This is a genomic window from Sphingorhabdus sp. (genome assembly GCF_050921905.1).
Taxonomy (GTDB): domain Bacteria; phylum Pseudomonadota; class Alphaproteobacteria; order Sphingomonadales; family Sphingomonadaceae; genus Sphingorhabdus_B.
The window spans coordinates 2,142,157-2,199,259 of sequence record NZ_CP050888.1; the positions used below are offsets into that span (position 1 = coordinate 2,142,157).

At 55.9% G+C, this 57,103-nt stretch carries 55 protein-coding genes and 2 pseudogenes (2 of these 57 running past the window's edge); 28 read left to right on the forward strand and 29 right to left on the reverse strand.

Annotated elements, in window-relative coordinates:
* The 6 genes in view from HEQ18_RS10445 to HEQ18_RS10470 are tightly spaced (at most 40 nt apart) and all read right to left on the reverse strand, a layout consistent with a single transcriptional unit that may run on beyond the window.
* On the reverse strand, positions 1-393 hold the 5' end (the start) of the coding sequence (locus HEQ18_RS10445) for a class I SAM-dependent methyltransferase (protein ID WP_432814662.1). Its footprint begins 816 nt before the window's first position; 393 of the gene's 1,209 nt are visible here — the first part of the coding sequence; it begins with the start codon at positions 391-393; its stop codon lies off the left edge, out of view.
* A 10-nt stretch (positions 394-403) separates the two neighbouring features.
* A complete protein-coding gene (locus HEQ18_RS10450; RefSeq protein ID WP_432814663.1) occupies positions 404-1,534 on the reverse strand; it encodes a nitrilase-related carbon-nitrogen hydrolase in 1,131 nt (376 codons plus the stop codon).
* An 11-nt stretch (positions 1,535-1,545) separates the two neighbouring features.
* A complete protein-coding gene (locus HEQ18_RS10455; RefSeq protein WP_432814664.1) occupies positions 1,546-3,105 on the reverse strand; it encodes an FAD-binding oxidoreductase in 1,560 nt (519 codons plus the stop codon).
* A 1-nt stretch (position 3,106) separates the two neighbouring features.
* A complete protein-coding gene (locus HEQ18_RS10460; protein ID WP_432814665.1) occupies positions 3,107-4,372 on the reverse strand; it encodes an MFS transporter in 1,266 nt (421 codons plus the stop codon).
* Between the two features lie 40 nt (positions 4,373-4,412).
* Positions 4,413-5,315 (reverse strand): DUF1838 family protein, encoded by a 903-nt coding sequence (locus tag HEQ18_RS10465; protein WP_432814666.1) that lies wholly within the window; start codon positions 5,313-5,315, stop codon positions 4,413-4,415.
* Positions 5,316-5,342: 27 nt separating this feature from the next.
* Positions 5,343-7,874, reverse strand: a complete 2,532-nt coding sequence (locus HEQ18_RS10470; RefSeq protein WP_432814667.1) for a TonB-dependent receptor — start codon at positions 7,872-7,874, stop codon at positions 5,343-5,345.
* A gap of 144 nt (positions 7,875-8,018) precedes the next feature.
* Between HEQ18_RS10470 and HEQ18_RS10475 the strand changes: the two genes are divergently transcribed.
* From HEQ18_RS10475 to HEQ18_RS10500, 6 genes are all read left to right on the forward strand, one after another.
* Complete coding sequence (locus HEQ18_RS10475; RefSeq protein WP_432814668.1) at positions 8,019-8,699, forward strand: hypothetical protein; 681 nt, start codon at positions 8,019-8,021, stop codon at positions 8,697-8,699.
* 75 nt (positions 8,700-8,774) lie between these two features.
* Positions 8,775-9,593, forward strand: coding sequence for an HpcH/HpaI aldolase/citrate lyase family protein (locus HEQ18_RS10480; protein ID WP_432814669.1), 819 nt, complete (start codon positions 8,775-8,777; stop codon positions 9,591-9,593).
* Complete coding sequence (locus HEQ18_RS10485; protein WP_432814670.1) at positions 9,586-10,095, forward strand: MaoC family dehydratase; 510 nt, start codon at positions 9,586-9,588, stop codon at positions 10,093-10,095. The genes HEQ18_RS10480 and HEQ18_RS10485 overlap by 8 nt, the downstream gene beginning before the upstream one ends.
* 11 nt (positions 10,096-10,106) lie before the next feature.
* Positions 10,107-11,285 (forward strand): acyl-CoA dehydrogenase family protein, encoded by a 1,179-nt coding sequence (locus HEQ18_RS10490; RefSeq protein WP_432814671.1) that lies wholly within the window; start codon positions 10,107-10,109, stop codon positions 11,283-11,285.
* Between the two features lie 71 nt (positions 11,286-11,356).
* Positions 11,357-12,475, forward strand: a complete 1,119-nt coding sequence (locus tag HEQ18_RS10495) for a CaiB/BaiF CoA transferase family protein (RefSeq protein ID WP_432814672.1) — start codon at positions 11,357-11,359, stop codon at positions 12,473-12,475.
* A gap of 3 nt (positions 12,476-12,478) precedes the next feature.
* Entirely contained in the window at positions 12,479-13,561 is a 1,083-nt protein-coding gene (locus tag HEQ18_RS10500) for a CaiB/BaiF CoA transferase family protein (RefSeq protein WP_432814673.1), read from the forward strand.
* A 4-nt stretch (positions 13,562-13,565) separates the two neighbouring features.
* On the opposite strand, the gene HEQ18_RS10505 is transcribed toward HEQ18_RS10500, so the two are convergent.
* Positions 13,566-14,291, reverse strand: coding sequence for a GntR family transcriptional regulator (locus HEQ18_RS10505; RefSeq protein ID WP_432814674.1), 726 nt, complete (start codon positions 14,289-14,291; stop codon positions 13,566-13,568).
* Between the two features lie 32 nt (positions 14,292-14,323).
* Between HEQ18_RS10505 and HEQ18_RS10510 the strand changes: the two genes are divergently transcribed.
* Genes HEQ18_RS10510 through HEQ18_RS10550 form a run of 9 tightly spaced genes read left to right on the forward strand, consistent with a single transcriptional unit; the run spans position 14,324 to position 22,948 of the window.
* Complete coding sequence (locus HEQ18_RS10510) at positions 14,324-15,568, forward strand: MmgE/PrpD family protein (protein ID WP_432814675.1); 1,245 nt, start codon at positions 14,324-14,326, stop codon at positions 15,566-15,568.
* The gene (locus tag HEQ18_RS10515) at positions 15,565-16,788 is read left to right on the forward strand and encodes an MmgE/PrpD family protein (protein ID WP_432814676.1); all 1,224 of its coding nucleotides are present in this window, start codon (positions 15,565-15,567) and stop codon (positions 16,786-16,788) included. The genes HEQ18_RS10510 and HEQ18_RS10515 overlap by 4 nt, the downstream gene beginning before the upstream one ends.
* On the forward strand, positions 16,785-18,143 hold the full coding sequence (locus HEQ18_RS10520) for a phenylacetate--CoA ligase family protein (protein WP_432814677.1): 1,359 nt from the start codon (positions 16,785-16,787) through the stop codon (positions 18,141-18,143). The genes HEQ18_RS10515 and HEQ18_RS10520 overlap by 4 nt, the downstream gene beginning before the upstream one ends.
* The gene (locus HEQ18_RS10525; RefSeq protein ID WP_432814678.1) at positions 18,140-19,324 is read left to right on the forward strand and encodes an amidase; all 1,185 of its coding nucleotides are present in this window, start codon (positions 18,140-18,142) and stop codon (positions 19,322-19,324) included. Before HEQ18_RS10520 ends, HEQ18_RS10525 begins: the two co-directional genes overlap by 4 nt.
* Positions 19,325-19,334: 10 nt before the next feature.
* Complete coding sequence (locus HEQ18_RS10530; protein ID WP_432814679.1) at positions 19,335-19,640, forward strand: REDY-like protein HapK; 306 nt, start codon at positions 19,335-19,337, stop codon at positions 19,638-19,640.
* Positions 19,640-20,434, forward strand: coding sequence for an SDR family NAD(P)-dependent oxidoreductase (locus tag HEQ18_RS10535; protein WP_397605766.1), 795 nt, complete (start codon positions 19,640-19,642; stop codon positions 20,432-20,434). Before HEQ18_RS10530 ends, HEQ18_RS10535 begins: the two co-directional genes overlap by 1 nt.
* Positions 20,434-21,300: a polysaccharide deacetylase family protein gene (locus HEQ18_RS10540; protein ID WP_432815997.1), complete on the forward strand. Its 867-nt coding sequence runs from the start codon at positions 20,434-20,436 to the stop codon at positions 21,298-21,300. Before HEQ18_RS10535 ends, HEQ18_RS10540 begins: the two co-directional genes overlap by 1 nt.
* On the forward strand, positions 21,297-22,049 hold the full coding sequence (locus HEQ18_RS10545) for an enoyl-CoA hydratase/isomerase family protein (protein ID WP_432814680.1): 753 nt from the start codon (positions 21,297-21,299) through the stop codon (positions 22,047-22,049). Before HEQ18_RS10540 ends, HEQ18_RS10545 begins: the two co-directional genes overlap by 4 nt.
* Entirely contained in the window at positions 22,046-22,948 is a 903-nt protein-coding gene (locus HEQ18_RS10550; RefSeq protein WP_432814681.1) for a hypothetical protein, read from the forward strand. The genes HEQ18_RS10545 and HEQ18_RS10550 overlap by 4 nt, the downstream gene beginning before the upstream one ends.
* Here HEQ18_RS10550 and HEQ18_RS10555 read toward each other — a convergent pair.
* Complete coding sequence (locus HEQ18_RS10555; protein ID WP_432814682.1) at positions 22,945-23,919, reverse strand: quinone oxidoreductase family protein; 975 nt, start codon at positions 23,917-23,919, stop codon at positions 22,945-22,947. The two genes, HEQ18_RS10550 and HEQ18_RS10555, sit on opposite strands and share 4 nt — an antisense overlap.
* Positions 23,920-23,925: 6 nt before the next feature.
* Positions 23,926-24,231, reverse strand: coding sequence for a DUF1330 domain-containing protein (locus tag HEQ18_RS10560; RefSeq protein ID WP_397605761.1), 306 nt, complete (start codon positions 24,229-24,231; stop codon positions 23,926-23,928).
* A gap of 196 nt (positions 24,232-24,427) precedes the next feature.
* On the opposite strand from HEQ18_RS10560, the gene HEQ18_RS10565 reads away from it, so the two are divergent.
* Entirely contained in the window at positions 24,428-26,956 is a 2,529-nt protein-coding gene (locus HEQ18_RS10565) for a TonB-dependent receptor (RefSeq protein WP_432814683.1), read from the forward strand.
* Between the two features lie 54 nt (positions 26,957-27,010).
* Here the strand turns inward: HEQ18_RS10565 and HEQ18_RS10570 are convergent, their stop codons facing one another.
* The 4 genes and pseudogenes from HEQ18_RS10570 to HEQ18_RS10585 form a co-directional block, all read right to left on the reverse strand.
* Entirely contained in the window at positions 27,011-28,411 is a 1,401-nt protein-coding gene (locus HEQ18_RS10570) for a flavin monoamine oxidase family protein (protein WP_432814684.1), read from the reverse strand.
* A gap of 441 nt (positions 28,412-28,852) precedes the next feature.
* Positions 28,853-29,787 (reverse strand): annotated as a pseudogene (locus HEQ18_RS10575) (IS3 family transposase); the annotation flags it as partial.
* Positions 29,788-29,799: 12 nt separating this feature from the next.
* A protein-coding gene (locus HEQ18_RS10580) for an IS630 family transposase (protein WP_432814446.1) occupies positions 29,800-30,746 on the reverse strand; the annotation gives its coding sequence in 2 pieces (ribosomal slippage) (positions 29,800-30,407 and positions 30,407-30,746; 948 coding nt in all).
* 86 nt (positions 30,747-30,832) lie between these two features.
* Positions 30,833-31,006 (reverse strand): annotated as a pseudogene (locus HEQ18_RS10585) (transposase); the annotation flags it as partial.
* Between the two features lie 200 nt (positions 31,007-31,206).
* Between HEQ18_RS10585 and HEQ18_RS10590 the strand changes: the two are divergent.
* Entirely contained in the window at positions 31,207-31,503 is a 297-nt protein-coding gene (locus tag HEQ18_RS10590) for a hypothetical protein (protein ID WP_432814685.1), read from the forward strand.
* On the opposite strand, the gene HEQ18_RS10595 is transcribed toward HEQ18_RS10590, so the two are convergent.
* Positions 31,500-31,766 carry a hypothetical protein gene (locus HEQ18_RS10595; protein WP_432814686.1) on the reverse strand — a complete coding sequence of 89 codons (267 nt, stop codon included), beginning with the start codon at positions 31,764-31,766 and terminating at the stop codon, positions 31,500-31,502. The two genes, HEQ18_RS10590 and HEQ18_RS10595, sit on opposite strands and share 4 nt — an antisense overlap.
* Before the next feature lie 13 nt (positions 31,767-31,779).
* Between HEQ18_RS10595 and HEQ18_RS10600 the strand changes: the two genes are divergently transcribed.
* Positions 31,780-33,216: a Fic family protein gene (locus tag HEQ18_RS10600; RefSeq protein ID WP_432814687.1), complete on the forward strand. Its 1,437-nt coding sequence runs from the start codon at positions 31,780-31,782 to the stop codon at positions 33,214-33,216.
* 577 nt (positions 33,217-33,793) lie between these two features.
* Here HEQ18_RS10600 and HEQ18_RS10605 read toward each other — a convergent pair.
* From HEQ18_RS10605 to HEQ18_RS10625, 5 genes are all read right to left on the reverse strand, one after another.
* Positions 33,794-34,282, reverse strand: coding sequence for a mobile mystery protein B (locus HEQ18_RS10605; protein WP_432814688.1), 489 nt, complete (start codon positions 34,280-34,282; stop codon positions 33,794-33,796).
* Positions 34,283-34,380: 98 nt separating this feature from the next.
* Positions 34,381-34,845 (reverse strand): mobile mystery protein A, encoded by a 465-nt coding sequence (locus HEQ18_RS10610; RefSeq protein WP_432814689.1) that lies wholly within the window; start codon positions 34,843-34,845, stop codon positions 34,381-34,383.
* Positions 34,846-34,971: 126 nt separating this feature from the next.
* On the reverse strand, positions 34,972-35,133 hold the full coding sequence (locus tag HEQ18_RS10615; RefSeq protein WP_432815998.1) for a helix-turn-helix domain-containing protein: 162 nt from the start codon (positions 35,131-35,133) through the stop codon (positions 34,972-34,974).
* 225 nt (positions 35,134-35,358) lie between these two features.
* Complete coding sequence (locus HEQ18_RS10620) at positions 35,359-35,676, reverse strand: 2Fe-2S iron-sulfur cluster-binding protein (protein ID WP_432814690.1); 318 nt, start codon at positions 35,674-35,676, stop codon at positions 35,359-35,361.
* Positions 35,677-35,798: 122 nt separating this feature from the next.
* On the reverse strand, positions 35,799-36,686 hold the full coding sequence (locus HEQ18_RS10625; protein WP_432814691.1) for a fumarylacetoacetate hydrolase family protein: 888 nt from the start codon (positions 36,684-36,686) through the stop codon (positions 35,799-35,801).
* 124 nt (positions 36,687-36,810) lie between these two features.
* Between HEQ18_RS10625 and HEQ18_RS10630 the strand changes: the two genes are divergently transcribed.
* Together HEQ18_RS10630 and HEQ18_RS10635 are read left to right on the forward strand one after the other, a co-directional pair.
* Positions 36,811-37,614: an acetoacetate decarboxylase family protein gene (locus HEQ18_RS10630; RefSeq protein WP_432814692.1), complete on the forward strand. Its 804-nt coding sequence runs from the start codon at positions 36,811-36,813 to the stop codon at positions 37,612-37,614.
* Positions 37,611-37,943: a DOPA 4,5-dioxygenase family protein gene (locus HEQ18_RS10635; protein ID WP_432814693.1), complete on the forward strand. Its 333-nt coding sequence runs from the start codon at positions 37,611-37,613 to the stop codon at positions 37,941-37,943. Before HEQ18_RS10630 ends, HEQ18_RS10635 begins: the two co-directional genes overlap by 4 nt.
* 8 nt (positions 37,944-37,951) lie before the next feature.
* Here HEQ18_RS10635 and HEQ18_RS10640 read toward each other — a convergent pair whose 3' ends face one another.
* The 4 genes from HEQ18_RS10640 to HEQ18_RS10655 are packed head-to-tail and all read right to left on the reverse strand — an operon-like array spanning position 37,952 to position 43,273.
* Positions 37,952-39,184, reverse strand: a complete 1,233-nt coding sequence (locus HEQ18_RS10640) for an NAD(P)/FAD-dependent oxidoreductase (RefSeq protein ID WP_432814694.1) — start codon at positions 39,182-39,184, stop codon at positions 37,952-37,954.
* A gap of 5 nt (positions 39,185-39,189) precedes the next feature.
* A complete protein-coding gene (locus tag HEQ18_RS10645; protein WP_432814695.1) occupies positions 39,190-40,647 on the reverse strand; it encodes an aldehyde dehydrogenase in 1,458 nt (485 codons plus the stop codon).
* 11 nt (positions 40,648-40,658) lie between these two features.
* Positions 40,659-41,996: a glutamine synthetase gene (locus tag HEQ18_RS10650; RefSeq protein ID WP_432814696.1), complete on the reverse strand. Its 1,338-nt coding sequence runs from the start codon at positions 41,994-41,996 to the stop codon at positions 40,659-40,661.
* Between the two features lie 8 nt (positions 41,997-42,004).
* Positions 42,005-43,273 carry a cytochrome P450 gene (locus HEQ18_RS10655; protein WP_432814697.1) on the reverse strand — a complete coding sequence of 423 codons (1,269 nt, stop codon included), beginning with the start codon at positions 43,271-43,273 and terminating at the stop codon, positions 42,005-42,007.
* 107 nt (positions 43,274-43,380) lie between these two features.
* Here HEQ18_RS10655 and HEQ18_RS10660 point away from each other — a divergent pair, with 107 nt between their 5' ends.
* On the forward strand, positions 43,381-44,238 hold the full coding sequence (locus HEQ18_RS10660; RefSeq protein WP_432814698.1) for a catechol 1,2-dioxygenase: 858 nt from the start codon (positions 43,381-43,383) through the stop codon (positions 44,236-44,238).
* A gap of 52 nt (positions 44,239-44,290) precedes the next feature.
* On the opposite strand, the gene HEQ18_RS10665 is transcribed toward HEQ18_RS10660, so the two are convergent.
* Entirely contained in the window at positions 44,291-45,124 is an 834-nt protein-coding gene (locus tag HEQ18_RS10665; RefSeq protein ID WP_432814699.1) for a type 1 glutamine amidotransferase, read from the reverse strand.
* Between the two features lie 8 nt (positions 45,125-45,132).
* Positions 45,133-46,137, reverse strand: a complete 1,005-nt coding sequence (qhpR, locus tag HEQ18_RS10670) for an AraC-like transcriptional regulator QhpR (RefSeq protein WP_432814700.1) — start codon at positions 46,135-46,137, stop codon at positions 45,133-45,135.
* Between the two features lie 209 nt (positions 46,138-46,346).
* Between qhpR and HEQ18_RS10675 the strand changes: the two genes are divergently transcribed.
* From HEQ18_RS10675 to HEQ18_RS10690, 4 genes are all read left to right on the forward strand, one after another.
* Entirely contained in the window at positions 46,347-47,495 is a 1,149-nt protein-coding gene (locus tag HEQ18_RS10675; protein ID WP_432814701.1) for an MFS transporter, read from the forward strand.
* A 2-nt stretch (positions 47,496-47,497) separates the two neighbouring features.
* The gene (locus HEQ18_RS10680) at positions 47,498-48,931 is read left to right on the forward strand and encodes an NAD-dependent succinate-semialdehyde dehydrogenase (RefSeq protein ID WP_432814702.1); all 1,434 of its coding nucleotides are present in this window, start codon (positions 47,498-47,500) and stop codon (positions 48,929-48,931) included.
* Complete coding sequence (gabT, locus tag HEQ18_RS10685; RefSeq protein ID WP_432814703.1) at positions 48,928-50,226, forward strand: 4-aminobutyrate--2-oxoglutarate transaminase; 1,299 nt, start codon at positions 48,928-48,930, stop codon at positions 50,224-50,226. Before HEQ18_RS10680 ends, gabT begins: the two co-directional genes overlap by 4 nt.
* A 109-nt stretch (positions 50,227-50,335) precedes the next feature.
* The gene (locus HEQ18_RS10690; RefSeq protein ID WP_432814704.1) at positions 50,336-52,702 is read left to right on the forward strand and encodes a TonB-dependent receptor; all 2,367 of its coding nucleotides are present in this window, start codon (positions 50,336-50,338) and stop codon (positions 52,700-52,702) included.
* A gap of 63 nt (positions 52,703-52,765) precedes the next feature.
* Here HEQ18_RS10690 and HEQ18_RS10695 read toward each other — a convergent pair whose 3' ends face one another.
* Positions 52,766-53,824 carry an AraC family transcriptional regulator gene (locus HEQ18_RS10695; protein WP_432814705.1) on the reverse strand — a complete coding sequence of 353 codons (1,059 nt, stop codon included), beginning with the start codon at positions 53,822-53,824 and terminating at the stop codon, positions 52,766-52,768.
* Positions 53,825-54,095: 271 nt separating this feature from the next.
* Here HEQ18_RS10695 and HEQ18_RS10700 point away from each other — a divergent pair, with 271 nt between their 5' ends.
* Together HEQ18_RS10700 and HEQ18_RS10705 are read left to right on the forward strand one after the other, a co-directional pair.
* Entirely contained in the window at positions 54,096-54,278 is a 183-nt protein-coding gene (locus HEQ18_RS10700; protein WP_432814706.1) for a hypothetical protein, read from the forward strand.
* A 72-nt stretch (positions 54,279-54,350) separates the two neighbouring features.
* A protein-coding gene (locus tag HEQ18_RS10705; RefSeq protein ID WP_432814707.1) for an IS630 family transposase occupies positions 54,351-55,308 on the forward strand; the annotation gives its coding sequence in 2 pieces (ribosomal slippage) (positions 54,351-54,676 and positions 54,675-55,308; 960 coding nt in all).
* On the opposite strand, the gene HEQ18_RS10710 is transcribed toward HEQ18_RS10705, so the two are convergent.
* Positions 55,305-55,532 (reverse strand): beta-galactosidase, encoded by a 228-nt coding sequence (locus HEQ18_RS10710; protein WP_432814708.1) that lies wholly within the window; start codon positions 55,530-55,532, stop codon positions 55,305-55,307. The two genes, HEQ18_RS10705 and HEQ18_RS10710, sit on opposite strands and share 4 nt — an antisense overlap.
* 96 nt (positions 55,533-55,628) lie before the next feature.
* Here HEQ18_RS10710 and HEQ18_RS10715 point away from each other — a divergent pair, with 96 nt between their 5' ends.
* Positions 55,629-56,315 (forward strand): TetR/AcrR family transcriptional regulator, encoded by a 687-nt coding sequence (locus HEQ18_RS10715; RefSeq protein ID WP_397605754.1) that lies wholly within the window; start codon positions 55,629-55,631, stop codon positions 56,313-56,315.
* On the opposite strand, the gene HEQ18_RS10720 is transcribed toward HEQ18_RS10715, so the two are convergent.
* Both HEQ18_RS10720 and HEQ18_RS10725 read right to left on the reverse strand, forming a co-directional pair.
* Complete coding sequence (locus tag HEQ18_RS10720; protein WP_397605753.1) at positions 56,307-57,065, reverse strand: Coq4 family protein; 759 nt, start codon at positions 57,063-57,065, stop codon at positions 56,307-56,309. The two genes, HEQ18_RS10715 and HEQ18_RS10720, sit on opposite strands and share 9 nt — an antisense overlap.
* Positions 57,066-57,083: 18 nt before the next feature.
* A protein-coding gene (locus HEQ18_RS10725) for an SDR family NAD(P)-dependent oxidoreductase (protein WP_397605752.1) crosses the window boundary here: on the reverse strand, positions 57,084-57,103 show its 3' portion. 745 nt of this gene lie beyond the right edge of the window; only the last 20 of its 765 coding nucleotides appear in the window; its start codon lies beyond the right edge, outside the window; its stop codon occupies positions 57,084-57,086.

The following is a 57,103-nucleotide window of genomic DNA, read 5'->3' on the forward strand; positions in this document are numbered from 1 at the left end:
GGCGTCGAGTTTTAGGGTTTCGCGGCCTTCATTATACTGCCGCGCCATCGCGTCGAGTTCGTCGAGTTGGCGCAGCACCATCGCACGCCCGTTTTGTTGGCGCATCTCCATAGAATTGCGTTTCAGTGCCGACCAGAATCGGTGCCACGAATCCTTGTTCATAGCATGACGCACCTCATGCCGGTCGTCGGGTTCACGTCCATGCTCGCTCTTGAACGCTGGCAGCACGCGTCGTTCATAAGCGAGCCTGTTTCCTGCGCCGACTTCGCCGGACAGATACCGGTTGAACCCTGCAAGGAAATTGAACCGCGCCGCCTCGTCATGGCTGGGTTTGGGGAACATCGCATGCTGTGTGACCGCAGTATAAGGCGGGGGTACGTCCATCTTGCTCATGACATTTCTCTCATATCAGACCATCTTTGACGAGGCGTTCGATCGTCTGTTCACTCACGCGTTTGAAATGGTCGCGATCCGGTGTTTTGACGACACCGCCTTTAATCAGGCTGTTGGCATGCTGATGCGTATCGGCGGCGTACGCGGCCGCAAATAGCGCGTTGCGCTGGCGCGACAGCATGTTGGTCATGCCCGGTTTGCGCCGCGCCGCCCGCAGCGCTGCCAGATCGATGTCTGCGAAAGCAGTAAAGGTCTCCCCACTGTTCGATTCCGCAATCACATTACCCTTCCAGTCGACAATCATCGAATTGCCGTCGGCCGACGCGACCGGCAGGGTTGTGTTTAATATGCCTGCCGTGTTCGCCGATATAACATAGGTCAAATTCTCGAGAGCTCTGGCGCGTTTTGCGATCATTTTTGGTGTGGCATTTGGCGAGCCGATTTCGGACGATGAATGCACAAATATCTCCGCACCGCGCAACGCATGTGCGCGGGCGATTTCAGGGTAGAGAATTTCCTCCGAAGCTATGGCCGCAAGATTGCCGATCTCAGTTCTTGCGACCGGGAAAACACCTTCGAGACCGTAGATATCAAGATATTTCGACCAGACATCATGGGGCGTCGGTGCAAACATCGAATTCAGGCGGCGATAGCGCAGGACCACATTGCCATTTGGCGCAACGATAAAGCTGGCCTGAAAATAGAGGTCGGGAAAGTTCGTGTCCGTTTCATAGGCATTGCCAGCGATGAACATCCCCAGCTTCTGCGCCAATTCCCCCATTGCCTGATACTCGGCACCATCTGGTGCGAAGGCAGCAAGCTTGGCGAAATCGGGAATCGAAATCCGGCCTGGGTAGCTGGTAAACAGATATTCAGGCAGCACGGCCAACTTGACTGGCGCGCCGCCATATTGGGTAATGAAGACGCTTGCCGCCCGTATCTGCGCTTCCAGTTCGCCGATATGCGCGATTATTTGCATACGCGCTTCTTCGGGCGATTTGGCGCGTTCGACCGAACGCGCAGCCAGTTGCATGGCGACGGCAGCATAGTTTGTCACGTCAGCCACGCTTTTTACCTCCAGCCCGAATGGCAATGCGGTCGCTATGGCCGCAGCAAGTGCTTGTCTTCGATCGAGCAGCATCCTTCATGCTCCTATAGTCCCAACGCGCCGGGATTCATCAAGTCTTTTGGATCGACTTCTGCTTTCACTGCTTCCATTATCCGCCATGCAAGCGGATTGATGCGTGATGCGAGCGGGTAGGTGCGGCCAATCTGGAAATGGATGCCATTCATCCGGTCAAAAACATCGATGACTTCGTTGCGGAGTTTTTCAACCAGCGCCCGCGCCTCCGGATTGGCGGGAAATCCTCTCAGCTTGGCGAAATGTGCCGGTTCAATGAAGTGTTCGTGAATTTCCCATTGCTCATCGGGCCAATAGAAGCAGGGCTCGATGAGAAAGCCGGTCGCACCAACCAGCAGAAACATATAGCCGCAGCCGACGCCAAGCCGGTCCATGTCCGCGTTATTCGCCTCGAACAATGTGGTTAGGGCGTCAATCGTTTCAAGCGCTTTGGAGTGCCGCACGATCCCATGGATCGGCGCCCATCGCTCGCCATCCGGACCGGCCATAGAGTTTGGCGGCGGGAAGGGGTTGGCGCGCAGGATTTTGGGGATGGTATTCTCGACGATGCGCCCACCATTTGCGGTAACGATTGCTTCAACATCTGCCATGTCGGCATCGACCGCAGACTGATGACGCCCCTCGCAAATCAGATGGATGGAAAAATTGACATCATTAAGGAAAGATCGGCCAGCGGCGACGACCTTGGCACCTTCCTTCAGTCCTTTCCAGAATCCGCCCTGTAACTTCGCCATATTGATTAGGGATTTGGCGTCGCTGGACAGGCTGTCCCGCTTCATCCGCTGGGCCTGCAAAAATGGATCGAAGCCAAAGGCTTCGCTGGCGAGCCGACGGCGTCCGATTTCGCTCATCGCCGCGCAATATTGCGCAGGTTCGTCAAAGGCGAAGGAGCCAAAAGCGAAAGCCGGGCCATCGTGGATGAGCGGCAGGGTGATGGTTGCCTTGATTCCGAACGCCCCTGCGTCCGCGCCAAACAGGCCGGTAAGATCAGGACCAAAGGGCCGGATGAAGTCGCTACCGGTCCTAATCATGCTGCCATCGGCGAGGACGATTTCTGCACAGATAATATTTGAGGCTATGGTGCCGTCGCGAGCGCCCCAGAACAGCCCGTTCTGACTCATTCCGCCGCCGACGCTGGCGTAAAGGCCGGAAAGCGTTCCCCAAAGCGGCGTGCGCAATCCCATAAGATGCAGCGCTTCGTACAACGCATGCCATGTGCAGCCGGCCTCGACGGTCACGGTCATATCGACCTGGTTGATCTCGATTATGCGCTGCATTCGCCCCATATCGACGATCAGCGCCCCAGCCTCCGGCGCGATATAGCCGCTGGTGTAGCTCATTCCGCCACCTCTGGGGATGATAGCGATACCCTGCGCTGTTGCTGCGGCAACGCCAACGGCCAGTTCAGCAGAGCTTCCGGGGCGGAATACCGCAATCGGCGCGGGCCCCTTGGTAAACACGTCTTGCGCGTAAAGAGCGCATTCCCTTGGGTCGATAATAATCGCTTCGGCAGATACCGCCGCAGCAATTGCCAACATGGGGTCGATGGGAAGATGCGGCTGGCTTGCCAATTTACTCGGCCTTTTGCTGATCGGGATAACGCCCGAGTAGCAACAATAAAGCACCGCCAATCACGAACATCGCAGCTGCCGCCATCAACATTCCATCATAGCTTCCGGTCTTCACACGAACGGTGCCATAGATAACAGGGGAGATCGCGGACATCAGGCCAAACGGCATATACAACATGCCGTAAATCCGACCGAAATGCGCCATCCCGAAATAGCGCGCAGCGAGAAAGGCGATGAGGTCGCTCTCCGCACCTGCAGCAAAGCCCAGGAAAAAGGCCGCGAACGAAATCATCATCATTTCGCTGCTTGTGCCAAGCAGAAAATAGCAGGCGATGGCGGGCAGACACAGCACGGGGAACGCAACAGCCGGACCCCACATCCGGTCGAGGAGGAAGCCGACACCGATACGACCGCAAAGTAGGCCGATGCCTACGATCCCCATGATACCCGCTGCGGCAGACCGGTCGATACCGTGATCGCCAACGATCGCCGGCATGTGAATGTGGGCGCCACCATATGCGCTGGCGATGAGAAAAATGGAAAACCATAATATCCAAAACTGGCGGGTTCGAACGGCCTGTTTGAAGGTCATTCCGGCCAGCTCGCCTGTTGCGGTCGAAAGGGTGGCGGGTCGTTCTTCCGCAAGCGGTTCGCGAAAAAATGCCAAAGTTGCGGGGAGTGCGATCAGCAAGGGTAAGAGCGCGACAATTGGAAATATCGCCCGCCACCCGAAATTGTCGCTGCTCCACACCGCAAGCTGTGGCACGATGAAGGCGGCCGCGCTCGTACCCACGAGCATGATGCCCAAGGCCAGCCCGCGCTGTTTGACAAACCAAAGGCTTAATCCCCGGCTCCAGGTCACGGGTGTCGATCCGATGCCAATCATTCCCACCAGCAACCACAGAAAATAGAAACCCGCGAGGGTCGGCGGCGTGAAATACAGCGACGAAAAAGTGATTACGAAGCCGACCAACGACCAGATCGCGACCCTGCGCACACCATGACGATCCGCCAGCCAACCGAATACGGGCGCAAGCAGCGAAGCGGTAATGCCGAATATCGTGATCCCGATACTGACCTGCTGCACATTCCAGCCAAATTCGGCCTCGAGCGGTTTGAACAAGAACCCGAGCACATTGAACGGTAAAGGCGATGCACCACACATCGTGCCAAGAAACCCGGCCAGAAGCACCTTCCAGCCGAGGGTGAATTCGCCAGACCGGGCAGGCGTGGCGGAGGCAGGCTGCGTGCTTGCAATTTCAGTCATAACAATAGTCTGCCTTCGCCAGCCGGATCACGCAAGCGCACTATTTCTTCCGCTCTGCGGCGCGCTGGCTGTCGACATGCTTTTTGAATTCAGTCCAGGTGGTTGCGTTAGGACGCATATCATCGCCCGGCGGTGCCGCAGTGTAAGCGGGATAGTTCAGCGCGATTTCGTCTTTCAGCACCTTTGGCAGTTCGTCATAGCCTTTCAGCTTATTACCCATGGCGTTAAAAACCATCTGCCCCTGGCGTCCACGCATCTTCATCCACGGCATCCAATCAGAAATGCGGACCCATGACACAATGGGGTAAGCCGTCGCGTTCTTGGTGTTGAGCATTTCATCGGCTTCATAAGCGAAGTCAAAAATCTCCATCGCGTGATATTTGCCGCCGACATAATCCTGATAGTCGCCTTGCAACACGTTCTGGTAAAACAACGGCGCTTCGAACGGCTGGAAAATCCAGCGCCCTTCGCGGCGGAAGCTTGCTTTATAAGGTTTGCCGTCGGTGCCGATCGGGAACTGAGGACGCTGATTTACGGGATCGTTGGCAATGTGGAACACCTCGACAACTTCCTTCGTCCATGGATTTTCCCACTGGCGAACGATTTCGTTCGTCTTGGGATCGAGGTAAAGCATGATTTCACGGCTAACCAAGCGCCAGCCTTTGCCGCGCTTCGGGTCGTCGACACTGACACACTGGCGAATATTCATGCCCTCGCCATTGAACAAATGCCGGTCAGGTTCGCCCTGAACGCGCGAATAGACTTTTCCCGCCCAATGATAGACCGCAGGCTTCCCGTCAGCTTCCCCGCATTGGACGCGCTTGGCGATTTCAAGCGCGTCTTCAGGTTTATCGGGATTCAGCATTCTTCCGCCCTTTGATTGGGCGGACGCAGCACTTGCTGCCATTGCCAATATGGCGGTAAAAAGCATGGTCTTCTTCATGGCAGTAATTGCCCTCCTTAAACGCGCTTAGAAACGATATTTCGCACGAACCGTCCATTCCATAGGGCGGTTCAGATAGGAATAATTGGACAGGGCCGTTTGCACATAGCTCTCGTTGAGACAATTTGTGCAATCAACCGACAATGTCCATGCCTTGTCTGGCGCATTCAGCGCTAGCCCGGCATTGAACAACCAAACCGGTTCACTTTGTGATCCAGCAACAAAAGCGCCATTGCGGAAAGGGTTGGCAGGGAACGGGCCAGTGACAGGCTGGTTTACTCCGGAAACCGGCGCATTGTAGATGCTGAGATTCGCAATCGCGACCTCCTGCCGCGAATGAAACGAACCATTGACCGAGGGAACAAGCGTAAATCCGGCACCCATTTGGGCTTCATAACTCGCGCCCATTGAGATTGACCATTTGGGGGTCCGCACCGGCGTCGCGATTGTTCCCTCTGCTGTAACGATGCCTGCGGCGCAGGCGGTGATCGAGGGTTGCGTCGCAGGCGTGTTCGGACCGCCGGGAATCTTGCCCGCGGCTAACGCACCGCGGCACGAAGCAAGCTGGGCAGCGACTGACTGAATGCCGTAAACATCCGTCGCCGGCGCATTGCCTGGCAACAGATATTTGTCGTTTTGATAGCCGAAATTGGTGTAAAAATTCAGGCCGTCGACTGGCACGAACTGAATCTCCGCCTCGACCCCGCGATTGCGGTAATCGGCAAAATTACGGGTGATGAATGTTAGCGCGCCAGTTGTGGGGTTGAGCAATCCGGCAAGGATCTGCAGGTCCGATACATCAAGCTGGAACACAGTGAGGTTGGCGCGCACACGGCGGTCAAACAGGTCCGACTTGATGCCGGCTTCATAACTCCACACTTTTTCGGGACCGAACGGTACTGCTTGCGAAGGGGTTGTTGCGCGGGCGTTCCAGCCACCTGATTTGAAGCCACGCGTTGCGCTGGCGAAGAAAAGTAGGTCGTCATTGGGCTTGAAGTTCGCGGCAAAGCGCGGTGTCCAGACTTTCACCCGCTGCTGCGTCGGAATCGGCTTTGCGGTCAAAACTGTTGTGCCATTGGCGGGGACAAACAGGTTGGCATTGTCGATACATGTCAGCTCAAGCGTGCTATCATTACATGACGCACGATTGTCGTTAAAGCGCAGTACCTTCTTTTCATCGGTATAGCGGAACCCGGCGGTCAGCTTGAACTGCTCCGACAGATTGAGGTCGGCCTGCAGATATCCTGCATAAGCGCTAGTGGTGTTGCGCAAAATGCGATCACCGAGCAGCAACGTTGTGGTGGGTGACAACGTAAAGAGATCAGCCAAATCGGTCTTGTTGCGCTCGTCGATATAATAGAGTCCACCGACATAATCGATGAGGCCATTGCCAAGCGTGCCGTTCAACTTGATTTCCTGAGTGAATTGGCTGTGTTTTCCATCGTTGACGATGGTGAAACCGCCGCGTGCATAGCCGCGTACCGCAGGAAATGGCGCGGATATGCTTGGACCGCCCCGGCCGTCAAAAAAGTCGTAAGCGAATTGCTGAGTCAGGCTGACATAACCGGTAATCAGGCTAAGCGTCGTATTCTCGCCGATATCGAACTGCAAATTGGAGGTGATTATGTCGCTGACTGCCTCCTGCCCCAGTCCATAATTCGCTTTCCTACCGGTGACGACGACAGGCGCATACGGCGAGGGGGGGCCGCCATTTTCACTAAGACCGGTGCTGATGAATCGGCCTTTGCAGTCCGCAGGATTGGCCGGGTTGCATTCGAAATTAAGGATATTGTCGCCTTTGGAGACAATGTGCATATATCCTGCATTCCAGCGTGCCCAAGGCGCAAGCTCGCCTCGCACACCTAAGCGGACACCCCAACCGTCGTCGTCATTTAGTCGCTCGCCGGTGGTGACGTTTTTCGCATAGCCGCGATCATTCTGCCAATAACCACTTAGCTTGATTGCAAAGCTGTCGGAGAGCGGCAGGTCGGTCGAGCCGCGCGCGATGGTTTTGCCGAAGCGGCCATAGCCGATCTCGCCAAAGCCGCTGATTGTATTGCCGGGCTTGGCCATGATCACGCTGATTGCACCACCAGTGGTGTTGCGCCCAAATAGCGTGCCCTGCGGTCCTCTAAGAACCTCTACTCTTTCCACATCGAAAAGCGAGAGGTTATTCGCATTTTGCCGCGAAAGGTAAATGTCGTCGACATAGGTGCCGACCGGCGGGTCAAAGGTCGCAATGGTTTCAGTCGAGCCCAACCCGCGCAGAAAATACGCATTTGCAGAACCGATACCGGTATTATTTTGCGCGATCAAGTTCGGAACGTACTGCCCGATTTGCAAAGTGTTCGTTATGCCCTGCGCTGCCATTTGTTCGGCGGAGAAGGCCGATATCGCAATGGGAACATCCTGCACATTTTCATCCCGCCGCTGAGCGGTGACGACAATTTCAGCAATGCCGCCTTGCTCGGCAGTCGCCTCACCGTCCTGCGCCGCGGCCGCAGGCATGATGACAAAACTCGACATAACGCTGGTCGCCAAAAGCAATTTCCGAATCATCACAATTCTCCCAAATTGTCATCGCTGCGGCTCGTTTTGCCCTTCAGCGATTATTCTTGCTCTCATTCCACTTTTATGATTTGTCCGGACAACTTTCATTTTTATTGCAGCGCTGTCAAGCGGCTTTGATGGAGACATATTACAATGCAGCTTGCAGACCTGATTTATCCCACTCTCGTCTATGTGCATCTGCTGCTGTTCGTGCTGTGGCTTGGCGCGGATGTCGGTGTATTCCTTTTGGGCCAGCACTTCCGTAAGCGTAGCCTCTACACCCTCGACCAACGGATAGCGCTGCTGAAGCTGCTGGTGATCGTCGACCTGACACCACGGGCGGCTTGGGCGCTCATGGTGCCTTTGTCGCTGACGGTATCCTATATGGGCGCTTGGTGGGATTTGTCGTTGGCAATTGTCATCGCTGGTTGGGCGATTGCGGCATTCTGGCTTTGGCTGGTGTTCGATGCCCATGTCCACGATATGACGCCGCGCGCAGCGCAGCGGCGCAGATGGGAGGGATATTTGCGGTATGCGCTGGCGGCAGCTTATTTGTGGCTCGGGCTGGAGTCGGTGCTAACTGGCCATCCAATTGCGGTGGGCTGGCTGGCTTGGAAATCGCTGTTGTTCGGTCTGATCTTCGTTGCAGCGATTATGATCGACGTCAGTTTCAAGCCGGTAGGCGGCTTGCTCGGGAGGCTCATTGCCGAGGGTTCAACCGACGAAACTGAACTGCCATTACTACGGGTTATGAACCGTACGCGTATTTGGGTGTGGTGCGTGTATCTGTTGCTTCTGGTGACAGCCTGGCTGGGTGTAGTGAAGCCCAACTAACATTTTTTGCTTGACTAAAAAGTTGTCCGGACAAATTGTGTAGCCAAACATTCTGCGGGAGCATATCAGGCGGCCATGCACGCTTTTACCAATTTCCTTTTCGTGCCAGGTAACCGGCCGGAGCGCTACGCCAAGGCACTGGCAAGCCGCGCCGATCTGGTGTGCATCGACCTTGAAGATTCAGTGCCGGACGATGAAAAGGAACAGGCCCGCGATACCGCCTTGCAGGCCATCGCCGCGCATGAAGAGGGTCGCATAGCATTGCGGATCAACGGTATGCGGACCGCAGCGGGGCTTTCGGACGTGCTTGCAGTCGCACGTTCCGCAAAGCCCGCCTTTCTGTTTGTTCCGATGGTTGAGTGTGCGACCGAAATCGACATCATACGCGAGGTCATTGGGGATGAAACGGGAATCATACCGCTGGTCGAATCTGTTCGCGGACTTCGCGCCGCAGACAGTATTGCGCAATCGCCTGGCGTTGCCGCGTTGATGTTCGGGGGAGGCGACTTTGCCGGCGAGCTTGGCGTCGAATTGGCCTGGGAACCGCTGCTCCATGCACGCAGCGAAATTGTCATGGCGTCAGCGTCTGCAAAAATCCGCGCAATTGATGTACCTTATATCGATATCGAAAATGACGCAGGGCTTGCGGAAGAATGTGCGAGAGCCAAAATGTTGGGCTTTCATGCCAAGGCGGCAATTCATCCGCGCCAGATAGAAACTATATATTCCTCGATGCGTCCAAGCGCTGCCGAGTTGGCCGAGGCACGCGACGCCATCGCCGCATTTGACTCGGGCGGAGGGGCTGCTATCCGGTTTCGAGGTAAAATGCTCGAAGCACCGCTCATTCTCCGCTACCGACAGTTACTGTCTTTGGGAGAAACACATCATGCGTGACAGCGTCATCGAAATCGCCCCCGGGCGGTTCCGCGAGGTGCAGGGGCGCTACTTCGAGGATTTCGAGGTGGGCCATATCTACGAGCATCGACCTGGGCGGACGATTACCGACGCGGACAATGTGTGGTTCACCCTGCTCACGATGAACACTCACCCAGCGCATTTTGATTATGAATTTTCCAAGAAAACCGAATTCGGGAAGCCATTGGTGGTCAGTCCGCTGACGATCGCATTGATGACGGGGATGAGCGTTTCCGACACGAGCGGCAAGGCAATTGCCAATCTTGGCTGGGACGAAGTGCGGATGACTCACCCGCTGTTCGTTGGTGACACGCTCTATGCCGAGAGTGAAGTGCTGGAAAAACGCGAGAGTACAAGCCGACCCGACCAGGGCATCGTGTCGTTCAAGACGGTAGGCAAGAATCAGGACGGCGTGGTGGTAAGTCATTACAAGCGCACGGTGCTTGTCTGGAAGCGCGGCTGCGGCCCAGCCGACGATTGAGGAGAATATAAATGGCCACAGCGCCCAGCACTTTTCGTCCCCAGATGGACGCCGATGAGGAAGCAGCTCTGCTCGACGCCATCCAGAAATGGGTCGACAAGGAAGTGCGCCCTGTCGTTCAAAAATATGACCATGACGATGTCTGGCCAGAAGAAATCGTCGACCAGATGGTCGAGATGGGCTTGTTTGGTGCGACCATCGGTCAGGAATATGGCGGATTGGGGTTATCGGCGGTAACCTACGCCAAGATCGTCGCGTTGATCTCATCTTACTGGATGGCGATTACCGGTATTTTCAACTCGCACCTAATCATGGCGTGCGCAGTGGAACGCTTCGGTACGCCAGCGCAAAAAGCGAAATGGTTGCCTAAATTTGCCAGCGGTGAAATCCGCGGTGGGCTGGCCTTGACCGAACCTAATGCAGGAACCGACCTACAGGCGATCCGCATGGTAGCCGAACGCGAGGGCGACGATTATGTTATCAATGGAACGAAAACCTGGATTTCAAACGGCATCAAGGGTGGCTGTTTTGCGCTTCTGGTAAAAACCGATCCTAAAGCAGACCCGCGTTACAAGGGAATGAGTCTGTTTATCGCGCCGAAGCAAGAGGGTTTTACCACCGGCAAGAAGTTCAAAAAACTTGGCTATAATTGTATCGATAGCGCCGAGCTGATCTTTGAAAATTACCGCATTCCTGCGGACAATCTGATCGGCGGTATCGAGGGGCAGGGCTTTTTTCAGGCCACAGGCGGGCTTGAACTCGGGCGCATCAATGTCGCCGCGCGCGGGGTTGGTCTGGCCGAAGGCGCGCTGCGGCTCGCGACCGAATATGCGCAGCTTCGCGAAACAATGGGCAAGCCGATCAGCGAGCATCAGGCGATTCAGCTGAAAATTGGTGAAATGGTTACGCGTGCCCGCGCAGCGCGCCTGCTCACCTTCGATGCTGCCGAAGCCTATGATCGTGGCGATCGCTGCGACATGGAGGCAGGCATGGCGAAGTTTTATGCTTCCGAGGCGGCCGTGGCCAACAGTCAGGACGCCATGCGCGTTTTTGGCGGATACAGTTACTCCAAAGAATATGACATCGAGCGCCTGTACCGCGATTCTATGCTGATGTGCATTGGCGAGGGCACCAACGAGATGCAGCGCATCATCATTTCGAAGCAATGGATCAAGGCCAATCCTGCGTGAGCCAGCGCCTTCCACTCAAAGGATTCCGCGTAATTAGCGCGGAGCAATATGGTGCAGGACCGTATGGCACCATGTTCCTGGCTCAGCTGGGCGCTGACGTTATCAAAATCGAGCCGCCAAAAGGTGGTGACACCGCGCGCCATGTCGGCCCGCACTGGCTGCGCGAAGGCGAGAGTTTGTATTTCCAGAGCTTCAATCTTAACAAGCGTTCCTTGACGCTCGATCTCGGCACCGATGAGGGGCAGGAGGTTTTGCACCGGCTGGTCGCGGATGCGCATGTCGTTGCCAACAATCTGCGCGGCGATGTTCCTGCTAAAGTAGGGCTTACTTATGATGCTCTTAAGGCTGTAAACCCCGCGATCATCTGTGCGCATATTTCGGCCTATGGTCGCGATAACGTCCGTTCAAAGTGGCCCGGATATGATTATCTGATGCAGGCCGAAGCTGGGTTTTGCTGGCTTACCGGCGAACCGGACGGCCCGCCCGCCCGTTTTGGTCTGTCGATGGTGGATTTCATGACTGGCACGCAAATGGCCGTTGGTCTCCTGGCTGCTTTGCTCGACGCACAACGTACCGGCGAAGGCTGCGATGTCGATGTCGACCTGCTATCGGCTGCACTGCATCAACTCAGCTATCCGGCCATCTGGTACATGAACAATGGTGATGTGACCACGCGTGCTCCCCATAGCGCGCATCCTTCGGCAACGCCGAGCCAGATGTTTCGTGCTGCTGATGGCTGGATGTTCATAATGGCGCAACTGCCGAAATTCTGGTCGATCCTTGTCGATCGCATTGGCCATCTTGAACTTGGCGAGGATGTTCGCTTTACCACGTCGCAATCCAGACTGGAAAACCGCGCTGCATTATCTGATGAATTGAACGCGATATTTTCGAAACAGCCCGTTCGCCATTGGCAGGCGTTGCTTGAGGGACATATGCCGATTGCGCCAGTCTATGCGCTGGATCAGGCCCTCGATAATCCTTGGCTTGAAACAATTGCCATGCGCGATATCGTGGCGCACCCAGACATGCCCGAAATGCACGTTCTTTCCAGCCCCATCAAGCTAAATGGCCAAAGGTTGCCGAACAAGGCAGGACCGTTGCTCGGCCAGGATAGCGACTCGATTTTGGACGAAATTGGATATGATGCTGGTGCCATCGCCAAGATGCGGGCCAATGGCGTAATTTGAACGGTGGGCAAGCTTTCAGGCATTAAGGTAATTGACCTCTCAGTCTTCCTTCCCGGCCCGATGCTGACGATGATGATGGCGGATCAGGGTGCGGAGGTTATCAAGATTGAGACCGCGACCGGCGATCCTGCGCGGGAGCAAGCCCCGTTTGAAGCTGGCCAATCGGTGTGGTTCCGCAACCTCAATCGCGGTAAAAAAAGCATGGTGCTGGACCTAAAAAGCGACGATGGCAAAGCACGACTGTGGGAGTTAATCGAACAGGCCGATGTGTTCGTTGAAGGTTTTCGGCCGGGCGTTATGCACCGTCTCGGTTTTGACTATGCCACAGTTTCGGCGCGCAATCCGCGTATCGTCTATTGTTCGATTTCCGCCTTCGGCCAGACCGGCGATCTATCACATCATCCTGCGCATGACATGGCGGTGCAGGCGATGGCAGGGTTCCTTTCGGTCAATGATGGCACCGATGGCACGCCAGTTGTGCCAGGCACTCCGTCCGCTGATATGGCAGCTGGTCTTACCGGATTATCCGCCGTGCTGATGGCGCTGATAGGGCGGGAACGGACTGGTAAAGGCGACTATGTGGATTGCGCGATGTTCGACAGCTTACTCCCGTGGTGCGCGCATATTGCTGGCGCGGCCTTATCAGGTGGCGGAGCGCCCCGCTCAAGCGAACAGCGCTCGCTTGGTGGCGCGGCTTTTTATCAGGTTTATCGAACCGCTGACGGTAAGCATATCGTGCTTGGCGGGCGCGAAATGAAATTCGTCGCTAATCTGATGACGGCGCTAGCACGGCCCGACCTGATCGCGATTGCCGAACTGCCCGCCGGTGAGCAGGGCGAACTCATCCGATTTCTCAGCGCGACGTTCCTAACCAAAACACGCGATGACTGGGTGAATTGGTTTGCTGACAAAGATGTCGCTTTTTCCCCGATTCTCGATTTCCGCGAAGCGTTTGACCAACCGCACATCGCCGCACGTGAATTGTTCATCGAGCATGATGGCGGACACCAGATCGCGCCTGCTATCCGCTTTGCGGGCGAGAACTGGTCACCCACCCATGCGCCGGAACTTAACGCCGATGGCTGAAAGCCTATCCTTCGATATCGATGTGCATCGAATAGGCAAACCGGTCACCGGGATGGTGGCTTGCCGAGATTTCGAGAATGCGGTCGGCGGCGTCATGATAGCATCGCAGGATGCGCAACGTCGGCGCGCGTTTGGGGATGCCAAGCGCCTTGGCAACGTCTGCGCTGGCTGCGATCGCCTGAATATCCTGCGTTACCTTGACAAAATTGATCTTCGCAAGCCGTTCGATCTGCTTGAAAATAGTATCTTCGCCGGGGCTGATTTTTGTCGCAATATCGCGCAGGCTTTCGTGAACATAAGCGACCGTGTGCGCAAGCGGTTCGGTCGAATCAGCGCGCGTACGCAGGCCCTGAAACCGGCTCCATCTTCCACCTGCGACAAGGCCAAGCTGCTCGGCGATATTGCGCGGCAACGGGCCTTCTCCCAAGGGATCGAACACCGCGCGGGTATTGCGGGCATATTGAAGAATTTCGGCAACGTTGGACAATGGCTGATGCAGCGCGCCGCCGCGCGCGGCGGCTGGCTGAATGCTCGTTCCCGAACCGCGTTTGCGCGAAATCAGGCCCTCGGTTTGCAACGAACGCAGCGCCTCGCGCACGGTAAATCGCGACACGGCATAGCGTTTGCACAGGTCGCTCTCGGTCGGAAAGGCATCGGCCTTGTATGTTCCGCTGAGGATTTCCTCTCGCAGTTCGTCGGCCAGTTCCTTGTAACGCGGTTTGGCGGCCAAATATTCTCTCCCCATTCCGCGACAGGTGCGGCGTGAGCAAGCCTTTAAGCCTAACCGAACAACTCGCCAAGCATTTGATGCGCAAGGTGGACGACGCGACAAGGGACAGGGCGCGGCTGCATTTGCTGGATTGGCTGGGATGTGTGGCAGGCGCGCGGGACAGCAACATTGCCGTGACGCTCAATCCAATGCAGAGTTCTCGCCTGATCCAGGCGATGTTTCTGGGCAATGTGCTCGAGATGGATGATGTACATCGTTCCGCGGTGTTGCATCCCGGCCCCGTGGTTTGGCCAAGCGCATTGGGCGAAGACATTGGAGATATGGACGCGGTGCTCAACGCCGCGGTTGTTGGTTATGAGGCGATGATCGCCGTTGGCGCAACGCTGGACGCACATCATTACGCGCATTACCATCCAACCGCCACAGCGGGCGTCTTTGGCGCTGCTGCAACCTTTGCGAGCGGCTTTGGCCAATCGCAGAAGGAGACAGTGGCATCGCTTGGTCTCGCAGGATCGGTCGCTGGCGGCTTGTGGCAGATGCGGCATGAAGATGTGACCACAAAGCAATGGCATGTCGCGCACGCTTGGGGAACCGCGCGTTCTGCGGTTGAATATGCCGAATATGGCATTACCGGACCACGCTTTATTCTCGAAGGTTCACAGGGACTTTACGCTGCCACCTGCAAAAATCCTAAACCTATGGAATTCCCGAAACGCTGGCGCATTCATGAAGTCAGTTTCAAACCTTGGGGCGCTTGCCGCCATGCGCATCCCGCCATCGACGCCGCGCTGGAGTTACATGAATTGCTCGGTAATCTCGAAGGCGAGATTGTCGTTGAGACTTATGCAGATGCGATTGCCTTTTGCGACAATCCCAATCCGAAAACGCCGCAGCAGGCCAAGTTTTCGTTGCAACATACCTTGGCTATTGTGGCGACCAGCGGCGTGCCGACGCTTGCTGATTTCGAACCGGCGGCAATCAAGAGGCTGTCAAAGACCCGCGCGCGAGTTTCCGTGCGCGAATGCAAGGACATAACTGCGCGTTACCCGCAGCATTACGGCGCGCGGGTGCGTTGTCAGCGGCAGGCGGTAGAATTGATCGACACGCTGGGCGATCCGGAGCGCCCAATGAGCGAAGCACAGATCATCGATAAAGCGCGTGCGCTGATGTCTTGGGGCGGGCTAACCGAGAAGCAGGCGAACAAGGCGGTGAAGCTGGCGCTAGAGGGTGATGACCCCGCTGCTATTCACAGGATGCTTGGGAAATGGCTGGCATGAGCCACACCTCGGATATTCTCGATTTCGCCGCTGCGCCGCACGCTTTACTATCTCAGGTCCGGGACGATGCACTGCGGTTGCTGGCCGATACGCTGGCGGTGATGGCGGCAGGCGCAAATTCACCGGAGGCCCAAAAGCTGCAGCGAACGCCTACGGATCAGGCCTTTTTCAATGGCTTTGCTATTCACTGTCTTGAATGGGATGCCGTGCACGAACCCGCTGTGGTGCACGCACTGTCAGTGGTGACTGCGGCACTGCTCGCTATTTCCAATCGAAAGGGCGGATGCAAGGCGGATGAATTGCTGACCGCGCTTGCCGTCGGTGTTGATATCGCCAGTGGGTTGGGTTTGTCAGCAACGGGACCGATGCATTTCTTCCGCCCCGCCACGGCAGGGATAATTGGTGCGGCGCTCGCCATGGCCAGGCTAGAAGGGCTGCCGCGCAACCGAATGGCCGACGTTCTTGGCCTTGCCTACAGCTTTGCAGGCGGCACCATGCAGGCGCATGTCGAGGCTTCGATTGCGCTGCCACTGCAAATCGGGCGCGCGGCGCAGGGTGCGGTTCAGGCGGTCGACTTGGTGAAGGCTGGAATGAGTGGGCCACATAATGTGCTTGAGGGACCGTTCGGCTATTCCAAATTGGTCGAGCCGCTCGACTTGGGCCGCTACACCGCCAACCTCGGCAAAGTCTGGCGGATCAGCGAGGTCAGCATCAAACCCTACCCATCGGGCAGGGCAAGCCATGGCGCATTGGGCGTGCTCGCCGATTTGCAAAACGAGGGCGCGGTTTCGCTTGATACAGTCCTGAGCGTCGAACTGTTCGCACCGCCGCTGATTCACCGCCTTGTCGGTCGCCAATATCAACATGACGCGCCGATGAGTTACAACCGGCTATGCCTTGCTTTTCTTGCGCCGCTTATGCTGCGCGACGGGCATATCGACCCGCGTTTGAATGACGCCATCCCCTCATTGGCTGAAAAGGTGACGGTCATTTTGGATGAAAATCCGGATGGAAATGCCATGTCGCCCCAGCGGTTGGTAGTGAGGCTCAAGGACGGCTCGACCATTGAACGCAAGATCGAAGCCAATCTCGGCAGCCCCGATGTGCCTATGTCACTCGCGCAATATGCGGCCAAATATGATCTGTGCCGTGCGCTTGCTCCCAACTGCGATTCACGCCTTTTCGACGATCCCTTATCTTACGCAACGGACCCCAGATGAGTTTTCCAACCTATTTCGAAGCCTTTGATGCCAAGCAGATGCTGGCCGACTATCCGGTCGGCGACGCTTTCACCGCGCGCTATGCCGCGATGTCGCGCGACGAACTGCATGCGCTGCAAAACGAGCGATTTTTGACGCTGATGAAGCGCGGGTGGGAAATACCCTTTTACCAACGTCTCTGGGGCGAAAAGGGAATACAACCAGGCGATATAAGCAGCCTCGCTGATATTGGCAAATTGCCTGTGTATGACAAATCTGACCTGATGGCCTCGGTGAACGCACATCCGCCTTATGGCGACTTCGACGGCCGGGGAAATTCTCCTGTGGTCTTTCACACGACCAGCGGCACGACGGGACGGCCGCAACCCTTGATGTTCGGACCAAAGGGACGCGAGATTACCAATCTGCTCGTTGGCCGCATGTACCGCTGGATGGGATTGCAGTCATCGGACGTGGTTCATTCTGTTTACGGCCATGGCATGATTAACGGCGGTCATTATATCCGCGAAGCCGTGACGCATTTTACCAATTCGCTGTTTCTGTCGGCTGGCACCGGCATCGAGACTCGCAGCGCCGCTCAGGTGCAGTTACTCGCTGATTTCGGGGTGACAGTGATGGTCGGCTTTGTCGATTATATCCGCAAGCTTGCCGATGTTGCGCGCGAGGCTGGATTGCTTGAGCAGATAAATCTTAAAATGATCATCGGCCATCTTGGCACCGAAGACCGCGCCTCGACCGAGGCGGCATGGGGCGGGGTAAAGGCCTATGACTGGTATGGCGTCGGCGATACGGGGAGCATCGCAGGCGAAGGCCCCGACCGCGACGGGCTGTATGTCTGGGAAGATGCGCAATATCTCGAGCTGCTCGGCGTCGACGATGGGCTGCCTGTTGCGCATGGAAAGACTGGCGACATGGTGGTGACCTGCCTGTTCAAGGATGACATCGCACCGTGCATCCGCTTCAATACACATGACATCACGCATGAACTGGACGGACGAGGTGAACTGGCGTTCAAGCGTATCGCTGGCTTTAAGGGCCGAAGCGACAATATGGTCAAGCTGCGCGGTATTAACCTGTTCCCGCACGCAATCGGTGCATTGATCGAGAACCGTGCAGATTTGACCGGTGAATATGTCTGCACCGTAAAACGCGACCCGATGACAAAGCGCGATGATATGGTTGTGCTACTTGAAAGTCGGGGCGGAACCGACGTAGGCCAAGTTTCCGCGCTGCTTCGGCAAGGTTTAAATGTCGACGTAAGCGTTGAACTGTGCGCGCCCGGAGGGACCGCCAGCCTGACACAGATTGATGTGCGACAAAAGCCGATCCGGCTCATAGATGAGCGCGGCCTATGATTGACTGGGACGCCCTTGAAGTCGCCAACGCACCGCTGAATGCCTTCACCGATTTTGATACGTCGGCGACTGTTGCGGAAGGCGCGCTCGCTGGGCTGACCATTGGAGTCAAAGCCAACATCATGGTCAACGGTCTACCGTGGACCGGCGGGTGCGAAGTGTTTCGGAACCGCATCGCCGAGCGTGATGCGGAGGTTGTGGCAAAGCTGCGCGCGGCGGGCGCAGTCATTATTGGCACGACAAATATGGAAGAAGCCGCGCTGGGCGCAAAGACGGACAACCCATTTTTCGGTGCGACGCAAAATCCGCATAGACTGGGGTACACGCCGGGTGGTTCTTCGGGCGGCAGCGGCGCAGCCGTTGCGGCAGGGTTATGCGATGCTGCCTTGGGAACCGACACAATGGGTTCGATCCGCATTCCGGCGGCCTATTGCGGGGTATACGGTTTCAAGCCTGCGCACACCGCAGTGTCTCAGGACGGGCTGGAGATGACCGAACCCTCGCTGGATACGATCGGACCACTCGCGCGAGACCTCGACGTGCTGGAACGGGTGTCTCGGGTGATTTCGAATTTTGGTGGAGGTGTTGCTGGCGGGCCGGTTACACTCGTTAAAGCGTTAGGCGGCATCGAATGTGAACTTCCCGTACTGCACGCCTTCGACGCTGCGCAATTAGCCCTCGGCGCGAATGTTGAAATTGAACTGCCCTATCCACCAAGTCGCATCCGTTTTGCCGGCTTCATTCAGGCTTCGCGCTTTTTGGCAGCGCATCTGGCGGATGCTGAACCAGTCAAAATTTCGCCCGCACTCGCCAAATTGTTGACCTATGGCCCCAAACGTAGCGCAGCCGACTTGGCTGAGGATGTACAAGTAATTGCGGAAACAAAGGCCGCATTGAAGGCGGCGCTCGAAACCTGCGGCGCAATCCTGATGCCAACTGCCCCGCAAGCCGCTTTCCCGCACAGCAAGGCTGCCACCGCCAATCAAGCCGACTTTACGTGCCTTGCCAATATTGCAGAGCTGCCTGCCATCGCCATCCCCGCAGGCTGGAGCAATGACGGTCTGCCCGTCGGCGTCCAACTCCTCGGCAAGGCCGGGGACGAAGCCGGTTTGTTCGCGCTGGCCCGAAAACTCGACGCCGCTCTTGCCGCCTATTGCCAGCCTGCTAATTTCGGATATTAAGGAGGAAAACATGCGTATCATCTGTTTGTTCAACCTGAAGGAAGGTGCCAGCGCCGAAGCCTATGAGGCGTGGGCGCGAGGGACCGATATTCCCGGCGTTAATGCACTCGGTTCGGTCACGCGTTTTACCGTCCACCGCGCTATTGGCCTGTTCGGTTCGGACGCCAAGCCGCCTTATGACTATATTGAGGTGATTGACATTCACGGCATGGACGCCTTTGTCGGCGATGTGACTGACCCCGAATTCCAGAAAGTGGCGGCGGGATTTGGCGAGTTCACCGATAACCCGACATTCATTCTTACCGAAGACCTCTGATGCGCTTCGCTGGCAAGACGATCATTGTTACCGGGTCTGGCAAGCAGAAGGGGCTGGGTCAGGGGATATTGCAGCGCTTCGCCGATGAAGGTGCGCAGTGTGTTGTTTCTGATCTTGCGATCGATGCTGAGGCCGAGGCGGTTGCGAATGAATTGCGCGAGCGTGGAACGAAAGTTGCGACCATTGCTTGCGACGTGTCCGACGCAGCGCAGTGTAATGCGCTGGTTGAACAGTCGATTGCGGCGTTTGGCGGAGTCGATATTTTCGTCAACAATGCAGGCATCGGCTTTATGATGAAGCCAATGCTGGAGGTCGATCCAAGGGATTGGGCGACTGTAATCGCCGTCAATCTGTCGGGGGCATTTTATTGCACCCAGGCCGCAGCCAAAGCGATGATTGCTGCCGGCAGGGGCGGACGAATCATCAATATCGCCTCGCAGGCCGCCAAAACCGGCTTTCCCCATTTGCCCGCTTATGTGTCATCGAAGCATGGAATGATCGGCCTGACGCGGGCAACCGCGATCGAGCTGGGCGCGCACAAAATCACCGTCAACGCGTTATGCCCCAATCATGTGACCACCGGATTGGGTGCGCAACAGAATGAATATTTCTCCAAACTGCTGGGGTTTGAAAATGTTGAGGCCTATCTGAAAAACATGGCCGCAAAGAACCCGATGGGCCGACCTGGCCTGACTTCGGACACTGCTGCGGCTTGTGCGTGGCTCGCCAGCGATGATGCACGTTATGTGACTGGAGAGGCGCTCAATGTCTCGGGCGGGGAGGAAATGCATTGATGCAAGAAGAACGGATCGACTGGCCGGATGGCGCCAAGATGGCGCTCAGCATCGTCATCAATGTCGAGGAAGGCAGCGAGATGACCGTTGCCCGCGGCGACCGTGGGATGGAGCCAGTCGACGAGTTGGGCGTCCATGTCAAATCGCCCATTCGTAACTATTCGAACGAGAGCAACTATCTTTACGGCATAAAGGCAGGCGCGCCGCGTGTTGTCAAACTGCTCAGAGAATATGATATTCTCGCCAGCTGGACCGTCGCGGCACTTTCCCTCGAAAATCATCCGGAAATCGCGCAGGCCATAGTCGAGCTTGGTCATGAACCGGTAAGCCATGGCTGGCGCTGGGTGCACCAGTTCAAGATGGACGAGGCGGAAGAGCGTGATTTCATCCGCAAGGCCATCACCAGCATCGAAAAGACCACCGGCACCCGGCCCTATGGTTGGCTCTCGCGCTATCTGCTCACAGACAACACCCGCCGCCTGCTGATTGAAGAGGGTTTTACGTATCATATGGACGATTATTCAGGTGACGTGCCTTTCTGGGATCGGGATTGCGTCCCGGGCAAGCCGATTGTCATCGTCCCCTATCAACTAGACAGCAATGACATGAAAATGTGGACCGATCCTGCGATGACGCCCGATCAATGGCTCCATTATGCCAAACGCAATTTTGACCAGATTTATTCAGAAGGCGTAAAAGGCAATCCGAAGATGATGTCGCTGGGGCTCCACTTGCGAATCATCGGGAGGCCCGGACGGATATGGGCGTTACAGGAATTCTTTGAGCATGTTCGGAAGTATCCGGACATCTGGGTCACCACCCGCAATCAAATCGCGCGACATTTCGCGCACGTAAATCCGGCATGAGCCTGCGTCTCGAACGCGACGGCCCTATCGGCCGGATCATGATCGATAGGCCTGAGAAGCGCAACGCCTTCAATCAGGAAATGTGGGAGCAGTTTCCAGTGCTGTTGGGTGCGGCGCTGATCGACCGCGCGATCCGCGTTGTGGTGGTGCAATCCGCTGCCCAAGGTGTTTTCTGCGCAGGTGCAGACATCAACGAATTGATATCGCATAAGGACAATACTGCGTGGCGCGCAGCCAATCAGGCAGCGATCAACCGGACGCAGCACGAACTCGCTCGATTTGCTAAGCCGACCATAGCTTTTATTGATGGCGATTGCGTCGGCGGCGGATGCGGCATCGCGCTCGCCTGCGATATCCGCGTCGCTACCGCCGGATCGCGGATCGGGATTACGCCAGCCAAATTGGGACTGGTCTACCCGCTTCATGATACCAAATTACTTGTAGATCTGGTGGGGCCAGGACAGGCCAAAAAGATGCTTTACACAGGCGAACTTCTCTCCGCGCAAGAAGCGTTGCGGATCGGTTTGGTCGAACTGATCGAGGATAGCGCCACCGCGCTGGCGGATGAGATTGCGGGCAACAGCGCGCATAGCACACATCAGATAAAGGGCTTTGTCCGCCGTATTCTCGATGGGCAGGCAGATGATGACCTGGAAACGGAACGCATCTTTGCCGATGCTTTTACCACGCCCGACTTTATCGAAGGCACAAGCGCATTTGCCCGCAAACAAAGGCCCGAATTCAAATGAGCAATTTCCTCACACATGGCTGCATCATGGGTGGCGTCGTGACGACGCCCAATTTGGATACTGCGCTGGAGGATTATCATGGGCGGCTAGGGCTGAAAATCGTTGAGCGCGGTGAACTGGCTGCTGATCTGGCTGCGAGTTGGAAGTGCCCCGCGAACGGGGGCGCACGCACCGCGACGCTACAACCGCAAAGCGGCGCGCATTGCTTTATCCGACTGGTCGAACAACCTGTGCCCGATGAGTTTATGCCGGTGCGGACATACGGATGGGCGGCCTTTGAGCTGACCGTGCAAGATGTCTATGGCTGGCCCGGGCGTCTGGAGGGCAGCGGTTTCGATATTGTCGGCCCCCCCAAACCAATCGAAGGCCTGCCCTATTTCATACCAATGCAGGTGACTGGGCGCGGGCGCGAGATGATCTATCTCAATGAAGTAGCAGAAAATACGCCGTCGTCCGACTTGCCCAAGGCCGCCTCACTGACCGACCATATATTCATCGTCATACTCGCGACGCATGACCGCGAAGCGAATCTGGCATGGCTGCAGGAAAAAATAGGCCTGGATGTTGGTGGCACCTACACGCTTGAATATACTATGATCAACAAGGCGTTTGGGTTGCCTGACGGCACGCAATCCTCGATAACGATGGTTCAGAAGGACCGCCTGCCGATTATCGAAGTCGATGACTACCCCGAAGCTGCGACCGCTCGTCCACATACGCCGGGATGCCTGCCACCCGGGAATGCGCTAGTGACTTTGGCAGTGGATAGTCTGGACGCGATCAACGCTGCGTTTATCGAGCCGCCGGCCGTGCACAGCGGAGCAATTTATGCAGGGCGGCGGTCCGCGACGGTGGTCGGCATGGCGGGTGAGCTGTTGGAGCTGGTTGAAATCAGCTAAACCACCAGCACCGTCGACCCGGTCGTCCTGCGTCCTTCCAAATCGCTATGCGCCTTCGCCGCCTCCTCTAGCCCGTAACGCTGGCCGATATTGACCTTGATGATTCCCTGCCGGAACATGTTGAATACATATTCGCTGCCTGCCGTGCGTTCCGAGGCGTGGTGGTAGTAGTCGAAAAGTGTCGGACGCGTGTTATAGAGCGAACCTTTCTGCGCAAGGATGCCGAGGTTGACACCGCCAACGGGCGCATCTGCATTGCCGTAATTTACAATCAGCCCGCGCCGCCTCGCACTATCAAGTGACGCTTCCCAGGTAGCCATTCCTATACCGTCGAAGACTATCTCGACGCCGCGTCCGTCGGTCAGCAAGCGTACCTGCTTGGCGACATCCTCCTTGCCGTAAAGGATGACATGGTCGGCCCCGGCTTCACGCGCCAAAGCAGCTTTTTCTTCGGTGCTGACCGTTCCGATGACGTTAGCGCCGATATGCTTGAGCCATTGCACCAGCATTAGGCCGACACCGCCGGCTGCAGCGTGGACCAGCACGTTCGATTTAGGTTGCACTTTGGCGCAGCGTTCGACCAGAAACTCAGAGGTGCAGCCTTTCAATATGCCTGCCGCGGCAATCTCGTCGCTGATATCGTCGGGTATCAGGAACAAGCATGCAGCCTCAATATTGCGCGCAGTCGCATATGCGCCAAGCGTCGGACCGAAACAGCAGACGCGGTCGCCGACCTTCCAATCTGTCACACCCTCGCCCAGCGATTCGATAACGCCCGCTGCCTCCAGCCCGAGTCCGCTAGGGAGCGCTACCGGATAAATACCGCGCCGGTGATAGGTGTCGATGAAGTTAAGGCCAACCGCAGTATTGCGCATCCGAACTTCGCCCGGACCCGGCAGCGACAGTTCGACGTCTACCCAGTTTATGACTGCTGGCCCACCAACTTCAACAATCTGTGCTGCCCGTTCCATTATTGATTATACCCCTGACAATTCGCCTTCGATCAATAGCACCTGACATTCGGCCAGGCCATCACGCAGCTTTTTCACTTCGGCATATTCGGGCGAGTTCCAAAAGCGCAAAGCCGCGTGCTTGTCAGGCCATTGAGAAATGACAACTGATGCGCCGCATCCAAAGCCGCCTTCCAGCAATTCGGCACCAGGCGCACGAAGCACATATTTGCCGCCGAACCGGGCGACCAATTCAGCGGCCGCCTTACCATATCCGCCGACAAACGCGTCGCGGTCGGCTATTTTGGCGGCGATAATCATATAGGCAGGCATATCAATTCTCCGACTAAAATCAGATTGTTGCAAAATAGAGACAGCGGTCGACTGTCGCTTATGTCAACAAAAATTTGTCTGGACAAATTTTGCACAAAATGGAAGCATACAGTTTCGGCGGTCACGAATTTCAGGGAGGTTCATCGTGAAAAGCTTTTCTAGGTCTTTTTTATTTACTGCATGCGCATTCGCACCATTGACTTTCGCCTTACCGACCGTTGCAGTGGCACAAGATGCGTCGGCTGCCGCGGCTGAAGAAGAGGGTGGAATCCCGGAAATCGTGGTTACCGCTCGCAAGGTCGAGGAATCGCTATCAGACGCTCCCGTCGCGGTATCAGTGATTACCGCTGATTCCATCGCGCAACAGGGGCTCAACTCGCTTGACGATTTCGCCAAGCAGGCCGTCGGCATTAGCTTTAGCCAGGCCTTTGGTCGTACTACGGACCGTCCAGTAATCCGCGGCGCCTCCAACGTGTTGGCAGGTGTGCAGGCGGGCGTCGAAACGGGCGCTGCCTTCTTCATCGACGGAGTGTATTATCAAGGCGATATCCAGGGCTTCGACCCCTCATCCATCGAGCGGGTAGAAATAGTTAAAGGGCCGCAGTCTGCTCTTTACGGTCGCAACACTTATGCCGGGGCTATTAATTACATCACCAAGGACCCGTCGGAGGATATTAGCGTCAGCGGGCGGCTGCGTGCCGCCGAGCATAATGAATATGAAGTCTCCGGATCGGTCTCGGGGTCCCTACTTGACAATATGCTCGGTGTCCGCGTGGGCGGGCGCTTTTTCAAATATGGCGGTGAATATCGCAACCAGTTGACCGGCAAGCGCGTCGGGCAGGAAGAAACCAAGTCGGCTTATGCCACTTTGACTTTTAAGCCGTTCGAAGATTTCAAAATGCGATCGCGGTTCAGCTGGCAGAAGGACGACGACGGCCCGCTGGCCCTTTTTTTGCAAGGTGCGGCGGACAATAACTGCAAGCCCGGTTTCCGTTCGGCGCGCTATCGTACAGGGTCGCTGTTTGTGCCTTTATCGCCTGCGACCTTGGTATCCACCAACACGAATCAGTTTTATTGCGGCGTCATCAATCCGCAGCCGAATAACATTCGGTTGAACACCGATCCGATGATGATCAACGCCTCACTTGGCACGCGCGATGGTACTGCTTACGATGGCATCACCAATGAACAGTTTTCGATGACCAATATCATCGACTGGGATCTCGGCGGTTCGGGCTGGATCTTGTCGAGCCTTACCGGCTGGCGTGATAATAAGAATTTCTTCGGTACCGATTCCGACCATAGCGATGCGTTTGTATATTTTGGGGGTTCCGCGGCAAGCACGCTTGGCACCGAACCTGCATTTGCCAATACCAACCGTGATGATCAGCAGGATATCAGCCAGGAAATCCGGATTTCCAGCCCTACCGACAACCCGTTCCGCATTCTTGTCGGTGGCTATTATTTCCGGCAGGAATTCCAGTCGCAGGACATTACCTTTACCAGCGGCACCGCCGGGCTTGGCGTTGGCCGCGACAACTCCGAATATGTCACAATCGTCAACAAGGCCGTTTTCGGGCTTGCCGAATATAATTTCAGTGACGCTTTCTCGATCACCGCCGAACTGCGCTACGCCGAAGAGAAGAAAACGCAGATTGCACGCAGCGCGGGAGGAGTATCCGTATTCTGTGCGGGTGAGGCCAGCCGCCTCTCGGCATTCGGTGCGACCGGTGCGGGCAATGTTTGTCGCCCCGCATCGAAATTCACCGGTCTAGATCCACGGATTACGGTTAATTATAATACTCCAGGCGGCATGCTGGTCTATGGCGTGTATGCGACAGGACGCAAACCAGGGGGCTTTAACGGCTCTGCTGGCGTTACCGCCACCTTGCAAACGGGTCAGAATTTTATCGAATATTTGCCTGAGAAATCGAAGGGCGGCGAACTGGGCATCAAATTCGATGCACTAGACCGCACCTTGCGCGGTACGGTTGCCGGTTTCTACAACGAGCTGACCAATGTGCAGTTGACGCAGGCCATTCCCAATCCATCGGGCAATGGCGCGCTAACCTCCATTGTTGCCAATTCGGGCAATGCCACCACCAAAGGCCTCGAAATCGAATTGCAAGCTGCCCCCACCAATGGCCTGTTGTTTACAATGGGTATTGCCTATGTTTCGGCGAAGTTCACGAAGGGTTGTGATGCGGATTATTTTATTCTGAATTCGGGCGGTATTCGCACCAATTTCGATACGCGCAATCCTACCGCCGCGGGGCTGGCTTTATGCGATATTTCGGGCAAGACACTCCCGCTGGGTTCGCCTTATATCGTCAACGGTTCAGTCAATTATGAAACCGGACTTGGGTCGGGCGACGGCAAATTGTTCGGTATTGCCAACTTCTCATATGAGGATTCGAAATATATCCAGACCGACAATCTCGCCAAAACGGGCGACACGTTTCTGCTGAACGCGCGGCTTGGCTACAAGACCAAAAACTTCACCATCGCCTTGTTCGGACGCAACCTGACCGATGAGGACTCCATCCCACTCGCGACACGTTGGTTTGACCTGCGTTACGGGGCTGGCACGACCGGTTTGCCGCCTGCAGCGGGCGTAACCTTTGACGGTCGCCCGGCGCAGATTGAAACCGGCAGCCCGCGGGGCTTTTTCGGCGCGCTGCGTAAGGGCCGGACCTTCGGTTTGGAAGGTACGTTCAATTTTTAAGGCCTAACCAAGTGCCGCATATGCAAAGGGCTTCGGGAAACCGAGGCCTTTTGTTTATCCGCGTTCGGCGGTCAGTTTTGCAGCCCTGCCGCCCGACTCTAGCGCGCCTTCCATGCCGGATGCTTGCTGCGCCAGATGTTCGCCTGCAAAACGCAGCCGCTGTGCTGTGCTGTAGCTCGCGGCAGCAAGGTCGCGTCTCATGCCCACCCCAATATGGTGATAAATGCCCTTGGCAAGGCGCTCCTTCTGCCAGCTAAATAGCCGGACGAGGCGCAATTTTCCCTTGGCCGATGGCCGTGCAGCCTCATAACGGGCAATGATTGTCGCACCCGCGTCTGTCTCGTCCATCACGTCGAGCGCGTCGGCAAACGGCCCGGATAGCCAAACTTTGAGCATTGGCGGGTCCTCACCCAGCACAAATACACGGCCAAGCAATGGATCGTCGCTCCACAGCGTGGGCGGCAGGCCATCTGACTTCCAAAATGGTTCGCTCGCGCCCAGATAAGCAAAGCTGGCTCGTGTATAGGGCAGATTGTCGATGGTTGCTTTCAGGGCAGGGTACAACAGCGCCTCTATGGGAATGCCTCGAAGCGCCGAAAAGGGAACGGTGCAAATACAGTGTCGCGCCGAAACCGTGCGCCCGTTTTCCAGCGTAACCTTTACGCTGCTGTCATTTTCGCTGATCGCGGCAACGGGGCTGTTCAAGCGCACTTCTGCCCGCAACTTTCGTGCCATTGCCTCGGGCAGACGTTGCGATCCACCGTCGATGGTGAAAACCGGCCCGGGCTCGGCGCGAAAGATCGCTGCGCTGCGCATAAGGTGGACCAGCGACATTCCGTTATGCCCGTTGCCATTAAAATTGGCACGGATCAGCCGCCCCGCCTCTTCGCTGATGCCTTTACTGGTCAGCCAGCTGCCATAGCTGATGTCATAGCTATCTGAATCATTGGCCAGCCAATCGTGTATTGTCGGAAATCTAGGCATCTCGCGCGCATAAAGGCTGGCAAGGCCAGCGGGCGCCACATCGCGCTCTTTGCCTTTCGTGCGGTTTGCGGGGCTGTCTTTCCATGCTGCCTCGGTCACCGTCTCACCGTTGATGTGATACAGCGCGGTGCGCGGCTCATTCCCGCCCGCGGTCAGCCCGATCTTCAGATCATCGGCCGTAGCGCCCAGGATGCGGTAGCCGCCGCCGACCTGCACGCCGCCTGCCTCTGGCCTGCCCGGCACATCATCCAGCGTGTGCAGTCGACCGCCGATCCGACCAGACGCCTCAAGCAGGATGACCCGGTGGCCAGATGCTTCCAGTTTAGTGGCAGCATTCAGGCCAGACAGCCCCGCGCCTATCACGATTACATCGGCCTCGGTGCGCCCCCATGCCATGCGCGGCGCGGAGCCGGCGACCAAAGCCGCGCTCGTTCCCAGCAGAAAATGGCGGCGGTTGTTGGTAACAGTCATTCGCAAAAGCTGACATCAACTGCCGCGTTGAGGCAAGCATAATTTGTCTTGATAAAATGGAGCGCTTAGTACTGCGCCCACCTGCGTTTTTTGGCATTGCTGCTGTCCCCGGTTTCGGTCTTTGTCGGAGAGCCACTAACGGGCGACGATCTCCTGCTCTGCGCGCGCGATTCGGAGTGCGGAAAAGAACGGGCCGATGCAAATATGAACTGCCACGCACGTCAGAGGCAATGGACGTTCGGCTGCCATCAATCGCGCATGCGTGGCCGATGCGCTCGACATTGTTCAACAATGTGGGCATTACGGTGATGTTGTGGACGGCGCACGGTTGAGTTGATTCGGGCTTTCCGAACCTTCAGAATAATTTAGTGCACTGTGACGTGACTGAGCCTAGCCCCTTTTTTGGTCCGACCTTTATGAGAAAGACCGGTTCTTTTTGCATCAGGGCAGGCATGCCTGCCCTGATGCAAAAGCGCGCTCCATTGGGGTTTGGTTACCAAGGGAGCTGTGTGGTCGGACCTCATTATAGTCTCTCCGCCACGCCTCACATTTAGCCTGTGCGTCGGCCAAGCTCAAGAACCAGTTTGCATTCAGGCATTCCGCCCGGACACGGCCATTATAGCTCTCAACGAACGCATTGTCCGTGGGTTTGCCAGGGCGGCTGAAGTCCAACACGACATCATGCTGATAGGCCCACAGATCAAGGTTCTTCGATATGAACTCGGGACCATTGTCCACTCTGATCCGCTGTGGGCGGCCATATTGCCCAGCAATACGCTCCAGCGTATTGACAACATCACTCCCCTTGTAACTGTGCCGGACATCCAGTGCAGGCGATAGCTGGGTGAAGTTATCAACAATGGATAAAACTCGGATCTTGCGGCCATCGAACAGCTGATCGGACAGAAAGTCCATTGACCAGCATTCATTGGGTGCTGCTGCCTGCACCCGATCTTCGCGCAGTTTCGCTTTCACTTTCCGCTTCGGCGTCTTGTTGCGAAGTTGCAGGCCCAACTCCCGGTATATCCGCCGGGTGCGCTTGTGATTGATCTGCCAACCCTCCCGCTGCAGCAACACATGGATACGCCGATAGCCATAGCGTACCCGCGTTGCCGCCAACTCCTTGATCCGCAGTTGAAGACTGGCCTGATCGGGACGGCGGGACTACTAACGGATGGTCGCCCTGCTTGAAGGGAACGCATCACAAGCCCGTCGCTCACTGACCCCGTAACTGGCCTGCAAATAGCCAACCAGTTCACGGGCCCGATCAGGCCTTAAAGCTTTCGTTTGATGACATCCTGCAGCATCTCCTTGTCCAGACTGAGATTCGCCACCAATCGTTTGAGGCGAACATTCTCTTCCTCAAGCTGCTTTAGAGCGTTTGTCGATCATTCTGGGTCATATCCGCATGAGCTGAAGTAATTGGCGCATTCGTGGGGCTGGAAGATATCGACGAGGTTGCCGATCCGGGTCCAAAGGCCACTCACGGTTCGTTCTTCTGCCTTTCGCAGCATTGCTTTGAGTTTGGAAAAGGCCTTTTCGATTGGATTGAAGTCGGGGCTGTATGGCGGCAAGAACCGTAGTATTGCGCCCGCGGCCTCGATCCGTTCGCGCACTGATACCCGTTTGTGGCTGGACAGGTTGTCCATGACGACGACGTCACCGGGCCTCAGTTCCGGTACGAGCACCTGGGTGACATAGGCTTCGAACCAGTCTCCGTTGATCGGACCATCCAGCACCATCGGCGCGACCATGCCGGTCATGCGAAGGCCCGCCACCAGTGTGGTCGTTTTGCGGTGGCCATGCGGCAAGCCCATGCGCAGGCGTTCGCCTTTGGGGCAGCGGCCATGGCTGCGGGTCATGTTGGTCGCAGTCCATGTTTCGTCGATGAAGACGAGGCGCTCCGGGTCCAGATCGATCTGGCCGTCGAACCAGTCGTGCCGTTGCTTCAGGACATCGGGCCGGTCCTGCTCGATGGCATGGCCAGTCTTTTTTTACGCGTCATGCCACGGCGCACAAAGAAGCGGTGAAGCCCGGCCACAGAGACGGTCAGGCCCATCTCGGCCAAGCCCGTGCGTAACTCTTCAAGGGTGATATCCTTTCGTGCCGCCCAAAGAGCCAAAATATCGTCACTGCGCTCTTCAACCCGCCGCGAACGCATATCACCACCTTGAGGCCTCGGTGCAAAGCTGCCGGTCTCGCGCCGCTGCGCGTGCCAGCGGATCGCCGTCGATGGCGCAACGCCAAAGCGGGCAGCTGCCCCGCGACAACTCATACCATCATCAACCGCCGCCAAAAGCCGCGAACGCAAATCCATCGATAGTGGTTGACCCATCCATGCCAGCCTCCTTCACCGGCACCGATACTGAATCAGAAATCACGGCCGATGGGAATCCCCTTTCGATTCAGACGGCTCGAAAAACGCTCTAGCCGCTTCATCTCAGACGGCATCAACCCACCATATTTGCTTCGCCATCGATAATAGGTCTGGATCGATATGCCAGCCTTGCGACATACCTCCTCAACCGTCGTTCCATCCTCTGCCTGCTTCAATATGAACGCCATCTGCTGCTCGCTGAACCTACTCTTCTTCATGCCAAAATCTCCTGGCTGACAAATGCCAAACCTAACCGAGATTTTTCTCACAAAAAATGGACCAATTTGAAGGGATCAGGTCAGTTCAGCATCAGGCTGAACGCCAAGCCTTCGATAAATCCATCACCGCACGTTGGAACGAAGAGTAACGCATTCGCGCATCACGTCTGCGCAAAGGTATTGCCGGTGCGTGGGATTTTATGACAGGGAAATATTTCAAAACCCGCAAGCAGAATGAGATGGAATCCAAATTTGCGCGGACACGCGATAGCCATGAGCGGCACGTCCTGATCCATGCGCAGCACAAGGATCGCCAAGCTCTTCAAGAGCTAATCAAAGAGAATCGCCGCAAGGAAGCTGAACGTATCCTCGGTCTGTATCGGGACGCCGCCAAGTTCCGCCGGATGCGCGAAGGTGAAGCTGAGCGCGACAAGGATCGCGATCGTGGTTCAATCACCCTCAAACCCAAGCGGGATCGTGGGTTGGATTTGGGCTAGATTTCCGGTTGAATTTTTGCCTGAATTTCAATCGAAATTTTCACTTCAACGATCATCATGATTTTCATAACATAAAAGGCGATATTTTCACCAACATAAAAGGCGATATTTTTATCGACATAAAACGCGAAATATGTCACAACATATATGGCGATAAAAATGTCGTCAGGAATGGCATATATAGCGATGGCAAGTCCGGCTGAAAAACTGGCTAAATCCCTTGAAGCATTAGAGGCGTTCCAACGCGAAGGGCGAACCTGCATCCGTTCGCGCGATATGAGCCGTACTGATCGCGAACGTCTGGTTCGCAATGGGTTTTTGCGCGAAGTCCTGCAAGGCTGGTATATCGCAACGCGCCCCAATGAAACCGTGGGCGAAAGCACCGCGTGGTATGCGTCGTTCTGGGGATTCTGCGCTGAATATCTAAACGAACGTTTCGATACGGCATGGTGTCTCTCAGCTGATCAATCGCTCTTGCTTCATGCAGGCAATTGGACCGTTCCGCGCCAACTGCTTGTGCGCGTGCCCGCTGGCCGCAACAACCCAACGCCATTGCTCCACGGCACGGCACTGCTCGGAACGCGACAAACGCTGCCGCCCGCAGCCGATCAAACGGTTCTTGATGGCCTGACGGTCTACACCGTTGAAGCCGCTTTGATCGCTGCCGCACCCGGCTTCTTCATCAACAATCCCAATGAAGCGCGCGCGCTTCTAGCTGTGCAGCGTGATGCAACGGGTTTGCTTTCACGTCTGCTTGCGGGCAATCACACTGCAATCGCTGGACGTCTAGCAGGTGCATTCCGCAATATCGGCGCGACACGCATTGCCGATGATATTCTCGCAACGATGCGCGCCGCCGGACACGATGTGCGCGAGAATGATCCCTTCGATCATCGCCTTGAAGGTTACGTGTTCTCCCGCGAACCATCGCCTTATGTTCATCGCATCAAATTGATGTGGGAGCGGATGCGCCGCGATATCATTGGCATATTCCCCGCCCCATCAACAAAACCGAATGACATTGATGCCTATCTGAAGGCGGTCGACGATATATATGTGACCGATGCTTATCACTCGCTTTCCATTGAAGGCTATCGCGTCACACGCGAACTGATCGAGCGTGTGCGCGATGGAAACTGGAATCCGGACGCGAACGACGCTGACCGAAACCACCGCGATGCGATGGCGGCGCGTGGATATTTTCAGTGCTTTGGCGAAGTGAAAAAGAGCGTTGCTCGTGTTCTCAAAAATGAGAATGCGGGAGATGTCGCCGATGCCGATCATGGCATTTGGTATCGAGCGCTCTTTGCGCCAAGCGTGGAGGCTGGTATCATCGGTGCGGCGCAACTCGCCGGATATCGAAGCGGCCAGGTCTATATACGCGGCTCGCAACATCGGCCGCTCAATGTCGATGCGGTGCGCGACACGATGCCCGCCTTCTTCGATCTGTTGCGCGATGAACCTGATCCCGCTGTCCGCATCGTGCTGGGGCATTTCATCTTCGTCTATATCCATCCCTATATGGACGGGAACGGACGCACAGGCCGATTCTTGATGAATGTGATGATGGCTGCGGGCGGTTATCCGTGGACGGTTATCCCGGTCGATCAACGCGACCGGTACATGGCCTCCTTGGAGGCCGCGAGCGTCGATCAGAATATTGTCCCGTTCACCGAATTCCTTGCCGACCAAATCCGCAAGCCGACGACATAGATTTGCGCCATCGTTGCGCGAGTCAGACAATCGTCCCCGACATTCCTCCAATTCTACACCGCCCACATGATCCGCTGATTGATCGAACCTATCCGCACTCGGTTGAACATGATGCAAGGCGGGATGGTGATCCCTAGCCTTCTCCACATTTGTTGCGACCACAGGTGATGCACCTTCATTCGGTGCGCGGTGTTGCGTCCTCCAACGCGGCCCAAGGTGGGTGGCGCAAACGAAATGGAGGATGTCATGAAAATCAATCTCAACCGCAACGATCTTGCGACCAAATCCACCTCAGGGCTCGCGGCCTTTCCCTCGGCTTCATGGGGAGACTCGTGACCTGACATTAGAGGCGAGGATCAAAGGCTGAGCGCAGCGAACACGCGCGCGGAGCTGCACAAACGAAGTGCGGAAGCGAGCGGCCTTGATCCGAGACGCGGCTGGTCAAAAACCCATGAATGAATGCCGGTGGGAATGTCCGCTATTCGGTAGCAATTTTAGGAGAACATGATCTGACGCATAAAACTGCGCACGCCAAATCAAACTCATCAATCCGGTGACGCGCACGCACGCATCTGCATTAGCTCCGCGCAAAGGCAATCAAGGCGTCGAAGTCATGCGCATCTGCTGCGCGCAATGCCGCGACATAGGCTTGGCGTGTTTCATTCGGATCAACGAGATTGGCACTGCCCCACGAAAAGCGGGGCTGACCTAATTGCTGGGCGAACAAGTCGCCGACCATGCGCGAGAAACGCCCATTGCCATTGGGGAATGGATGGATCGCAACCAAGCGATGCGAGAAGCGAACGGCGATTTCATCGGGTGAATATGTTTCGTTCGCGACCCAGAATTTTGCATCATCGATGGCTCGCGCAACATCCATCGGAATGTGCCACGCCTCGACGCCGATATTGCGCGGCGTTTTGCGATAATCGCCCGCCCACTTCCACACTTGGCCGAACATGCGCGTTTGCAGATTGCGCAGAAACTTTTCATCCAGCACGTCGCGCTTGCGCGATGCGAGCCATTTCGCTGCATCGGCAATGTTGATCTGCTCGGCTTCATTCAACTCGCGGCGAAGCGTGATGTAGGATGGAATGAGCTACTCACGCTCCTCGGCTTCGAGAGGCGTGTTCGCTTCATCATCTTCATCAAAAAGAGGATCGCTCATTCTTCATCCCACACGCGGCGAAGTGAACCAGCGAGCATATCGGCGACAAGTCGCTCACGCTCGGCGGCAAGATCACGCTTATCCATCGCCTGATTTTCAAGGCGCATGGTGTGATGATGACGCGCGAGTTCAACGTCGGCCTTCTTTGCCGCCTGCTCGCGCAGAATCTCGTCGAGCGAAGTGCGCGGCACGATGGCATAGACGAGCACGCAATCCATCGCCTCCGCCGCCTGGCGCAGAGATTTGAGCGTCGTGGCACCGCTTAACTCAGCTTTCTCAAGCATGTTTACGCGTGGGCGCGTGACGCCCATACGGGTCGCCAAGCGTTGCGGCGTCATGCCGAGTGCCTCGCGGATCGCGCGCACCCAACCATAGGGCGGCGCAAGCATTACCTCCCGCACGATCTGACTGAATCGGCGGTCAAGGTTCTTGCGGGCAAGTCGGGTTTGGTCAGGGCTCATGTCTCTATCCTTGATTAGATAGTGACATATTTATGTTTCAGTGTCAATCATGATGTGAAACATACAGATTTCATAAATAGGGCCAATGTGCCGCATATATGTATCAGGCAATGCCCATTGATCCGATCAAGGAGTCAAAACTCGCACAAAATACGAGAAATCTGACACGACCTGTGCATCCGATACTGTTCTTGGTCGGCCCGCACGATATTCGTCAGTCAATCCCTCTATGCCACCCTGAACGAACCGGCGGCGCCATTTGCCAACTGTGTGCTCGTGGACATCCAGGCGTGCGGCGACTTGCTTGCTCTGGAGCCCCTACGCACACAGCAGCACCATCCGGCAGCGATCCGAAAGCGAACGCGGTGCTTTGTGGCGCCGGACCTGCGCTTCGAGAAAAGTCCGGTCCGTGTCGCTCAATACAACCAAATCCGCTTGTCTACCGACCATCATGAATGCTCCTGATTGTTCCACAAGAGCATATACAATCATATCTACTTTAGTTCCAGATGACTAGTCTTCGTCAGCAATTTTGACCTTGAGGCCATCCAGCTCCACACTCAACTTTATCTGACACGAAAGGCGCGAATTGGGTGTTCGGTGGTCCGAGCTATCGAGCAGATCATCCTCATCATTCGTCATCGCCGGTAACTTTTCACTATAGTCCGACGCGACAATCACATGACAAGTGGCACATGAGCAGCATCCGCCACAAAGAGCCAACAGCTCATCGAAGCCATTGTCGCGGATGACTTCCATCAGGCTTACACCTGCGTTGCCCGACACCTCGCGGACCGCGCCATCGCGTCCTTCAACTGAAATGCGAATCATGTGTTTTCCTTGCAAAAAAGATTCAGTTTTTGTCGTCCTAAGCCAACTTGATGGTCTGATGCAGGTAATAGCCAGTCTTCAGGAAGATCGCGCAAGAACGCGCCACTTCGTTGCTGGCACACTCACTCATCATCGAGCTTCGATTTATAGAAGGCAGAACCCTGGCCGCCTGCGGCCCGCTTGCCGCGGAACTCCCAGTCACCTCCCATGGCAGTCGAGATCACTTCTTCGGATTCGGTCGGCTGTGCGCCGCAATCATCGCGAATTGGCGCGGGGCCGCAAACGATGCGGTTGGTCAATTTTCCAAGGCCTTCCACTTCGACTTCGACAATATCGCCGGGTTGCACTGGGCGGCTATTGGCAGGGGTGCCGGACAGCAACACATCGCCCGGCTCCAGCGTGATGGTACGCGCAATGTCGGCTACGAGATAATGCATATCCCATTCCATATTGGCGGTGGTGTCACTCTGCTTGAGTTCGCCATTAACATAAGTGCGGATCCACTTGTCGCGGAAATCCCAGCCTGTCACCAAACCTGGGCCGATCGGGCAAAGCGTGTCAGAGCCCTTCACCCGGAGCATCGAACCGGAATCGGTATCGCGGAAATCATGGAGCCCGTAATCATTCGCAACCGAATAGCCCAATATATAGTCGCTCGCTTCCGACGGGGCGATATTGCGGCAGGTTTTGCCAATCACGATCGCAATCTCGCCTTCATAATTCAGCCATTTGCAACGTTCAGGGCGAACAATGTCGCCCTTATGTGTGTTGAGCGCGCTGATCGGCTTGTGGAAATAGGTTGGCGCTGCTGGAAGCTTGGTGATGAACTCATCGACGCGGCTGTGATAGTTCAAGTGGACACAGACGATCTTGGTCGGATTGCAGGGTGGCAGATGCACCGCCTCGTCCAAGCCAATGCTGCGTCCATCTCGGGTCACGAGCCGGTCGCCGTCACGCGTGGTGAGGATGGGATAACCATCGAGAAGTATGCGGCGATATTCGACAGTCATGGCTTGCTCCTAATAGAATTTTGTCGAACCTATATCAGCGGTTCATCGCGGGATTGGCCAAGTTGGCCAAGTTGGAATCAGGCAGCTCGGCTAGATCGGCTGCAATTCAAATTGAGGAGTCACCATGTCCGCGCTCAAGGGCCTTTTCTACCCGCGTACCCCGACCGGCAAGGCGTCGATCGTTCCGCCAGTTCCATGGCATTATTCCGGCGAGCTTATCACGCTGGAGTACCGCACTGATCCTAAGAAGATAGCCGCCCTGCTTCCCGAAGGGTTTGAACCCGCCGACGAAGATCCCGGTGCGGTCGCCGCGATCTGGGCAGACTGGCAGAGCGTGAGCGAGGAGCCTGGGCACATCCTCGACCCTGTCCGCGTGCAATATAAGGAAATGTTCTTCGTTGTCCGCTGCAAGTTTCAGGGCGTCACCTATTCGCGCTGCATCTATATCTGGGTGGATAAGGAATTCGCGGTGCTACGCGGGCAGCATCAAGGCTACCCCAAGAAGCTTGGTTCGATTCATATGAGCCGCCGAGTTGTCGTTGGAAAGGCCGGCCCAAGGCTGGAACCCGGCGGCACTTTCGGCGTCACGCTCGCTGCATTCGACAGGCGTCTGGCCGAAGGGTCCTTCACCATAACAGAGGCATGCGAGAAGCCAGGCTTCGTCAACGGCCACCCCATGGCGCACAATAGGTGGATGCCCGCCATCGAAACCGACGGCACCGACAGCCTTAATGAAGTCGTGACGATGAGCAGCTTTGATGTTGATTTCGGTAGATGCTTCAAAGGGAATTTTGACCTTTCGCTATTCGATTCACCGGTGGAGGAATTGCTCGATATCGCACCGCAGGAAAAAATCGCGGGCTACTGGCACGAGGTCGGTGTATCTTGGAAGGCCGGAACGACATTATGGCGCAATAACTTGGCGTGACACCGAACGACTGGCACGCACATGTCTACTTCGACGCTGAGCAGCTCAATGAGGCTCGCGTGCTATGCGAGGCTATGGCCCAGACCTTTCGGGTGACGATGGGCCGCCTTCATTCTGTGCCGATCGGTCCCCATCCGCGCGGCAGCTGCCAGTTGACCATTCCGCATTCGATGATCGGCGATGGATTGTGGTGGCTCTGTCAGCACCGGGGACGATTGACGGTTTTCGTCCATGCGAACACTGGCAACGACTATCGCGACCATATTGCGCACATTATCTGGCTTGGGGAGAGCGAGGTGCTGAATCTCGACGCATTCGAAAGAACCTAGGCCGAATTTTAACCCGCCAGCGATTTGAGTGGCAATTCAATATTACCAAGATCGCCCAGCGACGGCTTGATATCCGCGAGTATCAGTGTCTTTCCTTGGACATAATCCTTGGTAGCGTTCACACAGTCGAGCGCTATCACGCGGCCCTTTCTAACGTAAACGACCGAAAAACTACGCTGGCCAGGATCACCACGGACCACAAACTCGTCATAACCGATCGAGAGCCCGACTGTTTGGAGACGAAGATCGTACTGGTTCGACCAGAACCATGGCAGCGCAGAATAGGATTCTGGAACCCCGCAAATCGCTTTGGCTGCCGTGATGGCCATGTCATTTGCGTTCTGTACCGATTCAAGGCGGATTTCGGTTTCGTCAGCAAAATGATTGTAATGCAGCGCGCAATCTCCGATCGCGAAAATATCGGGAAGACTTGTTCGGCAATGCGTATCCACCGCAACGCCGTTATTGCCCTTAGCGCCTGCCAAGAGCAATGGCTGGACAGCTGGGATTATCCCCACGCCTACAATCACCAGATCGGCAGCAATCACTTCGTCATCCGCCAAACGGACTCCGGTTACTCTAGACTCGCCTTCGATCGCCGCTGTACTGGCATTGACTCGGATATCGACGCCGTTGGCGCGGTGTTCTGCTTCAAAAAATTTGGACAGCGGCGGTGCTGCGACGCGCCCGAGCACTCTGTCCATAGCTTCCAGAACGACGACTTTCTTTCCCAATTTAGCGAGCACTGCTGCCGCCTCTAGGCCGATGAAGCCACCCCCAATGATCACTATATGTTGAGCGGTCTCCGCTGCAGCGCGCAAAATGTCTGCGTCCTGCCGCGTGCGCACTGTCTGCACACCAAGCAGGTTGATTCCGGTGATTGGAAGCAAACGCGCTTCGCCGCCTGTCGCCCAGATCAGCTTGTGATAGCCAAAAGCGTCACCTGCCTCGGCTATAACCCGGTGGTTAGCCGGATCGACCGTCATCACGTTGGTGTTTGTTATCAGGGTAATCTTACGCTCTTCCCAGAATTGCGGTGGACGAATTCTGATCCGTTCGAATGATTTTTCACCTGCGAAATATTCTTTCGATAACGGCGGGCGTTCATAAGGCAGGTCTGGCTCATTGCCGACAATTCCTATGCTCCCGGAAAACCCGAGTTGCCGCAGCGAAATCGCGGCTTGCGCGCCGCCATGGCCGGCCCCAACGATCAAAACATCGAAATTGCTTTCATGGGGCATGACACTCAAACCACGCTGTCTTCCAGGATTTGCAGTGTTTTAAGATCGGAATGGAAGTCCAAGGCGTAATCGCCCCCTTCGCGGCCAAGGCCAGATATACCGACACCGCCAAAAGGTGCTGTCAAGTCCCGTACCAAGAATGTGTTGACCCACACAGTGCCTCCGCGAACCGCTCGACCAACGCGTTCCGCCCGCTCGGCACTGCCGGTGTATATGACAGCTGAAAGGCCATATGCAGTCGAATTGGCCAGCGCAACGCCTTCGGTCTCGTCACTGAAAGTCTGAAACGTCAGGACCGGTCCAAAGATTTCATTTTGCACTACCTCACTCTCGTTTGAACGAGGGATAATCAGCGTCGGCTCGATAAAATTGCTGCCGCCAATCCGGTTTCCACCGCGTTCGATGATATCTCCGGCCGCACGTGCGCGATCGATAAATCCCATGACGCGTTCGGCATGAGCCGGATGGATCAGGGCGGACATTGTCGTTGTCGGATCGCGGCTGTCACCGAGCACATGGGCGTCGGTATAGGCATGGAACTTTTCGAGGAATATGTCGCGGATGCTGTCCTCAACAATGATCCGAGTCCCGGCCATGCAGACTTGGCCGCTGTCGTCATACTGACCTGCTGCCTTCTTCGCCGCAGCGTCGATGTCTGCATCGGCAAAGACCAGCAGTGGTGATTTGCCCCCAAGCTCTGCGGTGAATGGCACAATATTCTCGGCCGCGGCCTTGCCGATCACCCGCGCGGTCGGGATTGAACCCGTAAAGCTTATCCGCTTCACGCGAGGATCGTTCACAAGTGCATTGCCGATTTCACTGCCCAGCCCCTGCACTATGTTGAAAACGCCAGGCGGGAACCCTGCTTGCTCGATCAGGTCGCCGAGCAATGAGGCCGAGAGCGGCGACCATTCGGCAGGCTTGAGTATGACCGTGTTCCCCGCCGCCAGCGCTGGCGCGCATTTCCATGTCGACAGCATGAACGGCGCATTCCAGGGCGTGATAATGACCGCAGGGCCGGCCGGAATGCGGATCACCCGGTTCGCCGTACCCTTGGAAGACCACATTCGCTCCACATGTTCGCTCGCGATATCGGCATAGTTTCGAAAGTTCAGCGCGCCGCGCGCAATGACGCGCAGCCTCAGGCTTTCATGCAGCATGGCCATATCCATGCATTCGACGATCGCCAACTGTTCCTGATTGGCTTCGATGAGATCCGAAAGCCGGTGCAGATATTTACCGCGCTCGGCGGAAGTCATGTTGGCCCAGACTGGAAACGCGTTTGTCGCCGCCGTCACAGCCAACGCAGCGGTTTCGGCATCTCCACGCGAAACATCCGCCAGCTTGTTGGTCCAGTCGAATGGGCAGCGCGTCTCAAATGTGCTGGGCGATGACACTCGCTTGCCATTGATAAAATGGTCCGGCGAGACGCTGACACCTTCGATCATAAAGCGATTGCGCATGGTCTTGAGCCTCAGATAAAGTGGAGATAATATGCGATTTGCTCGTCGACCGACTTACCTTCGAGGATATTTATCTCCTCCCGCTTGATCGCGATGAAATTGTCGATCATCGTCGCTCCGACCGCCGCTTTGAGCGCAAGATCGGCATCAAGCGCTTCCAGTGCGTCGCCCAAACTGTGCGGGGTGTGTCGATCCGTATTTATCGTCTCAAGACCGTCATTGGTTTCGGGTGGCGGTAAAGCATAACCCTTGCTGACCCCCAGAAGAGCCGCCTGAAGAGCTGCGGCAACCGCAAAATATGGGCTAGAAGCACAGTCCGCCATGCGATGTTCGATCCGAGCTGCCTTGCCGCTTTCAGCCGACACCCGAACCGTCACGGCGCGGTGATCGAAACCCCAATTGGCCCAATAGCCTGACAGGCTAGCCGGTTGCAGGCGGGCGTAGCTGTTGGTGAGCGGCGCCATGATTGCGGCCAAAGCCTGATGATGTTCGAGCAGGCCGGCGATGCAGCCTGTCATGATGTCACCAGGCTTGCCGTCGGCAGCATCATTGGCAAAGATATTGTTGCCGTTGGCGTCGTTAAAACTGATATTGAAATGCAATCCGCTACCCGCTTTATCGGCAAAGGGCTTGGGCAAGAACGACAGCAGATAGCCGCGCTTGTAAAGTATCTCACGCGCCATCTGACGAAAAAGGAACGCATCGTCGACAGCCTTCAAGGCATCGGCAAACCGCAAAGTGAGTTCAAACTGCGGCGCATCATATTCCGCGTTCATCGATTCAATCGGCAGGTTGCATTCATCTGCGCAAACCCAGATGTCTTCGATCAGCCCTGCCGGGTCGCTGAACGGCCCAGTACCATAGACAAAGGCACCTGGCGTATCATATGGCACCCATCCACCATCGGGTCCGCGCTGGAAGATATAAGCTTCCATCTCGATTCCAACCATCGGTTCAAGCCCGATCGCGCGCCAACCTTCAATAGCCCGCTTGAGAGCTGACCGCCCGCACAGCGCAAAAGGTTCGCCCTTGAACCTCAGGTCGGCCAGCACGATCTGCGTGTCATTCTCCCAGGATGGGCGCAGATCGACTGGATCGAACACGGCTTCCATATCGGGCAAGCCATCAAGCAATCCGCCGCCAGGAGCCGCCACCAGCACCTTGTCATAGGTCACGGCGAAATTGCCGACACACATCCGGGCATGGCCCTTTTCGCTCTCACTAACGGGCACATATTTGCCACGCGCAAGATTGAGCTGATCGCCGAACAGGATGCGGACGCGCTCGCGCGCACCAAGGCGCTTACGCATCCCGTCTGTGTCGGTGTCGGCGGCAGTAAGCTTGTTCATGTCACCCCTCAAAGTTGCTCCACGCGAACTGGCAAGTGCTTAATCCCGTGAATGAAATTGGACCGCAGATAGTTGTGATCCCTGGTCTGTTCGATCGATGCAACCCGGCGGGCCAGTTCTTGCATCACGATCTTCACCTCCAACTTGGCGAGCCACATCCCAAGGCAGATGTGCGGGCCGCCTTGGCCGAATGACAAAAACGGGTTGCGCGGCCGAGTCAAATCAATGCTGTAAGGTTCGGCAATTGCGGTTTCGTCCCTATTGCCAGAAAGAAACCAAAGCAGAACTTTGTCGCCCGCTTTGACCCGCTTGCCGTGATAGTCGAAATCTCGTGTCGCCGTCCGACGAAAATGCGTGGTCGGTGCTGCCCATCGGATCATCTCATCGGTTGCTTCGTCCCAATGGGCAAATGTGTCGGATTGGATTTGCTTCAGCAATTGCGGGTTATTCGCCAGCGAATGCACTGTCGCAGCTAGGCTATAGCGTGTTGTGTCATTTCCTGCTGCAACCAGCAGGCAAAAAAAGTTGCGGAACTCATCGCGCGACATACGCGTGCCATGACTTGTTTCTTCGCGCACCAGATTGAGAACGCCAATCTGCTCGCCGGCATCCATGCGATCAAGAAGATCGTTGGCATAGTCAAACAGCTCCACCGCCGCAGGCGAGCGGAATGGCAGCAATCGATAGGCTTCAGTATCAACTTGATCGATGACGAAATCCGTATAATCGGGGTCGGAATTGGAGATCAGGGCGTCACCTTTGTCAACGAGCCAGGCCGCATCGGAGTCCGGCACGCCCATGATCTGCGCCAGCATTTGCATCGGCAATTGCCGCGCTATGACGTCAACCGCATCAAACTCACCCATATCCAAAGCGGTGTCGAGCAGATTGTTGACGATTTGACGAATCTGACCTTCAAAACCTGCGACCGTCGAGCGCGAAAAAGCCTTTGCGACCAAGGCTCGAAACGCTCGATGCATGGGTGCGTCGGTTTCCTGAAATGTCTTGCGGGCTTCATATTCTTCTTCAGACTGGTCTTCCATGCGGATACCAGACGCGGAAGAAAGCAGGTCTGGCTGCCGGTTGAGATCGAGAAGATCGGCATGGCGCACAACGTTCCAGCAGCCCGTGTCGCCATTTGACATTTCCATCCAAGACAGCGGATCTTCCCGTCTTAGTCTTTCAAAGGTCAAAAACGGTGCTCCGTCGTTGAAAGCATCCTGCGAAGACAGGTCAACATGGGGGTCAGTGGACCGCGAGAAGGGATATTTTGTCATGTTTGCAACCTATGCATCGATTCCGGGCGTGACTTGGCCAAAACGGACAAGCTTAATGCCTGTGTAAGTCGTTATGCTCGTTGTCATCAGATTGCTGGAGATAGACCATGGGTAAAATTGTAGGCGCTGCATTGCTAGCGCACGCTCCGACCATTATGCTGCCCGAAAAAGTGCGGTATGAGTTGAATGAGGGCAAGGAAATCAGCCTGGTTCCAGGGTTGCGTCGGTTCAAGAATGAAGTGATGGACGTTCTCAAGCCCGATACCGTCATTCTCTTCGACAGCCACTGGTTCACAACCGTCGAATTCTGCGTCACGGCACATGACCGCCGCACCGGTAAGTACACATCCGACGAATTACCCAGAGGCATGTCCCAGGTACCCTATGACTTAAAAGGCAACCCCGACCTTGCCCACAAGATCGCTGAACATGCAACGGCCTGCGGGGCCCGCACGAGCGCAATCGACGATCCCTACCTTCCGATCCACTACCCCACTGTCAATATCGCGCATTACCTCCATGGCGGCGAAGAATGGATAACGGTGGGTTGTGCGCAAACCGGCGAGACTCCTGATTTCCTTGCCGTGGGTGAAGGGGTTGGGAAAGCCATCGCCGAGTCTGATCGCCGGGTGCTACTGATCGCGAGCGGATCAATGAGCCATCGTTTTTGGCCGTTGTCGCAGCTTCACTTACACGAAGCATCTGACCCGATCCACATCAGTCGTCCGGCGGCACGCGAAGCGGATTATGAACGGCTTGAGTGGTTCTATAAAGGCGACCACGCATCGGTCATCGATACCATGCCCGAATTCCTAAAGCATGTACCGGAGGCGCGTTTCGGACATTATCTGATGATGGCGGGTGCATGCGGAGGACGCAACTGGGACTGGACGGGTGTTCGCTATTCCGATTATGAGAATGCAACCGGCACCAGTCAGGTCCATGTCTATTTTGCGCGGCCATGATTTAGAACGAAATGGGCCCCGTAGCTTGATGTTGCGTCTGTGCTTAGGCGCGCTAGATGATGAATGTCTCAATCCAGTTGATGATTTCAAGCCGGCGGCGGCGATCGTCGGTGATGTCCTCATCGATGCCGATCTGCCATGCCAGACCCTGATCTTGGGGACTGGCAGCGAGACGAGACAAGAGCTCGACATGGCCATCCAAGAGAGGCTGGTCCGCGAAGAATCCTTGAGCAACCATGTCGTCGGCATAAAGAGTGTAGAGCTGAACGAGCTGTTGAAGGTCGAACTCGGGATGGTATTGCACTGCCCATACATTTGACTGGCCGACCGGGACGATCGCGGCCTGCACCAGACTATGGTCATTTGACGCCAGCAGCGTCGCACCCTCCGGCAATTCGATGACTTCGTCATAATGAATGCAGAGTGCATCGAAAACACGGGGCTTGCCGCGAAACATCGGATGGATGACACCAGTATCGTTGAGCAGAATCTTCCGAGCAAAACCAACTTCCCTGCCCTTTGGATTATACTCAACGAGGCCTCCAGCCGCCATCACGGCGATTTGCAGGCCCCAGCAACTGCCGAACATCGGCAGGCCGACTGCTCCTGCCTGCTTTACCATCTCGATCTGGTTGGTGACCGAAAAGTCTTGATCATAAGCGTGCAAGGATGATCCAGTGATGACCAATCCATCATAATCGGTCAATGATCGATCACCGGGTATTAAGCAGTCCTCATCCGCAGCGTTAACGACGTCGAGCACAAGCTCCGGGTAATGTGCGCGAATTGCTAGGGCGTAGATTTCGGACGAGGAGCGGACGCCCAGTTGGGCCCCCAGCTTTCTCTTGGAAGCGGTGTTTCCTTCCATCAGCAAAAGACTTGGCATAAAATCTCTCAGTGTCTGGTGCGATTCAATTCGGAACGGAACTCCTGCGGTGGAATTCCTGCCCAACGGCTAAAGGCGCGTGTGAATGTCGAATGCTCGGCATAGCCCAAGCGGAGCGCGATATCGGCAATTGAAGCGTCAGGACGAGACTGAAATTCAAGCACTGCCTGTCGCATCCGGCAATCAGCAAGCAGTTTCTGAAATGATATGGTCTCATCGGCCAGCCGCCGCCGCATGGTGCGGCTCGACATGCCTATTTCGCCGGCCAGATGGTCCTGATGTATATCGCCCTCTGATAGCCGAGCGAAGATGATCCCGGCAAGCCTTTCCCGCGCTGGCCGCTGACGGCGCCGTTCGGCAAGCTGCGAAGAAAGCCGCTTCAGATCGCAATGATGGGCGAATTCAGGCATTCCCATATCCAGCATCGCTGCCGGGATTCTGATGCTGTTCGCCTCGCATTCGAAATAGAGCTGACCCTGCCCCACGGAAAGGCCTGTATCCCGCTTTTGGCACTCAAACCCCAGCTCCAAGAACGGCAATGCTTCCGGAACCGCCAGTTTGATGATCTTGGAGACAATGCCAAGACTAAACAGTGCATCCTGATGCCGAGGCCAAATCGAAGGATCGAGAATGCGGTAAGAAATCGTCACCGTTTCCGCCGTGGTCTCTAGGGCGAGGAGCGAGGCGTCTTGCAGCAACTCGAAATTATCGGTGAACCGACGAAGGGCGCCACCCAATGTGCGCGCGCTTAGAATTGCTTCACCCACCTTGCCCAATCCTGCAAGATCATAATTTTCGCCGATCAACCAGCTGGCATTGGCGCAGTCGGCATGATCGCCGACAAATTCCGCAATTCTGGTAAAGCTGGTGAGCGGGATTGTGTCGCGCGAGCAAAGCGAAATCTGGGAATCGACGTCAGTGCACAGTAAAGCTTTTGGCACATCAACGCCCAAGCCCTTGATGTGCTCGGTCCAACCACTCAAAGCCGTGGTAAGCACCTCAGCTGTGCTCATAGTCCTCTCCCCAGATGCCTATGCCGAATCGTTGTGCCGCCCGGTTCTTCTGAGCGTACGTGCAACACTTGTGAAAATATTTACTTATTGCATCAAAAAATTGATACAAAGGTTCAAAAATGGCGTGTGGATTGTCCTTTCCTGCCAAGCGGCCAAGTCTCATTGCGTCTATCGCGGGGATGGGGGGAACGATATCCATCATGACAAAGATGTCGGACGCGAACAGCAAGGCTGCAATCCTGAGCGCAATCTCTCTAGGAACACTGGGCGTACTTTCGTTCATCGTGCAGCCCGCGCTGGTGCAGGGCTTCGTCACCCATTTGGGGATGAGCGAGCCCGAAGCAGTCAATCTCGCGGGGGTTGAGATGCTCGGTGTCGCAATTTCCACAGTATTGCTCGCACTTCCCCGTGCCCCGTTCAATTGGCGCAGCGCGCTAGCACTTGGTCTTGTTTTGGCAATCCTAGGCAACATCGCGTCCGCCATGCTTGCCGAGTCGCCGCAACTCTGGATCGCGCGCCTCATGGCGGGATTGGGGCATGGCGCGATCATCTCGCTCAGCTTCACCTTTGTCGGTCTCACCGCACGGGTTGATCGCAATATTGCATTGTACCTGGTGGCCTTGCTTTCATATGGCGCTGTCGGGCTGTGGGTCATGCCGGGGTTACTCGATCAGATCGGCGTCGCCGGGCTGTTTGCGATCTTTGCGTTCCTGCTAACAGCAGGGTTTGCTGCGCTGCGTCATGTTCCAGCTTCGAATTCCGCAAGGATCGTGCCCAGTCCAACCGCGCGGCAGTTAGGGTTAGGGTTCCTCGTAGTTGGTCTAATGGGCGTCTTGGCCTACAACATTGCTCAAGGTATTGCATGGGCAATTCTATTTCTGGTGGGGATTAGAGCCGGCCACAGCGAACCCGACGTCACACAAGCGCTCTTCGTGTCCCAGATCTTCGCCGTAATCGGAGCGCTTGGGTCAGTTTTCTTCGCAGAACGACTTGGCCGTTGGCTACCTATTGCCGTTGGGGTTCTCTTAGGTGCAGCCTGCATTGCGTTGATGATGGGGAAGCCCGGCTTGACGGTTTTTCTGATTGCGGTGTGCGGCTTCAATCTCCTCTGGAACTTTGCTCTCCCCATCATACTTGGTGCAGTCAGCGATTTCGATGAACAGGGCCGGATGATGGGCCCCGCCATAGCGATGCAAATGATCGGCCTTGGCGGCGGACCGTTGCTCGCTGCGCAGTTGATCGGGGGAGGTAGCTATCATTCCGCCGAGGTTGTCTGCATTGTGTTCTTTCTGACGAGCTATGTGCTGCTGACGATTCCAATGCTTCGCCACCGCAAACTCCAAACGGGCTGTAAATGACTATGTCGAATACTCTCTGGAACTTGATTAAGCGTTTTCTGGACGACAAGAATGGAATGCCGGTTTTGAACCCGGCTACCGGCGAACAGATTGCTGGGGTAAAAACTTATTCGACCGCTGAAATCGAAAGCATCATTGTACGTGCTGAACATGCGCGAAAGGACTGGGCAGCACTGACAGCCAAGGTTCGCGCGGAACGCCTGCGCGACTGGTATTTTCAGATCATGTCTTACCGCGACCAGCTCGCTTCGCTGTGTACAGCCGAATGCGGCAAGCCTCTGGCAGAATCTCTTAGCGAAGTTGTCTATGCTGCCAGTTTTATCGAATGGTTCGCTGAGGAAGCCAAGCGCGCCTATGGCGAAACCATTCCACCCTTTGCGAGCGGCAAAATGGTGCTGACGGTCAAGGAGGCTGTAGGCACATGCGCTGCAATAACCCCGTGGAACTTCCCGCTAGCTATGATTACGCGCAAGGTTGGTCCCGCGTTGGCGGCAGGCTGCGCAATGGTTGTGAAACCTGCCGAAGCGACACCATTATCAGCGCTCGCGCTCGAAGCGTTGGCCGCTCAGGCGCGCATTCCAGCAGACATTTTCAGGGTGGTGCCATCGCCCGAGCCCGCGCAAGTCGGCAAATTATTCTGCACCCATCCCCTCATTCGCAAAATCAGTTTTACGGGTTCAACACCGGTAGGCAAGCTGTTACTCGCTCAGGCCGCTGGGTCTGTTAAGCGTGTGAGTATGGAACTTGGTGGCAACGCACCTTTCATCGTTTTTGATGACGCTGATCTCGACGCGGCAATCGACGGCCTGATGATTTCCAAATTTCGCAACGCAGGCCAGACGTGCGTCTGTGCCAATCGCGTGCTCGTCCAGGACAGGGTGCATGATGTTTTTGTAGCGAAGCTGGTTAAGAGGGTAAAAAGTCTAAAAGTCGGTAATGGCTCGGAGCCGGGCGTGGAAATCGGCCCATTGATCGATGAAAGGGCAATGGCGAAGGTCACAGCGCTTGCAGCTGAGGCAACCGAGTCCGGAGCCGTCATTGCCTGTGGCGGCATTCCACACGCGGCGGGAAAGCGGTTTTTCACACCTACGGTTCTGACGGGTGTGTCGCAAGACATGCAAATTGCCCAGTCGGAGATTTTCGGCCCTATCGCACCGGTCATTCGCTTCACCGACGAAGCAGAAGCGATCCGTATCGCCAATGACACGCCTTTCGGACTCGCTGCTTATTTCTATGCCCGCGACGTAGGCCGCGTTTGGCGCGTCATGGCTGGCCTCGAATATGGCATGGTTGCAGTCAATGAAGGTGTGCTCTCTACCGAAATCGCCCCGTTCGGCGGTATCAAGGAATCCGGCCTCGGTCGCGAAGGTTCGCGCCATGGCCTCGATGAATATCTCGAACTCAAATACGCACTGATCGGAGGATTGTCCGCATGACCACCAACGCTGAACTCTGGCGCCGCCGCGAAGCAGCAGTACCGCAAGGCGTGTCATCCATACACCAGCGCTTTTTCGCGCGGGGAACCAATGCCGAGGCGTTCGACGAAGAAGGCAATCGCTACATCGACCTCGCCACAGGCATTGCAGTTTGTAATACCGGCCACGGCGATCCTCGCATAATTGACGCAGTCAAACGTCAGTTGGATGCTTTCTCGCATTGCTCGTTCCAAGTGACGCCTTATGAGAGCTATATCGCGCTTGCTGAACAGATGAATGCGCGCGCGCCGATTGCGGGTGAGGCAAAGACCATTTTCTTGACCACTGGGGCAGAAGCCCTGGAAAATGCCGTCAAAATAGCACGCGCGCACACTGGACGGCGCGGCGTAATCACGTTCCAGGGCGGCTATCACGGCCGCACCTTGCTGACGCTGGCGATGACCGGCAAGGTTCTCCCCTACAAAGCCAAGTTTGGCCCGATGCCCACAGACGTCTTTCACACGCGGTTTCCGATACCCTATCATGGTTTTTCTGACGAACAGGCGATCGAGGGGCTCAAGGCCCTGTTCGCTTCGTCGATCGAACCGTCGGCCGTCGCCGCCATCGTGCTTGAACCGGTACTTGGAGAAGGTGGATTCTACACTGCATCCTACAATTTCTTCAAGGCGCTCCGCGAGATCTGCGATGAGCATGGCATCCTGCTGGTGGCTGACGAGGTACAGACTGGTTTCGCGCGCACGGGCAAAATGTTTGCGATGGACTGGGTACGGGAAGCAAATGGTGTGACGCCGGATATAATGACAATAGCCAAGGCGATGGCCGGTGGTTTTCCGATCTCCGGAGTTATTGGCAGGGCCGATGTTATGGATGCACCTGATCCTGGTGGACTTGGCGGCACCTATGGTGGTTCGCCGCTCGGCTGTATTGCTGGACTCGAAGTCTTAAAAATTATCGAAAGTGACGATCTTTGCAGCCGTGCGGTTGCAATCGGTAACGAGATCAAAGCGCGGCTGCGTGCGCTTCAGCAGAGCGGTCTCAGCATGATTGGCGATGTGCGGGGGCCAGGAGCCATGATCGCGCTGGAACTGGTCAAAAATCGTGACGCCAGTCAGCCGGATCCCGATATGACCAAGCGCATCGTTCAGGAAGGAGCAAAGGAAGGTTTGCTGATGCTGTCTTGTGGTTTGCGTGGCAATGTTGTGCGTTTCCTTCCTGCCCTATCGGCGAGCGATGAGATTATTGACGAGGCGCTCGACAAGCTGGAGGCACTGCTCGGGCGCCTTGCCAAGCTTTGACCTTGATCTATATTGACCGCTTCTGCAAAGCGTTCGCATGAGCACGGCTTCATAGTGCCCGGAATAATTGGCATTTTCATTGCCATCATACCGGAGGAGAGCCTTGCTCATGCGAACTGCCCTAACACTCACCGTATCTACTGTCGCACTTGCCTTTGCTGCGCCAGTCGTGGCGCAAGAAACATCTCAGCAAGATGAGCAGGTCGCAGAAGAGGAAGCCGGTGGCTTCGGCGATATCGTTGTCACCGCCCAAAAGCGTGGCGAAAATCTGCAGCGCGTCCCGATTTCGGTTTCGGCCTATTCGGGCGAGCAGCTGGATGCGCTCGGCATTTCGGATGCAACCCAAATCACGCAGCAGATTCCCGGTATGCAGCTCAATGCATGGTCGCCCAATGTCACGATCTTCAATCTTCGCGGTGTCTCGCAGAACAACTTTACCGACTACCTTGAAGCACCAGTGGCTGTTTACATGGACGATGCCTATATGGGCTCGATCAACGGCATTTCAGGCCAGCTGTTCGACACCGCACGCGTCGAGGTGCTGCGCGGCCCGCAAGGAACGCTGTTTGGTCGCAATGCGACTGGCGGCCTCGTCCACTATATCAGCAAAGATGCCAGCAATGACGAATTCAATGGCTATGCCGAAGCCAGCTATGAACGCTTCGACCGGCGCTCGCTTGAGGGGGCTGTTGGCGGTTCGCTGACGCCAGGTCTGCGATTCCGTCTCGCGGGGCGCATTGTGAACGCGGACGGTTACATCAAATCGGCAGCTGCGATTCCCGGCACCTTTGATGGCAACGGCCAGGATATCGGCAGCGAGGACGGCTGGGCGCTGCGTGGAACGATCCAAGCTGACCTCGGTGACCGCGGCAAGATCGACCTTTGGGTCAAGCACAGTGAAGACAATGATGTCGCCACCGGTGGCTATGTTCTCGACAATTGCGATCTGCTCGCGAATGGCTATTGCCACGTCAACGCGGCTGGCCTTTCCGATGGCACGGGTGGGGTAATCAACGGCCTCACCGGCGCGTCCGCAAGCCCTTTTGAGAATTTCTCGAACGACTTGGGGCTTTTCAGCCGGACCACCGACATCTTCCAAGGCAAGATCACTTATGATCTTGGCGGAATCGACCTAACTTCGATCACCAACTACACGAAGCTATCCAAGAACTATCGGGAGGATGGAGACGCCCTGCCAACCACGGTCATCCAGTTCCTTACGGACGCCCGCTACAAGCAGTTCAGCCAAGAGCTTCGCTTGTCAGGTGACAGTGACCGCTTTCGGTGGCAGGCTGGTGCATATTTCTTGGACATGAAGATCAACGGTCAGATCACCACGATTGGCGCACCTGTGCTTGGCGCTGCTTTGGCGATCAACGGGGGGGCCAATGACCCGCGGGTGGCTGAAGACTATGATCTGCACTCGAAGAACTGGTCGTTATTTGGTCAGGTAGAGTATGATCTTTCCGACAAGTTCACCCTCGTTTCGGGCCTGCGCTATTCGAAGGATACTAAGTCGATCGATTACATTTCGCGACTGATCGATTCGGGCTTTCCAACCGTGGTGCGCGCTACCGATGAGAGCTTTGCGGCAGCTAATCCGGGCGTCAACGCGATCAGTTACGGAGATTGGGCTGCTCGATTAGGCCTTAACTACAAACCCAATGCCGATACCCTTGTCTTCCTCTCATGGAACCGGGGAATCAAAGGCGGAAACTGGACTCTTAGTTCCGATGTCACGCCTGACAGCTTTCAACATGATCCAGAAACACTGAATTCGATCGAAGGCGGGATCAAATGGTCCAGTTCAGACCGCTCGCTCAAGGCCAACCTGACCGGTTATCACTACATTTATGATAACTATCAGGCATTCTCGGTGCTTGGCGGCCTGCCGCAGGTCAGCAACACCGATGTCCGGGCAACCGGCGCTGAATTCGAACTGTTTTGGCAGCCTAGCGATCGCATCAATGTGAACCTCGGAGCAACCTGGCAGACCAACAAAGTGAAGAGCGTCCTCGGTCCAGGCTCACAGTTCGGCCCTGAATTTTTCCCCGGTGCTCCAAACGCGCAATATTGTGTCAACCAGAACGATGGCAGCTTCTTCTGCGATTATCCGCAAGACACGATCACCGATGCCAAATTGCCAAATGCACCGCGATTCAGTCTCAATTACCTCTTCCGGTACAATGTCGACATGCTTGGTGGGAACCTTGCAGCCCAGTTTGACGGTGCGAGGTACGGAAGGCAGTTCCTCGAGGTTACCAATGGACCATCTTCGATCCAACCGGCTTATAATGTGTCGAACGCCTCGCTCACATGGACAAGCGCCAATGATCGTTTCTCGTTACAGGTCTTTGGACGCAACATATTCGATGAGCAATATCGTGCGTACACACTCAATCTGGGTATTCTCGGTACGACTTCGGTATATGCGAAGCCAGCCACTTACGGCGTGACCGGTACTGTTCGCTGGTAGGAAGGACATTGCTGTTATAACGGGTGCGCTCAAGCTGCAAAACAGCAGGAGCGCATTGCGCATTCAGGTGTTTGGACGCGATGCCCCGGTTCGGCGAGCGGATGTCAATTTCGAGTTGATCTTTCGCCACTTCGAGGGTGCCGCGCCAACGTGCTTTTGGAAAGATCGCGTGAAGCTTGCCGCTTCTGCATAGCCGCAGGCAAGCGCTATATCTGCAATTGATCTGTTGCTTGACGTCAGCAACTGCCGAGCATGGCCGATCCTGCGCTCCGTCACGAGGCTCCCAAAACGTTCGCCTTCTGCGTTCAAGCGGCGCATCAGCGTTGTCCGCGAACAGCCGAGTCTCTGCGCAACCAGTTCAAGCGAAGGCAGGTTGTCAGGAGCATTTGAGATGAGGATGTCACTAACGCGCTCCACAGTTGTAAGATTATGCGAGTGATCGTGCATCCGAGCCTTGAGATGGCCGGCGATGATTGGAAACAGTTCAGTGCTCAGCGCTGTTGACCCGCGATTGAGCAGATCGGCCGACAAGTATATCCGGTTTTGAGACTGCTCGAAATAGACCGGGCAGTCGAAATAGCTTTCGTACCATGACAGCGCACCAACCCGCTCATGTTCGAAATGCACCTCGACCGGCGCTGTTTGCCCGCCAAGATATCGGCGCGTCAGATTGTACATGACGCCAATTGAATATTCGCTGTCCTGTCGGCGAGGCGTAAGCGCGTCATCCCGAATACCGTAGCTGAAGTGACTGGTTTTATCGTCGATCACGAATGCATTGAATGTCGATTCCTGCAAGGCGTCGAGATATTCGGTAAAGGTCTGAAATGCCTGGGCTAAAGACGGTGCACTCAAGAATAGGAAACTGAGTGGGCCGAGCCCGTCCGCACCCATGACCCGCGCAGCATGCATCCCAAAATGCTGGTTGCCAGAGGTTTCTGCTGCAGCCTCGAAGAAACGGACATAGGCAGCCAGCGGCACAGCATGATCACGATTGTCGATTTCCTCCGGCCCAATGCCATAATGGTCGAGCAGTTCTGCCGACGGAACACCCGCGAGTTCCAAGCAATCCCGAATGTGGCGGACGATCTGCGTGGATATTGTAGGAATGGGTGATGCCACTATGTATTAGCCTTTCAGGTACAGTCCATTCTCAGTATCCGCCGGAATAACTTGCGCGCATAGCATCGTCCAACGCAGCCGGGCACTTTGCAAGTGTGGCCGATTTCGCTTGGACAGCGTCTTGAATTATCTTTCCCATCGCGAATGCACCAGATGGCCTGAAATGCCAATCGTTAGTCGGAATGCCTACCTAGCTTCAACCAGTTTCGTCCGTTTCAGCCACAGTTTTGTAAGGCTGGATCGACATCGAGATATTGGGGAGAATTTGCACATGTCCAACACGATCCATTGGTTGATGAAGTCAACTGCACTCAGTAGCCTATTGGTATCGGCGATACCCGCCTTTGCCCAGGAAAATGGTAGCGTACAGACCGCTGAGACCGAGAGCGGGGACATCATCGTTACTGCACAGCGCCGGTCAGAAAGTGTGCAAGATATTAGAGCGGCGCATTGAATATGTGAATCATACAATTCTTGGGATTCCCTTTGATTGAGAACTGTGATTCACTGCTCATGGAGGTGGATCATGGGCAAAAGCAGTTCGTCGGATTTACGGGTTCGGATCGTTGGAGAGATTGAGAGCGGTCATTCATGCCGGGCAGCAGCTCGCCGATTTGGGGTGAGTGCTGCCACTGCGGTTCGGTTGGCGCAACGCAAGGCGCGGACGGGATCGATCACGCCGGAGAGGCAAGGTCGTCCGCCGGGCAAGGGGCCGCTGTCGGCGCATGCGGATGTTCTGATCAGCTGGGTCGATGCCGAAGGTGACATCACGATGCCGGAACTGGCGGACCGGTTGTTTAAGGAGCACGGGGTGAAGGCACATCCAGCTTCCCTGTCTCGGTTGCTGCTTGCGCACGGATTTACCGTCAAAAAAAACTCTGCTGGCGAGCGAAACCGATCGCGCTGACATTGTTCGTGCCCGGCGCGTATGGCAGGCACACCGCCAGCCTTGGATGAAGAGGCGCCCGGAAAGGCTGGTCTTTATTGACGAAACCGGGACCACGACCAAGATGACACGGCTGCGGGGGCGGGCGCGCCGAGGACAGCGGCTGAAGATGAAGGCCCCGTTCGGTCATTGGGGAACACAGACCTTCATCGCGGCCTTGCGCCATGACGGCCTCAATGCTCCGTGGATCATTGACCGTCCCATGAACCGAAAAATCTTTGAAACCTATGTGGAAACCCAGTTGGCCCCAACGCTCCAGCGCGGTGACGTGGTGATCCTCGACAACCTATCGAGCCACAAAAGCGAGAAGGCCAAAGCCATCCTCAAAGAGCGCGGGGCGTGGTTCCTCTTTCTGCCGCCCTACAGTCCAGACCTGAACCCAATCGAGATGGCGTTCGCCAAACTCAAGGCGCATCTGCGCAAAGCAAAAGCACGCACCATCGATGACCTGTGGAAGGCCGTTGGATCAATCTGCGACCTTTACACCCCGGAGGAATGCTGGAACCATCTCAAGCACGACGGATATGTTGCAGATTAAATGCACGAAACTCTAATGGATTGGTCGAGCGATGCCCAGTTGAATTGACCCGGTTCGGGTTCGATCCGGGTCCACGCAAACTGTCCTATTCGCACCTGCGAAAGGCAGGTTTCAGACACCAGGTGGGCGTCTTTGGCCCGGAGATTTTCTAGCCAATGTTCGGGATAGTAACACACGCCTAACTTCATAGTCGGCGGATTGAGCGATTGCGTTGAGACTGACATATATCTAGCCTTGCCCTTCGCGCCGGTGGCGGGCAAACCATCTAGCGGAGATACCTAAAGATATGGGTTCCCACGTCCGGTTTTCCGGGCGCGAAAATGAGTAAAGGTTACAACGTGATATCAGACGCCACACAAAGTGCTCTGCCGAAGTCTCAGAAACGGGTCCGTCTCGCCCCAAGCGAACGGCAGGCCCTTATCCTGGATCATGTTGCCGAGATTGTGGCTCGGGAAGGTGTTTCGGCCTTGTCGATGGATCGCATCGGGCGTGAAGCGGGTATAAGCAAGTCGCTGGTCTACAATTATTTTCCGAATATCACTGAGTTGCTGAGACTTCTTCTGCAACGTGAATGGCGACGCTTGCGGCGACAACAGGTCGAGGCCGCGCAAAAAGCTAATACTTTCGAGGATTTGGTTCGTTCGGTTACCCATGTTTACCTCAAATATATTGATGAGCGGGGTATGTTGATCGAACGGTTGCAAGCCGAACCATCAGTTTCTGCTATTCACGACCCCACAGAGTTCGGTCGAGACACCGCCGTTAGCTATCTGGCCGAAATTGTGAGCGAACATTTCGATTTGCCTCCTGATATCGCCAGAGCAGCAACAGACATCAGCTTTGGTTTACCGGCCGCTGCGGGTGCCTATTTGTTGCAACGCAAGCTCAGCCGAGAAGCGCTTGAAGATTTAACTGTCACCATGATCCTAGGGACGCTGACTGAGATCAAGCGTGAGCATACAAATCGGCACCAGCCGATCCGGCGTCAACAACCGGCATCAATCTGAGCGCTCAACTGACGGCTTTAGAAGCTCGGGCGTGCGCTCGGGCGGCGTGTCCGCGCGCGCAACGGGATCGCGCTGCAACCCAAATTCGGCGCGAATGTCATCCAAGGGTTCACCGAGACGATGCTCAAACTTCACGAACTGGACGCTGCGGGCGCGCCGGCCAAGGGCCCAACCATCGGTGATTGCATCCATCCCCGGCTTGATTAGGTAGGGATCGACCAACGTCATATGACTGGTCACAACGGCAATCCACATGGCAGCATAAGGATAGTCCATCTGGGCCAGTTGGAATGCCTGAATTGCAAGCTCACCCAGTGGTGTAGCCGGATAGCCGGTCAGGACATGATGAAGATCATGTGTCTGAAAGCCACGTAACACCTTATAAGCTAATGCAGGTGGCATGCGATCAATTTTACCGCTTTGTAGCAATTCCTCATGCCTAGCGTGGTAACCAGCCGCCAAATGTTCAACCAGTTTATTGTCGACCATGAAAGCGCGGTAAGCATGGCCCAAAGTGCCTGGACCATAGCTGTCGAGCGAACCAATTCCAAAATCCGGTGCAAGCCATCCTTCCCGAGCCAGCGGTCCATGGTCCGGGTGATCGAGGATTGCTGCTTCGTACTTCGCAATCACGTCAGCCGGAGCTGTTTCCCACCATTCGTTGAACAACCAGTCGATTCCGTAGGTGTAGAAATTGTCGATGCTTTTGAGGAATTTCTCCCCGAAACCGCGTTCGATCTGCGAAACCATGTCAGCCTCCTCTTCGGGTTACTTGGCCAAGGTGCCGC

Coding starts and splice junctions, on each gene's coding strand:
- HEQ18_RS10450 (WP_432814663.1), bottom strand. CDS start 1,534: ATGCTGCTCGATCGAAGACAAGCACTTGCTGCGGCCATAGCGACCGCA.
- HEQ18_RS10460 (WP_432814665.1), bottom strand. CDS start 4,372: ATGACTGAAATTGCAAGCACGCAGCCTGCCTCCGCCACGCCTGCCCGG.
- HEQ18_RS10465 (WP_432814666.1), bottom strand. CDS start 5,315: ATGAAGAAGACCATGCTTTTTACCGCCATATTGGCAATGGCAGCAAGT.
- HEQ18_RS10470 (WP_432814667.1), bottom strand. CDS start 7,874: ATGATTCGGAAATTGCTTTTGGCGACCAGCGTTATGTCGAGTTTTGTC.
- HEQ18_RS10475 (WP_432814668.1), top strand. CDS start 8,019: ATGCAGCTTGCAGACCTGATTTATCCCACTCTCGTCTATGTGCATCTG.
- HEQ18_RS10480 (WP_432814669.1), top strand. CDS start 8,775: ATGCACGCTTTTACCAATTTCCTTTTCGTGCCAGGTAACCGGCCGGAG.
- HEQ18_RS10485 (WP_432814670.1), top strand. CDS start 9,586: ATGCGTGACAGCGTCATCGAAATCGCCCCCGGGCGGTTCCGCGAGGTG.
- HEQ18_RS10490 (WP_432814671.1), top strand. CDS start 10,107: ATGGCCACAGCGCCCAGCACTTTTCGTCCCCAGATGGACGCCGATGAG.
- HEQ18_RS10495 (WP_432814672.1), top strand. CDS start 11,357: ATGTTCCTGGCTCAGCTGGGCGCTGACGTTATCAAAATCGAGCCGCCA.
- HEQ18_RS10515 (WP_432814676.1), top strand. CDS start 15,565: ATGAGCCACACCTCGGATATTCTCGATTTCGCCGCTGCGCCGCACGCT.
- HEQ18_RS10520 (WP_432814677.1), top strand. CDS start 16,785: ATGAGTTTTCCAACCTATTTCGAAGCCTTTGATGCCAAGCAGATGCTG.
- HEQ18_RS10525 (WP_432814678.1), top strand. CDS start 18,140: ATGATTGACTGGGACGCCCTTGAAGTCGCCAACGCACCGCTGAATGCC.
- HEQ18_RS10530 (WP_432814679.1), top strand. CDS start 19,335: ATGCGTATCATCTGTTTGTTCAACCTGAAGGAAGGTGCCAGCGCCGAA.
- HEQ18_RS10535 (WP_397605766.1), top strand. CDS start 19,640: ATGCGCTTCGCTGGCAAGACGATCATTGTTACCGGGTCTGGCAAGCAG.
- HEQ18_RS10540 (WP_432815997.1), top strand. CDS start 20,434: ATGCAAGAAGAACGGATCGACTGGCCGGATGGCGCCAAGATGGCGCTC.
- HEQ18_RS10545 (WP_432814680.1), top strand. CDS start 21,297: ATGAGCCTGCGTCTCGAACGCGACGGCCCTATCGGCCGGATCATGATC.
- HEQ18_RS10550 (WP_432814681.1), top strand. CDS start 22,046: ATGAGCAATTTCCTCACACATGGCTGCATCATGGGTGGCGTCGTGACG.
- HEQ18_RS10555 (WP_432814682.1), bottom strand. CDS start 23,919: ATGGAACGGGCAGCACAGATTGTTGAAGTTGGTGGGCCAGCAGTCATA.
- HEQ18_RS10560 (WP_397605761.1), bottom strand. CDS start 24,231: ATGCCTGCCTATATGATTATCGCCGCCAAAATAGCCGACCGCGACGCG.
- HEQ18_RS10570 (WP_432814684.1), bottom strand. CDS start 28,411: ATGACTGTTACCAACAACCGCCGCCATTTTCTGCTGGGAACGAGCGCG.
- HEQ18_RS10590 (WP_432814685.1), top strand. CDS start 31,207: ATGACAGGGAAATATTTCAAAACCCGCAAGCAGAATGAGATGGAATCC.
- HEQ18_RS10595 (WP_432814686.1), bottom strand. CDS start 31,766: ATGCAGGTTCGCCCTTCGCGTTGGAACGCCTCTAATGCTTCAAGGGAT.
- HEQ18_RS10600 (WP_432814687.1), top strand. CDS start 31,780: ATGAGCCGTACTGATCGCGAACGTCTGGTTCGCAATGGGTTTTTGCGC.
- HEQ18_RS10610 (WP_432814689.1), bottom strand. CDS start 34,845: ATGAGCCCTGACCAAACCCGACTTGCCCGCAAGAACCTTGACCGCCGA.
- HEQ18_RS10620 (WP_432814690.1), bottom strand. CDS start 35,676: ATGATTCGCATTTCAGTTGAAGGACGCGATGGCGCGGTCCGCGAGGTG.
- HEQ18_RS10625 (WP_432814691.1), bottom strand. CDS start 36,686: ATGACTGTCGAATATCGCCGCATACTTCTCGATGGTTATCCCATCCTC.
- HEQ18_RS10630 (WP_432814692.1), top strand. CDS start 36,811: ATGTCCGCGCTCAAGGGCCTTTTCTACCCGCGTACCCCGACCGGCAAG.
- HEQ18_RS10640 (WP_432814694.1), bottom strand. CDS start 39,184: ATGCCCCATGAAAGCAATTTCGATGTTTTGATCGTTGGGGCCGGCCAT.
- HEQ18_RS10645 (WP_432814695.1), bottom strand. CDS start 40,647: ATGCGCAATCGCTTTATGATCGAAGGTGTCAGCGTCTCGCCGGACCAT.
- HEQ18_RS10650 (WP_432814696.1), bottom strand. CDS start 41,996: ATGAACAAGCTTACTGCCGCCGACACCGACACAGACGGGATGCGTAAG.
- HEQ18_RS10655 (WP_432814697.1), bottom strand. CDS start 43,273: ATGACAAAATATCCCTTCTCGCGGTCCACTGACCCCCATGTTGACCTG.
- HEQ18_RS10660 (WP_432814698.1), top strand. CDS start 43,381: ATGGGTAAAATTGTAGGCGCTGCATTGCTAGCGCACGCTCCGACCATT.
- HEQ18_RS10665 (WP_432814699.1), bottom strand. CDS start 45,124: ATGCCAAGTCTTTTGCTGATGGAAGGAAACACCGCTTCCAAGAGAAAG.
- qhpR (WP_432814700.1), bottom strand. CDS start 46,137: ATGAGCACAGCTGAGGTGCTTACCACGGCTTTGAGTGGTTGGACCGAG.
- HEQ18_RS10675 (WP_432814701.1), top strand. CDS start 46,347: ATGTCGGACGCGAACAGCAAGGCTGCAATCCTGAGCGCAATCTCTCTA.
- HEQ18_RS10680 (WP_432814702.1), top strand. CDS start 47,498: ATGTCGAATACTCTCTGGAACTTGATTAAGCGTTTTCTGGACGACAAG.
- gabT (WP_432814703.1), top strand. CDS start 48,928: ATGACCACCAACGCTGAACTCTGGCGCCGCCGCGAAGCAGCAGTACCG.
- HEQ18_RS10690 (WP_432814704.1), top strand. CDS start 50,336: ATGCGAACTGCCCTAACACTCACCGTATCTACTGTCGCACTTGCCTTT.
- HEQ18_RS10700 (WP_432814706.1), top strand. CDS start 54,096: ATGTCCAACACGATCCATTGGTTGATGAAGTCAACTGCACTCAGTAGC.
- HEQ18_RS10710 (WP_432814708.1), bottom strand. CDS start 55,532: ATGTCAGTCTCAACGCAATCGCTCAATCCGCCGACTATGAAGTTAGGC.
- HEQ18_RS10715 (WP_397605754.1), top strand. CDS start 55,629: ATGAGTAAAGGTTACAACGTGATATCAGACGCCACACAAAGTGCTCTG.
- HEQ18_RS10720 (WP_397605753.1), bottom strand. CDS start 57,065: ATGGTTTCGCAGATCGAACGCGGTTTCGGGGAGAAATTCCTCAAAAGC.